The following is a 57,671-nucleotide window of genomic DNA, read 5'->3' on the forward strand; positions in this document are numbered from 1 at the left end:
TTGAACGATTTCATTCCCCTGCTCATGCCATTGGGTTTTTAAAGGATGGAATTTACATCACGACTAATTCACAAACACAAACGTATTCATATGAGTTGCTAAACTGGCACCATAAAGATAAAAATGAACTGTTAAACTTGCTGCACGAACAAAAATTTTCTTTATACATACTTGTCCCTATCGCTATGCTTTTACTGTACGTATTAACATCTGGACTAAACTTCCTTTCTATTACCTGCCTTGCTTATCTTGGAAAGCTGATTGGAATCATTGCTAAAAAGCAGCTTCCTTTCAAGCAGCTATGGGCACTGAGTGCTTATAGTACGGTAGCCTTCACGCTGCTTTATACGCTTTTTGAAGCTTTTTCTTTGTCTCTAGCATTACATAGCTCTCTTTACTGGATAGGAACATTCTTCATTTACTTGTTGCTCGTCACAAGGGTTCCTATAAGAAAAAAGGTAAAACCTAATAAAGGTGCTGGGACAAACGTATTTTAGTTGAAGGAGAATCCAAACGAGGAATCTAGATTCTTGATAGAGAATCCACCTCTTTTGGATTTTTTTATTGATATGGTGAACGCAGGTTTCATGTATGCGGCTGCTTCTAGCTGGTGATTGGAGTGATTTAGTTAAGTCTCAGCCTCTTTATTTCGGTACAACTTTTCTTCTTCCCATTCCAGAAGAAAGAATTTTCAACTGATACAAAACCCACAAACCTCCTGCTGTGAGCAGAATAAAGCTGTAAACAAACATCAGCCTTTCAGTATGCATCCACACTTCAAAAACAACAGGTCCCAACGCTACTCCTAAAAATCTCACCGTTCCATAAATGGATACAATAAACCCTCTTTCTTCGTCTGAAGCCGCTGAAGTAATCATCATATTAATACACGGAAGAACAAATCCTAAGCCGCCAAAGGCGACTGTCAAACAAAACATCAGCACAGGAAGCGTATAAATAATCGTTAATACTCCAAACATCAGGAATAAAAAAATTATCCCTACTATCATTAATTTTTTCATGAGCTCTACATCTGTTTTGATGCGTTGACCGGTCCAATAAGAAACGAGCGTCATCGCACCAAGAGGAAATAAAAAAGCGGTTCCTTTAAAAAAACCGTCTATATGATACGTTTCCTCTATTAGAAAAGATAAATAATATAAAATGCCAAATAATAAAAACAACCCCAATCCCCCGACAAAGAATAAAGGAAAAAGCGATTTTCTTTTATCATAGACAATCCCAATGGCTCTCTTTAAATATTCTTGAACAGATACTGAATCCGAACCTGTTTTCCCTTCTCTCACATACCTCACTATACCTACTAAAGCAGCGCCTGCAGCTAAAGGATAGACAAAAAACGCGGCATACCATACGACGAGTGCTGCCGATGCTCCAATTATCGGTGCAACCACTTTTCCAACTCCGTTATACACTTCTAAAATCCCGAGGACTTTTGCTCTTTTTTCCCCTGCAAATACATCTCCAGTTAATGCCATTGCCAACGTTGTAGTACCTGCAGCTCCAATCCCTTGAATGACTCTGCCTGCTATCAACACAGCAAAGTTTCCAGAAGAGAATGAAGCACTACTAGCAGCAATGACACTACCTATTATCATCATGACGAGTGAATATATGATTAACTTTTTACGCCCATACCGGTCTGATAAAATCCCTACAGCAGGAATACACAATGCGGCTGGAATTGAAAATGCACTCAGTATCAAACTGGTTTGAACTCCGCTTAAGTGAAGTGACTTTTGAATGCTTGGCAGCAGAGGAATGAGCATGGAATTTCCCAGCACCATGATTAAAGGCAATAAGCCTAATGAAACAATCATTAATTTTTCTTTCAATTTTCGTTCTCCAATCATATTTAAGTAAGACAAGCATAGGCTTTACACATAAGCAAAAGAATGAAGGAGGAGCATAATGAAAAAGCTATGTGCATTAGCCGCTTTCGCTTTTATCGGATATATTTGTCACTACGACATTAAATACGGGACCATTCCCACTGCTACTGAAGCAGTTCAAGTCAGCAAAGCGCAGCCTGCAGAAACAAAAGCCGCCAGCTCTTCTTCCACCTATACAAAAATAAAAATTAAGCCAGGCGATACAGTTTTGTCCGTCATTGAGGAGCTTACAAAAAAAGCGATACCGGTTTCTATGAACCAAATGATTACAGACTTCAAAAAGTTAAATAACGGTACAGCGCCTGAGGATATTCAAATTGGAAAAACGTATAAGTTCCCTATTTACAAGTAATGACAGCATTCTTCTTGTCAAGATGGGATAGTCATTGTTAAAATAGCTAAGGTAGTACTTTCTACTAGTTATTTTGTTCATAAAGAGTTATTCTATTAATGAATTCAAATTCTTGATTTCATTTTGAAGGAGAGATTATCACGTGAGTGAAATTATACATCGTACAAAAACACGCCCGGTTAAAGTTGGAGATTTAACAATCGGAGGCAGCAACGAGTTAGTTATTCAAAGTATGACAACCACTAAGACACATGATGTTGAAGCAACGGTTGCAGAAATTAAACGTTTAGAAGAAGCAGGATGCCAAGTTGTTCGTGTTGCTTGTCCAGACGAGCGCGCAGCAGATGCAATCCCTGAAATTAAAAAACGCATTAACATTCCATTAGTTGTGGATATTCATTTTGACTACCGCTTAGCATTAAAAGCAATTGAAGGTGGAGCGGATAAAATCCGTATCAATCCTGGTAATATCGGTCGCCGTGAAAAAGTGGAAGCTGTTGTAAATGCTGCAAAAGCTAAAAATATTCCAATTCGTATTGGAGTTAACGCTGGTTCACTTGAAAAACGTATTTTAGACAAATACGGCTATCCGACAGCAGATGGCATGGTAGAAAGTGCACTTCATCACATTAAAATTTTAGAAGACCTTGATTTCCATGACATCATCGTTTCAATGAAAGCATCGGATGTTAACTTGGCAATTGAAGCTTATGAAAAAGCTGCTCAAGCATTTGACTACCCTCTTCACTTAGGAATTACAGAATCGGGTACATTATTTGCAGGAACTGTAAAAAGTGCAGCAGGTCTTGGCGCTATTTTATCTAAAGGAATCGGAAATACACTACGTATTTCTTTAAGTGCGGATCCTGTAGAAGAAGTAAAAGTTGCGCGCGAATTGCTAAAATCATTCGGTTTAGCTTCCAATGCCGCAACGCTTATTTCTTGCCCAACTTGCGGACGTATTGAAATTGATTTAATTAGCATTGCTAATGAAGTTGAAGAGTATATTTCAACTGTAAAAGCACCGATTAAAGTAGCGGTACTTGGCTGCGCTGTAAACGGTCCTGGTGAAGCTCGTGAAGCTGATATCGGGATTGCGGGAGCACGCGGTGAAGGTCTACTATTCCGCAAAGGCGAAATCGTACGCAAAGTTCCTGAAGAAACAATGGTTGAGGAACTAAAAAAAGAAATTGATAAAATTGCTGCTGAATATCACGCAAAGCAAGAAGCTGAAAAAGCTGCAGCTAAATCATAACTAAAAAAAGCGAGGCGCATATGCGCCTCGCTTTTTTTTATGAAAAGAACGGTAATATAAACGTACCGACAATAATCGATACAACTCCGATCCCTATTGCCCATGCTCCTAGCGTAAGTGCTCCTTTTCTGCGTGCGATAAACCCTAGAATAATCCCAGCGGCACCAAGAATAATTGGTAAAAAGAATAGTGAAAGAATCGAAAGCACGAGTGCGAAACGACCGTATCCCGTTCCTTCTCCTCGTCCAGCGACTTCATGATTGCGATTGCGATCAATATCTATAACTTCACGCTCTGCATGAGGCTCTCCTACTCGGTAAGGAACGCCCACTTCAGCTGCAGTTTCTTCCATGAAATCAGCTTCATATACATCTTTTCTACGCCTTTGTTCTTCATTCTCCATGCTTAATCCCTCGCTTTCGTAAATAAGGAGCATTTATAGTATCTGAATGCGAGGAAAAATTATAAGTGTTAATCTTATACAGCCGCTCACTCTCTTACAAGAAATAGGTACAAACGCAATCACCAGGCCGTGCAGTGATCATTACGTTTTGCCAAAGGCGTATAAAAAGTATTACTGTTTCTCTTTGGGCTTTATGTTACACTAGACAAGAATAATCAAGCACCTAAGTAGAATAAACGTATTAAAGGAGTGCACGTAGTTGACGAAAAAGTTTGGAATTGACATTGATGGAACTGTTACTTCTCCTGAAACTTTTGTTCCTCATTTAAATAAAGCCTTTAACTTAAATTTAACACTTGAAGACATTACAGAATATGATTTCAGCCCTTTTGTAAATGTATCACCTGCTGAACTCGGGAAATGGTTTAAAGCAAATGAACGCTCTATTTACGAAACCTCTCCACTTGCAGACGATGCAAAAGCTGTTTTGCAAAAATGGCATCAAAAGCACGAATTATTCTTTATTAGTGCAAGGCACGATAAGCTATTGGACGTCACGGAAGAATGGTTTCAAAAAAATGAACTATCGTTTCATCACATTGAGTTAGTCGGTTCTCATTTTAAAGTTGAGACAGCAAAACGATATGATGTTGATATCTTTTTTGAAGACAAACATGATAATGCTTGTGAAATCAGTGAAGAATGCAATATCCCCGTTATCTTATTTGATACTCCTTATAATCGCTTACCTGTTCCAAAAGGAGTGGTTCGCGTATACAATTGGCTAGAAGCAGATCAGTGGGTAGCCAGCTGGTTAAAAGAACAGCAAAAATAAAAAAGAGAGGTGCATAACGCCCTCTCTTTTTTATTGATTACATTCTATACATTGACCGTAAATTTCAAATTTATGGCCTGTAATATTGTACCCTCGCAAATCCTCGTCTACATACTCCATCGGACAAGCTTCAATTTCTTTTGTTTTTCCACAATCTAAACAAATGAAGTGGTGATGATGATGGGCGGTCGCACATTTAAATCGAAAGTGCTTTTCGCTCGAAAGCTCCGTCATTTCAAGTACACCTAACTCCACAAACAATGATAAATTACGGTAAATGGTATCAAAACTCAGACCAGGATAATCGGGCTTCATGTACTCTAATACATCTTTTGCCGTTAAGTACTTATTTGATTTTGAAAACAAGGCAAGCATTTCTTCACGCTTTCCTGTATGTTTATATCCTTGATCTTTTAACAAATGAATGGCTTCAGTTAAATTCATTTTTGTTTCCCCTTCCGTCCTTTATTAATCATAATAGATATGATTAAAATAACAACAGCAATGACAACAATTGTACCGCCTGGTGCTAAATCCAAGTAGTACGCTGAAAATAATCCGCCTAAAACAGATATTTCACCAAAAATCACCGAAAGCAGAATCGTTTGTTTAAAGCCTCTAGCTAAGCGAATGCTTGCTGCTACAGGAAGAGTCATAAGAGATGACACTAATAAGATACCGACGATACGCATCGATACAGCAATGACAAGAGCAACCATCACAATAAATAAAAAGTGCATCCACTTCGATTTAATCCCAGAAGCAGAAGCGTGCTCCTCGTCAAAAGATAAAATAAACAATTCTTTATATAAGAAAAAGACAATAGCTATAACAAATACGGCTATGACAACAACTGTCCAAAGATCCGAACGACTCACCGCACTTACGCTTCCAAACAAATAATTCATTAAATCATTATTAAAACCGTCCGCTAGCGAGATACAAATTGCACTAATACCAATTCCGCCCGATAAAATAATCGGAATGGCCAGCTCTTGGTAATGCTTGTAGACGCTTCGAAGTTTTTCAATAAAAAGAGCGCCTGTAACGGAAGATACCATCCCTAAATAGACGGGGTTCACTCCTTGCATAAACCCTATTTTCTGACTAAGAAGCAAGCTCGCAGAAATCCCCGCTAGCGTCACGTGACTTAACGCGTCTGCAATTAAAGAAAGACGTCTTACTACGATGAACGTGCCCAATAAAGGAGCTAAGACGCCAATAATCATACCGGTTAAAAATGCATTTCGTAAAAACTCAAATTGAAATAAACTGCTTATCATACGTGCTGCCCTCCATGATGATGATCATGGGTTAACACATGAACATTATGACCATAAAACATAGATACGTCATGTTCACAAAGCTGTTCGAATTCTTTGGCATTCCCATGAAAGTGTAGAAATTTATTTAAACAAGCAACGTGGGTTACTTTTTCTGAGACAGTGCCAATATCGTGAGTAACAAGCACAAGCGTAATGCCTTTTTCTTTATTTAACTTTTCAAGAAGCTCATAAAAAGTGTACACATTTTGTGCATCCACTCCGACTGTTGGCTCATCTAAAATTAACAGCTCGGGTTCGCTTACAAGCGCGCGCGCAATAAAAATTCGCTGCTGCTGGCCACCGGATAGTTCTCCTATGTTTCGATTTAAAAATTCGCTCATCCCCACTGCTTCTACCGCTTCTTTCACTTTTTGTTTATGAGAAGCATTCATAAAGCGAAACAAACCTAATTTTGAAGTAAGACCCGTGGAAACCACTTCAAAAACGGTAGCAGGAAAGCCGCTGTTGAAACTATTCGCTTTTTGCGATACATATCCAATTTTACTTCGTTCTTTAAACCTTCTCTGATCTTTTCCAAATAAACGAATTGCACCTTGAGATGGTTTTTGCAAACCAAGCAAACATTTGATTAGCGTTGATTTCCCAGAGCCATTTGGACCAACGAGACCCAAAAAAGCTCCTTTTGGAATTGAAAAACTTATATCTTCTAATACATTCACTCCATCATATTGAAATGATAAATGATCAATTTCAATGATATCAGGTGTATTCATATGCGCCTCACCATTCTTTTTTTATATTTCTCCATACAAAAGAGGGCACGGTTTCTATCGTATACTCCGTTACCCATTTACTTTCTCAGAATCATTACGATTTAGTCATTAATGTAGTATACAGGATTGTCTTTTATTTGTAAACTAAGCCGTTTCACTCCTTCGCTTTCTTGCCTCCGTAAGTTCATCCGGCTCGAAATGTTGTTTTATTACACAATATAGTCACATCTTTCTTTTTTATTCATAAACTGTATATGACGAGGAGGTAATCATATGAAAATTGTACAACAGATTGTCAATAAGAAAGTAAACAACATTACCCCGAAAGAGCTTTTAAAGTATAGCAAACAATACAACATCCCCATTACAGATCAGCAGGCACACACACTTGTATCCGTCATTAGACAGCAGCCCGTAAATATTTATAACCTTGAAGAGCGCCGAAATTTAATCAAACAAATTGCTCAAGTAACAGATCGTGAAACTGCCAGACGAGTGAACGAATTATTTCAGCAGTTGATGTAAAAGAAGAGGTCATGTCTACAGACATGACCTCTTTCAATCACATATAAAATTACATAAGCTTTTGTTTTAGCTCTGAATCAAAGCTTTGTGCACGAATCATATCAATTTCCAACTGATATGGTGCTTTTTTATTCTTCTTATCTTCTCCTACATAAGGAGTTTCTAGAATTTTAGGAACTTCTTTAAACGCTGGGTGATGAACAATATAATTCAGTGCACCAAATCCAATTTCACCAAACCCAATGTTTTCATGGCGGTCTTTTCGAGCACCGCGTACATTTTTACTATCATTGATGTGAAGCACTTTAATTCGCTGTATTCCTACGGTTTTGTCAAATTCATTTAATACACCGTCAAAGTCTTGAACGAGATCATAACCAGCGTCATGAACGTGACATGTGTCAAAACAAACAGAGAGCTTTTCATTGTGCGTCACGCCATCAATAATTTGGGCAATTTCTTCAAAGCTTCTTCCACACTCTGTTCCTTTTCCAGCCATTGTCTCAAGCGCAATTTGAACTTCTTGATCAGCTGTCAACACTTCGTTTAGACCTTTGATAATTTGCTGAATACCGGCATCTGCTCCAGCGCCCACGTGAGCTCCTGGGTGAAGAACAATTTGCTTTGCGCCAAGAGCATGGGTGCGCTGAATTTCAGACGTTAAGAAATCTACTCCAAGCTCAAATGTTTCGGGCTTTGTTGTATTTCCTAGATTAATGATATAGGGAGCATGTACAACAATATCTGTCATTCCATGCTCTTTCATATGCAAAAGACCAGCTTCAATATTAAGCTCTTCAATCTTTTTGCGACGAGTATTTTGTGGAGCGCCTGTATAGATCATAAACGTATTTGCTCCGTAAGAAGCTGCCTCTTCACTTGCTCCTAAAAGCATCTTTTTGCCGCTCATTGATACGTGAGAACCAATTTTCAACATTACTTTTTACACCTCTAACCTATTGCGATTAACGATTGTTGCGTCTTTCACTACGCTTTTTCTTTTGCACATACTTTGTAATTTCACGAGCACGTTTTTTCTTGTAGCCAGGCTTTACTTTCTTCGGCTTTTGAATAAAGCGATGTGCCTCTTCTCCCACTTCATCCGCTTTCTTCACACGCTTTTTACGGCGGTTACGGTCATCGATGGAAATCCATTCTTGCTTTTGAAGATCTTTGTTTACAAACTCGATTCCCATTTTCTCTAGCTTATTTACTGCATCTTCATCTTCCACATCGAAGATTGTAGCAGCAATTCCAGAATGACCGGCACGAGCTGTACGTCCTACGCGGTGAATGTAGAAATCTAGATCTGAAGGAAGCTCAAAGTTAATAACGTGTGAAATTCCTTCAATATCAATACCGCGAGCTGCTAAATCTGTCGCTACTACGTATTGAAATTCTAAATTATTAATTTGCTTCATCATTTTCTTACGGTCACGAGGAGATAAGTCTCCGTGAATTCTTCCTACTTTTAATCCTTTAGACAGTAGATCATCTGCTACTTCGTCCGCCATTTTCTTTGTATTTGTAAAGACGATAGCTAAATAAGGATTATACGAAATAAGCATATCATGCAGCAGCTTAAACTTGTTACGATGACGCAGTGGAACTAATACATGCTCTAATTTAGCTGCTGCTGCTTGCTTCGGCGAAACATGCGTAAATTTTGGATTTTCCATGTATTTTTTTAAGAATGGCTTTAATTTTTCAGGAATAGTTGCTGAAAAAACAAGCATCTGTAATTTTTCAGGCATATTGCTTGCCAAACGGTCCACATCTTCTAAAAATCCCATATCAAGCATTAAATCAGCTTCGTCTACTACTAACGCCTTTGTTGTATACACAACTAACGCTTTTTCATTTACTAAATCAAACAAACGAGCCGGTGTTCCTACAACAACTTGAGGCTGCTTCTTTAATTTGTCGATTGTACGCTGCTTATCTGTACCGCCGATAAAACATTTTGCTGAAATTTCTTCTCCTTCAGCACTGTGTTTTGTTAGCTTTAATACTTCTTGATAAATTTGAGAAGCAAGCTCACGAGTTGGAGCGGTGATTACAACTTGTACTTCTTCTTTTTTAGGGTCTACCTTTTCAAGTAAAGGCAATAAATAAGCGTGTGTTTTGCCGGTCCCTGTTTGCGACTGACCAATTACGCTTTCCCCTTTTAAAACGGAAGGAATTAAGCGCTCCTGAATCTCTGTAGGCTGATAAAAACCTAATTGTTTAATTGCTTCTATTAAAAATGGTTGAAACTCAAAACGTTCAAAGTTTGTTTTTTCCATAATAGTCTCCTTTTTTACATTCACGTTCATCTTTTAAGGCACAATATATGATTATAATCGATTTTTCCTTCTGTGACTACTTCTCATTCATATTACTAAAACTTATTACCTGTTTCAAAAACATTTTATCGCGAGTTGCATACGATAGTAAAAGAAAATCTACTTTACTAAAGGAGGTGCGTCCTTTGCTACAGCGAAGACCACCATTTCCACCCGGTATGCAAAGAAGAATGATGCCAGGAATGCCACCACAAAACGGCTTTGGGCAACAACCTGGTAACTTTGGCCAATTTAATCCATTACAGCAGTTTCGTAACTTTGCCCAGCAAACAAATGCTCAACAATCATTTTACCCGAATCAGCAAGGCCTGAACCGTGGAGGAGGTAACTTCTTAACTCGCCTATTCCGAAGAGGCGGAAATAGAAACATACCATTTCAACAAGCGGCTGCAGCTGCTCCTCGAGGTTCTTTGTTTTCTGGACTTTCAGGAGCCCAAGGTGCTGCAGGAGCGACTAACTCTTCTTCCCTGCTTGGAGGTTTGCAAGGATTAACGAACCCTGCTAACTTGAGCTCCATGATGGGGAATGTTCAGCGAGTACTAAAAGCAGCGGAAACGATGGGACCTATGATTCAACAATACGGACCTCTTGTCAAAAATGCTCCTTCTCTGTGGAAAATCTATCAGGCCTTGCGCTCAAGTGATGACACAGATGAAATACTCGAAGCAGAAGGAACAGAGGTTTCTGAAACTGATGAAAGCAAAGACAGTAAGGTTTTATCAGCAGGCGCAGAAAGCACGGATTCATCCGATGATGAGCTGGATTTCTTTGAAGAAGAAATTGAACATTCATCCAGAGATCGGGTGTCTAAACCAAAACTTTATATTTGATAAATCTGCTGATTCCTTAAGGAAATACCGTGAGCAAAAAAAGAATATCTTTGTATTCTTCCTTCCTCTTTTATATAATAGAAGCGAGTTGAATTGCTCGTCAGGATTATGATGAGGAGGAAATTGAAATGAAAGTTATTAAAATTGCACCGCGCGGCTATTGTTATGGTGTAGTAGACGCAATGGTCATTGCACGAAACGCCGCTTTAGATAAATCATTGCCTCGACCAATCTATATCTTAGGAATGATTGTTCATAATAAACACGTTACAGATGCGTTTGAAGAGGACGGCATTATCACACTGGACGGTGCTAATCGCCTAGAAATCTTAGACCAAATAAATGAAGGAACCGTTATTTTTACTGCGCACGGAGTATCTCCAGAAGTAAAAGAACGAGCAAAAGAAAAAGGCTTAACAACAATCGATGCTACATGTCCGGATGTTACAAAAACCCATGACCTTATTCGCCAAAAAGAAAAAGAAGGTTATGACGTTATTTATATCGGAAAACGAAATCATCCTGAGCCAGAAGGTGCACTTGGTATCGCGCCAGATATCGTTCATTTAATTGAAAAAGCAGAAGACGTAGCCCATTTAAATATTCAACGTGAGAAAATCATTGTAACAAATCAAACAACAATGAGTCAGTGGGACGTTGCAGAAGTAATGGAAAAGGTAAAAGAAAAATATCCGCACGCTGAAGTTCACAAGGAAATTTGTTTAGCTACACAAGTTCGCCAAGAAGCTGTAGCCGAGCAAGCAGGTGAAGCAGATGTTACAATTGTTGTAGGAGATCCTAAAAGTAACAATTCAAACCGTTTAGCTCAAGTATCAATGGAGATTGCCGGCACTGAGGCATATCGTATCGGTGACATCTCAGAGCTGCAGATTGAATGGTTGATGAATGCGAAAACCGTAGCTGTTACGGCAGGCGCATCTACCCCTACTCCAATCACAAAAGAGGTCATCAATTTTCTAGATCAGTTCGATCCAGAAGATGAAACAACGTGGACACGTGAAAAAAGCGTGCCTCTTTCAAAGATTTTACCAAAAGTTCGAACAAAAAAATCGTCTTAATAGACACAAAAGAAGGTGTTGACATTTTTCAACACCTTCTTTCTTTGTTACATAAACGTAAATGGGTTTGTGTCTACTTTTGAATCAAATACTTCACACTCAAAGTTTTTTGCATCAAAAAGACTGTTTAATAAACGCGTTACACCTTGTCTCATGACTTTTTCAACATGATGACCAGGATCTACAACGTTTAATCCCATTGCCATTGCATCATGCGCCACGTGGAAATACAAATCCCCTGTTACATAGGCATCTGCTCCGCTAAATTTTGCGTTTGTAATATATTTGTTTCCATCTCCGCCAAGAACAGCTACTTTTTTCACCGTGGCATCCATAGACCCTACTACTCTAACACCATCCACATCCAATGCTTGTTTAACATGAGCGGCAAACTGTTTTAACGTCATCTCTTCTTTTAACTTACCAATTCGTCCAAGTCCAAGCGTCTCGCCCGTTTGTTCCACTGGATAAATGTCATAGGCCACTTCTTCGTAAGGATGAGCACTGAGCATGGCGCGAATAATTTTATTTTGCTGAACCGCTTCAAAAATAGTTTCAACTTTTGTTTCATTGACACATTCTAACTCTTCTTTTGAGCCAATGTATGGATTGGCTTCTGAAGAAGGTTTAAACGTGCCTTCCCCTTCAGTTGAAAACGTACAGTCGCTGTAAAGACCCACATGTCCAGCTCCCGCATCACAAATAGCTGTGCGCACTGCTTCAGCATGATTTGAAGGAACAAATACAGCAAGCTTTTTCAGCTGAATAGACGTTGTTGGAACCAGCACTTTTGTCTCTTGTAGCCCCAATGCTTCGGCCAACAAGTCATTTACTCCGCCTTTAGCTATATCTAAGTTTGTATGAGCAGCATATACAGCAATATCATGTTTGATGCATTTCTCTAAAATACGCCCTTCAGGACGATCTGTAACCACTTGTTTTAGAGGTCTAAAAATAGGAGGATGATGAGCAATAATCAAATCCACTTGTTTTTCAATCGCTTCGTCTACGACCGTTTCAAGAACATCTAACGTTACCATTACTTTTTTTACAGGCTTGTTTAACGTTCCAATCTGTAAACCAATTTTATCTCCTTCAACCGCTAAATGCTTGGGAGAAAATGATTCAAATGCTTCAATTACTTGAAATCCGTTAGGGATTTTACTCATTTTAACGCCTCCTCAATTAATGAGATGTCTTGGGTAAGTTTTTGAAATTTTGCTTTGCTTTCCTCGGATTGAGCCTGCTCCATTTGGCTGACAATTTGTTTAAGATGATTTAGTTCATGCGTCCACTTTGTCATAAAAGCAGAAGAGCGCTTTTCTTTTAAAATAGGGCCCATTAACACACCGGCTTTCACTTCACCGTTATAAGGAGCTAAGGCGTTTCCAGGTTCAGCGACGATGACTTCATACATACGACCGTCTTCTTCGATGATTTTTTCATCAATGATTTCCCAGTTGTGTTCAATCAGCCAGCTGCGAATATGATGTGAACCAATATTCGGCTGAAGTACAAGCCTTTTTACTCCTTCTAACTTTGCTTTTCCTTCTTCTAAAATCATCGTAATAAGCGTTCCGCCCATTCCGCAGATTGTAATACAGTCTACTTCATTCGGTGATATTACTTCTAGGCCGTTTCCTTTTCGAACGTCAATAACGTCCGTTAAGCTTGTTTTTTTCACCTGCTGAATAGCAGATTGAAGAGGCCCTTCCGTAATTTCTCCTGCTACGGCACCGCTAATATATCCATTTAAATAAGCAAAACACGGCAAGTATGCATGATCTGAGCCAATGTCTGCTATCTTTGCTCCCAAAGGAATCGACTTTACTACTTCTTCAAGTCTTGTTGATAAGTTTAATTCATTCATTTTGTCACCTATTCTCTATGTGATTACTGTTCATTATTTTAACATAGATAGCTGCATGATTCCTATTTCTCTTCATGTTTTCCTTTTAGCTGAATGCTTATAAAAAATCACAAAAAAAAAGCCTGCTTTATAAATGAGCGGCTTTCCAGAAAATCATGTTTCTGAACTCTATTTAATTTCTGATACCCATTTAGCCATTTCCTTCGCTTTTTCCGGAGGAACCAGCCCAGGCGGCATGTTTCCTTTACCGTTTACAACAATATCTGCAATTTCGTCTTGAGAAACTTTTTTCCCAATTCCTTTTAACGAAGGACCTACTCCACCTTGATACTGATCACCGTGACAACCAATACAAGTTTTTTGATAAATTTCTTCTGGTTTAGCTGAAGCCTGCTGTTCCGCGCCACCGCCTTCTTTTTCAGCCGCGATTTCTTTTGCATTATTCAATCCGTTGAACGAAAGCGTTAACATTAAAGCAATCCCAATTACCGCAATTAATAAAAATGGTATTAGCGGATTTCGCTTCACTCACTATACCCCCTTTATGTATTCCCATCCCTAGAAATAACAAAATAGTATAAGCACTTTTATTTTACTTGAAAATGCTCATAAGTGAAAGGGTTTTATTTACATAATTAACTAATTTCTTATTGCGTATCTTAACAGCCAATTTGCCTTGCAATAACCGAGCGCTGAATTTCTGAAGTTCCTTCTCCAATTTCTAAAAGCTTGGCATCTCGTAAATACCGCTCCACGTGATACTCTTTCATGTAGCCATATCCTCCATGAATTTGAACAGCTTGACTGGCTACTTCCATACAAATTTCAGAAGCATACAGTTTACACATAGCAGCTTCTTTCGTAAATGGCTTTCCTTGGTCTTTTAACCACGCTGCTTTATACACCATATTTCTTGCTAACTCAATTTTCATCGCCATATCAGCTAATTTAAACTGAATCGCTTGAAACGATGAAATAGCTTTTCCAAATTGCTTTCTTTCCTGCGCATATGACAGTGCTTTTTCATAAGCCGCTTGAGCGATTCCAACGGCCATTGCGCCAATTCCAATTCTTCCCCCGTCAAGCGTCATTAGAAATTGTTTAAAGCCTTCTCCTCTTACACCGAGTAAATTCTCTTCAGGCACTTCAACATCCTCTAAAACGAGTTCAGTTGTATTTGAAGCATGTAGACCCATTTTCTCGTAATTGTCTATTACAGTAAAACCTCGAGCTTCTGTAGGCACGATAATAGCTGAAATTTCTTTTTTACCTTCTGTACGATTTGTAACAGCTGTTAAAGCTAAAAACTTTGCATAGCTGGCATTCGTAATATAGCATTTACTTCCATTAATCCTAAATGTTCCATCCTTCAACACTGCTTCTGTCTCTGTTCCCCCCGCGTCACTTCCTGCGTTCGGTTCGGTTAAACCAAACGCTCCAAAAGATTCCCCGGAGCATAAAGCAGGTAGGTACTGTTCTTTTTGCTCCTTTGTTCCGAATAAATAAATAGGTGCGCCCCCGAGCGAAACATGAGCTGAGTATGTAATTCCTGTAGAGCCACAAGCTTTACTTAATTCCTCTACGACGATAGCAAAACTAACCGTATCTGCTCCTCCGCCTCCATACTCTTCAGGAAAAGGAAGACCCATTACCCCAAGCTCACCTAACTTTTTAAAAACATCAAGCGGAAATTGCTTACTTCGATCGCGCTCTAATGCATTCGGTGCTACTTCCGCCTCTGAAAACTCTCTCAGCGTCCGTTGAATCATCTTTTGTTCATTGGTTAATTCAAAATTCATTTTTATTCCCCCTAAAAAAATGTATACGCTTACATTATTTAATTATAATTCATTTTTGTAAATTTTCTCAACTTTTAAAACGTTTTAATTTTTTCATGTTATAATAGAGAAGTACCAATCAAAGCAAGAATAAAATGATAGCGATTCCATTTTTCGGATGTTTAAAAGGAATTTGAACAGCTTATGCTCTGTAACAAAAGAATATAAAGGAGCATTTGCAAAACGAAGGACAATTCAGTAAAATATATGAAAGAAGAAAAGTTGGTAAAAAAATCAATATACTTCTTCAAAATGCGTTTTTATGAAATTTATTCCACAAAAAAATAGATAGCCCCTTTCCTCTAGGAAAGAAGCTATCTCATAAGCGTTATTTACACTTTTATCTATTCTAAGAAATCTTTTAAACGTTTGCTTCGGCTAGGGTGACGAAGCTTACGAAGCGCTTTAGCTTCAATTTGACGAATACGCTCACGCGTTACGCCAAATACTTTTCCTACTTCTTCAAGCGTACGCGTACGTCCATCGTCCAGACCAAAGCGGAGTCTAAGAACATTTTCTTCGCGATCTGTTAACGTATCAAGGACGTCTTCTAACTGCTCTTTTAATAATTCATATGCAGCATGTTCAGAAGGTGATGTTGCATCCTGGTCTTCAATAAAGTCACCTAAATGCGAATCATCTTCCTCACCAATTGGTGTTTCAAGGGAAACCGGTTCTTGAGCAATTTTTAAGATTTCACGAACTTTTTCTGGTGTTAAGTCCATATCTTCTGCAATTTCTTCAGGAGATGGTTCGCGACCTAAATCTTGTAAAAGCTGACGTTGAACACGAATTAGCTTGTTAATCGTTTCAACCATATGAACGGGAATACGAATCGTTCTTGCTTGGTCAGCAATTGCACGAGTAATAGCTTGACGAATCCACCATGTCGCATACGTACTGAATTTATAACCTTTACGATAATCAAATTTTTCTACCGCTTTAATAAGACCCATGTTTCCTTCTTGAATTAAATCAAGAAACAGCATACCGCGCCCAACATAGCGTTTAGCGATACTTACAACAAGACGTAAGTTTGCTTCAGCAAGACGACGTTTCGCTTCTTCATCGCCTTCTTCAATACGTTTTGCTAAATTGATTTCTTCCTCTGCCGACAATAGGTCAACGCGTCCGATTTCTTTTAAGTACATACGAACTGGATCATTAATTTTTACACCAGGAGGTACACTTAAATCATTTAAATCAAACTCTTCTTCTTTTGACAGTTCTTGAATATCGGGATCGGCATCGTCATCATTTGCTTCAGATTCACTCATTACTTCAACACCTTGTTCTCCAAGGTATTCATAATATTCATCCATTTGATCGGATTCAATTTCGAAGTTTGCCATACGCTCTGCAATTTCTTCGTATGTGAGCACACCACGTTTTTTTCCGATTTCGGTCAATTGATCTTTTACTTGTTCAATTGTTAAATCTGAATCAAGTTGTTTTGATTGAGCTGATTTTTCAGCCATCAGATCCCCTCCTTCCAAAATTTTAAGGAAAACCTTCTAAAAGTGGGACTAATACGCAATATCGTTTATTTTAACGTTTTTTTTAACTGTAAAATTTCCATTGCTATTGTCGCAGCTTTTAAATAATCTTTTTGACGCTCTGCTTCTTGCTTTTCTGCCTCTTTTTTTTCTATCGCTAACCTTTGTGGGTAAATCAATATCGTTTGGACATAATCATTCAAAGCTTGCTCCGACAATTCATCATTGATTGACATCATCGCCAATTCTGAAGCTAGACTAGACAACGAAGACTCGGGCAACCGTTCGATAAATCCGCTCGGATTAGGCTCGTGTCCTTCCTCGTAATAAGCATACAAATATAGAACAAGCGCACGATGTTCCTCAACATTGAACTGACCTTGAAGTCGGTCTTGAATTCTAAATGCTACATCCTTATCTTTCAACATATGAGCGATCAAAAAACGTTCTGCATTTTGATAAGCCGGTAATAAGCTTCTCTTTACGACTGGTTGTCTATTTATATTATTTCGATTTGGAGAATCATTATCCTTTTTCTTTTTTTCAGTTCGATACACTTGATACTGCTGTTCTTTAAGCGCATCTAATGAAATGGAAAACTCTTGTGCCAATTGGCGTAAATAATGATCTCGCTCTACAGCTTTCGTAAGGAGGCTTATTTCTTTCAAAACGTCTTCAATGTATTGCATACGTTCAGATTCATTTTGTAGATTTCGTTTTCGGCGGAGATACCTCATTTGAAATGCCATAAAGGTCAAGCTGCTATTAATAACATCATTTTGAAACTTCTCTGCCCCGTATTCTTTAATATAATCATCCGGATCATAACCATCCGGCATCACAGCAATCTTAACGGTACAACCTACATTTGTTAAGATTGCAGTTGCTTTGTGCGCTGCTTCAATTCCGGCAGAATCTGCATCATAGCAAATGATAACGGACTCTACATTTCGGCGAATAATCTTGGCTTGTTCTTCTGTTAAGGCAGTTCCCATTGTTGCGATTGCGTTCGGGCACCCCGCTTTAACAGCCGAAATAACATCTGCAAATCCTTCAAATAAAATAACCTGCTGATTTTTGCGTATATGTTTTTTAGCGCGGTGAAAGTTGTAGAGTGTGCGACTTTTGTTAAAAATAGAAGTTTCGGGACTATTTAAATATTTAGGCTGCCCTTTTATCTCTTTTAGCAGGCGCCCTGAAAATGCAATTGTTTTGCCTTGCAAGTCAGCAATAGGAAACATAATTCGATCACGAAAACGATCAAAGTACGTTTCATCTTGGTTGCGTTTAATGATTAAACCTGCATGTTCCATCTCTTGCGGATTAAACCCACGTTTTGTTAAGAACTTACTTACAAATTCCCACGAATCTAAAGCAAAACCTATCTCAAATTCATCGATAATTTCTCGTGAAAACCCTCGATTTATTAAATAATCATAAGCATCTTGGCCTTCTTTTGTATTTACCAATAAATGATGGTAAAATTTCTTTAAAAGCTCGTGTGCTTCAATCATTTTATTGCTAGGCTTTTGATTATCTTCTTCATGAGGATGTATCTCATGTTCGAAAGGAATATCTCCTTTTTCAGCAAGCTGCTGAGCTGCTTCCGTGAAGGACAGTCCTTCTAATTCCATTATGAATGAAAATGAATTCCCTCCTGCACCACATCCAAAGCAATGATAAATTTGTTTATCAGGCGATACTGAAAAAGACGGTGTGCTTTCCCCATGAAACGGACAGAGTCCAAAATAATTGCGCCCTTGTTTTTTTAGTTGTACATAATCGCTTATGACGTCGACAATATCTACTGAATGCCGAATACGGTCGATTACTTCATCAGGAATTCGATTTGCCATAGTAACAGCTCCGTATTTCATATAATATTCTTCACTAAGTGCTAAATTCCTGCAAGTTTCGACAACATTTTTTCAAAAGCTTGAATGAAATGCTGGCGATCTTCTTCACTAAATGCCTTTGGGCCTTTAGTATGACGGCCTGACCGTCGCTCTTTTGCAGAAACATAACGAAAGAAAAGCACCGTATTCATTTCGTCGTCATTATAGTACTTTCCACGAGGAGACAGTGCGTAAACCCCTCGACTTACTAACATGCTTGCTAAGCCAGTATCTTGAGTTACCACAATATCCTGCTTGACTGCGTGATTTAAAATATATAAATCTGCGGCTTCCTTTTCTGCATCCACATAGACCCATTTTCCTGGTGTAGGATTTGTTTGCATGTGAGCATAGGAAGCAACAAACACAAGATCGATGTCATATGTATGTGTAAGTTCAACGATTTCTGCTTTAACAGGGCATGCATCAGCATCGACAAAAACTTTACTTTTTCTTTTGCTATAACTCTGTATTCTACATCCCTCCAGAGATTCCTTCTAACAATTTGTTATTTCCTGTAGATGGCATTTGTCGAATACTTTTTTCGATTTTGACTTGACTTTTATATAAATAGTTTATTCGTTCTTAACAAAGTCTAAACCTAAAACTATTCTTTTTTATCACAATTTTTTATTATAATATAAACAACCTATATTTTCTATACCAAAGTCACTTGTTTTTAAAAGTTCTGTCATATTCATCTTTGGGATATTTTCTTAGGCTTACAGCACACAAACATAAGAAAGCAATCTCCTTTATGTCACGCACAGAGGAGATCTATCGTTTATTTCTTTTTGATGGTATTAAGAATGATACCAGCTGTTTCTTCTACGGCTCTGTTGGATACGTCCACCACTTCACAGCCAATCTTATCTACAATCCCTTGGAAAAATTCAAGTTCTTCTTTAATACGGCCAATATTAGCATAAATTGCTTTATCGTTTAGCCCAAGAGACTTTAAACGCTCTTTACGAATATCGTTTAACTTTTCAGGACTAATAGTAAGTCCTATACATTTCTCAGGTGATACGTGAAACAGCTCTTCTGGTGGATCTACCTCAGGTACAATCGGAACATTGGCTACTTTCAAACGCTTGTGTGCTAAAAATTGAGAAAGAGGTGTTTTAGATGTTCTTGATACACCGATTAATACAATATCCGCTCTAAGAATGCCTCTCGGGTCACGCCCATCATCATATTTCACTGCAAATTCAATTGCTTCTACTTTCTTAAAATAATCTTCGTCTAATTTTCTAGCCATTCCAGGCTCATAGCGAGGAGAAAGTTGATAAGAAGATTGAATTTTATCAATTAAAGGTCCAATAATATCAAATACCTCTACCCCGTTCTTGGACGCTTCTTGAATTAAAAATTCTCTCATTTCGGGCTTTACTAGCGTAAAGCCAATAATAGCGTTGTTCATCTTCGCTACTGAAACCACTTCTGAAAGTGTTGCGATGTCCTCTACGTAAGGTACTCTTTTAATTACAAAGTCCGTCATATTGAACTGACTTGATGCAGCCTTTACAACTAGTTCAGCTGTCTCACCTACAGAATCCGAAATGACATAAAGACATGGGTTGTTCATATTTTGTGCATCCCCTTTTTAATCCTTTTTCACTTATAATACTTCATCATTTGCTAATGCTACTAGTAATTTTGTAATATTTGTTTTGGTAATGCGTCCCACCACTTCAAAATTGCCGTCTCCCTCTTTAATAACGGGCATAGCATCAATCTGTTTTTCAATTAAGATCTTAGCAATATCAATTAACAAATCTTCGCGATAGCAATATGTAATGTTGGGCATTCTCGTCATGATAATATGAACAGGAATAGATGTGAGCTCTTGCTTTCCGATACTCGCGCGCAATAAATCTTTACGCGACAGTACTCCCACCAGCTGGGATTTCTCATCCACTACAAAAAGGGTCCCCACGTCTTCTAGAAACATTGTACAAATAGCATCATATACCGACACATTTTCGTTCACAACCACCGGGATAGACTGATATTCTTGCACCTGTATTTTTTTTATTTTATCTGTAAGAAGCTGTGCTCCTGTTTTACCTGTGTAAAAGTAACCTACGCGCGGTCGCGCTTCTAAATAACCAGCCATTGTTAAAATAGCCAAGTCCGGTCTTAGCGTTGCCCGCGTAAGGCTAAGCTGATCTGCAATATGCTCGCCTGTAATAGGGCCTTCGTCTTTGACAATTTGCAAAATTTGTTCTTGTCGTTTGTTCAGTTCGATTGTACTCACCACCTAATCATTAAATGTGACATACTATTTATAAAACATTATATACTTTTTAAGCAAAAGTAAAAGCTATAACTTATTAATTTTAGCATTTTATCTTTTTAGAATGCCGTTTATTTTACCACGGCTTCTCAAAAAAAGCAGGCATTACGCTTATAATAAGTGAAGCTACCTCTTCGCTCCACAGTAAAAAGGGTGTCCTCTACACACTACGAGGCACCCTAGCGACAGCAATTCCTTGCATATCACTGATTATCTTTTCTATTTCTCATCAGAGAGCGATTGTTTTAAAGACTCCATCTGATTCAAAAAACGCTTTGTTTTTAAAAACAATCCTGAATATTCTTCGTAATATTGATCAATTACAAACTTTAATTGTTTTTTTGTTTCAGGCTTAACAGAAATAGAACCTAACCGCTTTAAATCAATATAATAAAATAGCCTTAATAGTTTAACCGTCATCGGACTAATTTTCAAATGATAAGGATCTTTTTCTAAGCATCGATGACAAATAAACCCGCCTTCTCGAATGGAAAAATGAAATGTTCCTTCACCTTGGTGGCAGACTGCACATTCATTTAATGTAGGATGAAGACCTAGAACGTTTAACATTTTCATTTCATAAATAAAAGTTAAGATCTCTGCATCATACTCTTCGTTCATATAATGAATGGTTTGGTGCAGCAGCTCAAAAAGAAATGGATTTGGTTTATTGTTCTCAGTAGCTTTATCCGTTAATTCAAGAATATAAGAAGCATACGCTGTTGTGAAGATATCTTCGCGTATGCTTCTCATAGATGAGATAACTTCTCCTTGATGGAGAGTGCCCATTCCTGAACCTGCTTGTATAAAAAAGTATCCATACGTAAATAATTGTGTGACAGAAGCCAAGCGACTACTAGGCTTTTTTGCCCCTCTTGCCATGAGACCCACTTTTCCGAGTTCACGTGAATAAATGGTGACAATTTTATTTGATTCACCGTAATCATTCGTTCGAATGACAATTCCTTCACACTTTTTAAACAATCATCATCACCGCCATCTTACAGAAGGCTAAGACAAGGGAGAATTGAGACTTTCGCTGTTGTCCTCATATGTTTCGGGTCTTTCTTTCACTTCATTTTCAAGTTCCTTAAAAATGAGATAAGTATCAATGCTACCTGTTTGTGAAAAAATGTTCCAAGTAAAATTCAACATAGAACTCCCACCTTTCTAACCATAAAGATCAGATACATATTTCAATTCCTTATGTTTAGAATAGCCTTCCGACGTAAAATCATGTAACACAATTTTTTACAAATTACCTTCTTTTATGAAGGGATATAAATCAATGCAAACAAGAACTCAAATGATCAATATTCGTCTTCTCTAAATCCAAAGTCACGGAGATGCGACGCTCGGTTTCGCCAATCTTTTTGCACTTTTACCCATAGTTCTAAAAATACTTTTGAACCTAAAAGGGCTTCAATGTCTGCTCTTGCTTTTCTTCCTACCTCTTTTAACATCTTTCCTTGCTTTCCAATTACGATGCCTTTTTGTGAATCTCTTTCGACGATAATTGTAGCGCCCACGTAAACAGCACCATTATCTCGTCTTTGCATAGAATCCATCACAACGGCAATAGAATGAGGTATTTCTTCCCTCGTTGCATGCAGTACTTTTTCACGAATTAATTCCGTAATAATAAAGCGCTCTGGGTGATCAGTTACTTGATCTGCCGGATAATATTGCGGACCTTCCGGCAATCGCTGCTTAATTTGATCAAGCAAACGCTCCACGTTATTTCCTTGTAAAGCTGAAATTGGCACAATTTCAGCAAAAGGATATAAGTCTTTATAATTCGTGATAATTGAAAACAATTCGTCTGGATGAATTTCATCAATTTTATTAATCACAAGGAAAACAGGCGTTTTTGTGTCCTTTAAACGCTCGATAATAAATTCATCGCCTCGACCTAAGCCTTCTGTTGCGTTAATCATAAATAAAATTAAATCTACTTCTTTAAGCGTATTTTGCGCTACCTTCATCATAAAGTCGCCTAATTTATGCTTTGGTTTATGAATTCCTGGTGTATCAATAAACACAATCTGCGCCTGATCTTCCGTGTACACACCCTGAATTTTATTTCTAGTTGTTTGCGGTTTGTCACTCATAATCGCAATCTTTTGACCAATTACTCGGTTCAAAAAAGTTGATTTCCCTACGTTTGGTCTTCCAATAATTGAAACAAAACCTGACTTAAATTCATTATTACTCATGTAAATCCTCCGATGAAAATGCTCCTGGAAGTAATTCTTCCACAGTTAATTCTTGTATGTCATTTTTTAAATTGGTTAATATAACTTTCATTTCTTTTGGACAAAGCTCAGAGATTACTTGTCTGCATGCTCCACACGGAGAAACAGGACGATCAGTATCAGCTACTACAGCAAGTGCTGCATACTCTTTACCACCTTCTGAATAGGCTTTAAATAAAGCCGTACGCTCAGCGCAATTGCACATGCTATAAGCTGCATTTTCAATATTGCAGCCGCGATAAACCTTTCCATCTTTCGTCAATAAAGCTGCACCAACTTTAAATTTTGAATACGGTACATAAGCCATTTCACGAGCTTTTTTCGCCTCATCAATCAGTCCGGTCTTATCCATTTATCCGCTCTCCTTTTGCGCTTCTACATGTCTTTTAACTTGTCCTTTTTTATTATACCACGGGGGTGTAAAGAACCAAAAAGAATCCTTTTTAAAACAAATACTTTAAGAAAATAATTCCTCCTATAAGGACAGCAAAACACGCATAGACCAACACCGCGGCTGCGGCTGCATCTTTTGCGTGTTTTGCTAGTATGTGATATTCAGGAGAAACTAAATCGACAACTTTTTCAACCGCTGTATTCATTAACTCCAAGCTGAACATGCCTGCAATCAGAAGCAGCACAACCACCCATTCACCAGCTGTAATTGACAGCACGGCTCCTAAGAAAAGGACGATGAAAGAAGCTGCTACGTGAATTTGCATATTTCTCTGTGTTTTACAAACATAGATAAACCCTTCTATTGCATAACCAAAGCTACTGACAACTTTAGCTATCCCCTTTTTATCGCGAGAGTCCATATTGTTCTAAAATATCTTTTTGACGTGTAAACATCTCTTTTTCATCTTCTGATGTTTCATGGTCATATCCAAGCAAGTGCAAGAAACCGTGAACCGTTAAGAATCCTAGCTCCCTCATAAACGAGTGATTGTATTCTTCTGCTTGCTCATGAGCTTTTGGAATCGAAATGACAATGTCCCCTAGAACTCTTGGCATCTCATCTCCGATAATTTGCATTTCATCTTCGCCCATTTCTTCTAGCGCAAACGATATTACATCCGTTGGCTGATTTTTATGGCGGTATTGATGATTGATTTCTTGAATTCGATCATTATCCACAAATGTAACGGATACTTCTGCATCCTCTTGCAGATTTTCATATATAGCAGCGGCTTCAAGCAGCTTTTCAAGCTCTTTTTGCTGTTCTTCACTTACTTCGTTTGTTTCATCAATAAAATCAATAACTAAACTCATACCTTCACCTTCTCTTTTTTTATCTCTGGATATTCGATTCGGGAATGAAAAATCCCATTTAAAGTTTCACATAGTGCTTGGCGAATTAACTCTAGCTCTTTGAGCGTTACGTTACACTCGCTAAGCTGCTCGTCCTGCAAGCGATCTTTAATAATATTTCGCACCAAGTTCTCAATTTTTTCCGGAGTCGGATTGGACATTGACCTTACGGCTGCTTCTACACTATCAGCTATGCAAATAACCGCTGCTTCTTTCGACTGAGGCTTTGGTCCAGGATAGCGATATTCTTTTTCATCAATTTTTTCTTCTGTTTGTTCGAGTGCCTTATGATAGAAAAACTTAAGCAGAGTGGTTCCGTGATGCTGCTCTGCAATATCTACAATCTCTTTTGGAAACTTGTGATTCCGCAAAATGGTCGCTCCATCTGTAGCATGTGCGATTATAATATTTTTACTAGTCTTAGGACTTAGTTTATCATGTGGATTAGTAATATTCATTTGATTTTCAATAAAATACTGCGGTCGCTTCGTTTTACCAATATCGTGGTAATAAGCCCCGACTCTCGCTAATAAACCGTTAGCTCCTATCGTTTCGCACGCCGCTTCAGATAAGTTTGCCACCATTACGCTGTGATGGTATGTTCCAGGTGTTTCGGTTAAGATTTTGCGTAATAGCGGATGAGTAGGACTCGATAATTCAATCAGCTTCATCGTAGATAAAATGCCAAATCCACTTTCAAAAAACGGTAGCAAACCTATAGCTAAAACGGAAGCGATAACACCAGATGCAATTGACATCATGCTGTAATAGCCAAGCTCTACAGTGCCGATATGACCATTTTTAATAAAAATAATCGCAAAGCTGATAATTACGTTTACCATAGCCACAAATAGACCTGCCTGCAAAATCCGTGAACGTCTGTGCTGCCTGCTTAAAAATAAAATAGCAGCAATATTGCTAATTAAAAAGTAGATCCCAATGTTCATATTAAACGAGGTTGTTAATTCACCATTAAAAATAATGCTTCCACAAATAGCAAATACAATGCTTGATAAAATAGCAATGCGTTCATCCATTAAAATTCGAATCAGCAAACCTCCCACCGCAACAGGAGCTAAGAAACCAATTTCTGATAAATCAATTTGCTGAAACAAGCTTAAGATTTTCATGAGGCCAATCGTAATGGTTGCTACTAATACATACAACAGCAAGGGCTGATATGTCTTGGTGTGAAATTCACGCAAATAGTAAATGAGGCCCGCTATCATCATTACAATCAGCAAAGCTAACCCCGCAAAAGGCTGAATAGATCCTTTATTATTCAACAATCCCGCGAGCTGGAGCTGACGATATATATCAGGATTAATAAGCTGATTTTCTTCTACGATAATCTGGCCTTGTTTGATTCGGACAGGCTCCACTTTTTCCACAGCTGCTTGACGGTTTTCAGCTGTTTTTTGTGGATCATAAATCACGTTTGGAATGATAGCGAATTTAGCGATTGCATTCATTGAATCCTTTAGAGAATTGCTGACATTGGTGTAAACAAGCTGACTTTCTACTTGATCTTTTTTCTCTTCTACATCGCTAATCTTCACTTGATCTTTCATCACATGATGAACGGCCGTGACTACAGCATCTTTCGCAATCGATAAATCACTGTTAGAAGACTGAAGCAGCTGCTTAATGGTATCCTTTGGCAAGTTTTTTTGAATGTCTTCAGGAAGCTTGTCCTCTAGCATTTTTTGTTTGGTTTTTAATACGGCATCGATACTGTCATCTTCATGATCTTCTTTTTCATATTCTGTATTAACTTCCATCATCGCATCAAAAATAGATGCAACAAGATCGACTTGGTTCTGTGCGTATTCTGTTTTTTGTGTATACACATCTTCAACGGCTTGTTCTGCCTCTGCCCGTTTTTTCTCTGTGCTCTCTTTATCTTCAATGGTAACGGGTGAGTAAATGGTTTGCGGAGAAATAGATAGTAATCTGAGATCTAATTCCTGCGGCTTTACATTGCTATACATAGACGCAAACATCATTACACCTAACAAGGCATATAACCCAATTTGAATTAACCGTAATCGCTCGATCTGTGCCATTGTTTGCTTGATTATCCGAAACGTTGACACAAACGTACCCCCTTTTACAAAAAATAGACCCTATTAAGAAAGGGTCTTTTGGTCAGCTTGTTCGTACGCTTGAACGATGCGTCCCACAAGTGGATGGCGCACAACATCTGACTGTTCTAGATGAACAAACGAAATACCTTTAACATTGGTCAGGATTTTCGAGACAGCCGCTAGACCAGACTGAGCTCCTTTTGGTAAATCAATTTGTGAAATATCTCCTGTAATCACCATTTTAGACCCAAATCCTAGTCGTGTTAAAAACATCTTCATTTGCGCCATCGTGGTGTTTTGCGCTTCGTCTAAGATAACAAACGCATCATCTAGTGTACGACCTCGCATATAAGCAAGAGGTGCTATTTCAATAACTCCGCGTTCGATTAGGCGTTGCGTATGTTCTGTTCCTAATACATCATGTAATGCATCATACAGAGGCCGCAAGTACGGATCTACTTTTTCTTTCAAATCTCCTGGCAAGAAGCCAAGACTTTCACCTGCTTCAACAGCAGGACGTGTTAAAATAATACGCTGCACGTGACCATTTTTAAGAGCATTAACGGCCATGACAACGGCTAAATACGTTTTACCAGTACCAGCAGGCCCAATTCCAAATACCAAATCATTTTTCTTAATAGCCGAAATGTATTGACTTTGTCCTAATGTCTTAACACGAATAGTCTTACCTTTTACATTTTTACCAATCTCTTCTTCATATACATCTTCAAAAAACTCGAGAGAATTTTTCTTAGCTAATTGAATCGCATACACAACATCTCGTTCAGATATGGAAATATTTTTTCGGATAATGTTCAGTAACTTTTTAAGCATTTCTTCCACTAGCTGAACATTTTCTGTACTTCCGGAGACTACAACAGTCTCACCTCTTGATATGATAGAGACCTGCATTTCTTCTTCAATTCGCTTTAAATTCGCATCTTGTACGCCAAATAATGAAATGGCTTCATTTGAATCATCAAGTTGTACGTTAATTGTTACTAGCTGTTCTGACATTCATCAATCTCCTTGAATAATTGGTTGAGTGTTCGCAATATTTTCTATAACTTGGTAATGTATTGATAATCTAACTTTACCATTGTCCTGTTCTTGGTGCAAAACTTTTTCACCTTTTATTTTAGCATCCTCACCTAAAGTTGATAGTAATTTTTTTCGACCGATTTCCAAAGCTTTTTCCACCGCCTCTTGTTTAGAATAGACGCGCTGCGAGTTCTGTTCTTCTCGTACAGCAACTTTCTCATACGACAGAGGTAATTTCCATTTAAAAAAATAGAGTGGATGCTCCACTTTTTCTGTCACCTTTGAGGCGTATTTTTCTTTGTTAAAAGCCCAAAGAGGCATTTTAAAAGCTTGAAAATCTAAATAGTGCTTCGTATATCCATTACCCGTTAATACCTGAAAATCAGTTTTTAAAGGCACTTCCACCTCAGACTTATACCATGTTTCACCGTAGACTTTCCCTTTAGCAGCTACTACTTTTTTATTTTTTTCGTTTCCAATAATACCGGAAACTAGGACCTCGCCTTCGTTGACAAAATCATTAACCTTGACTAAAGGTTGTCCTTTTTCGACAAACAAATTCGTAATAATGGCTTTCTTTTTAGCAATTAAATGTTGGTAAGGTGTTTTTTGCTGAGGCTTGGGCTCATTTTTTTCAACCACTTGGAAGTGATAAGAAGTGCCGCGCACTTCTACTCCCACCCAGGTAATATTGTTCATATTATCTGTTAAATAGCGCTGAATTTTTTCAGGACTCTCTAACAGAAATTGAAACTCTCCTCTTTTTACACCTATTTTGGCAAGCTGCTTAGTCATTTGATGTTCTGTTTGTGGTTCTGCACCGCTAATTTCCACTTTCCACACCATGTTGGAAAGCAAACCAAGAATAATAAAAAAAGAAAGAAAACCTAAAGCAAATCCACTATTTTTGATCACTCGTTTTGTTAAAAAAGGAAAACCTCTGCCTCTTATAAAATAAATTTTACAATCTGCGTTGCGAATTAGTATACGAATTTTTTTTACATCTTTCAATAATATCGTTGCTGTCGCTAGCTGACCGTCAACTTTATGGACATTCGAAATCATAATCTGTTGTCTCACACAATTATTTAAAAAACGTTCAATTCCTTTTCCAACAATTCGAATACGTACGGTACCAATAACAAAGTTTGTCCATCCATTCTTCATTTTTTTCCTCCTTGTGTTATTGTTCTAAATAAAGAACTTGATTGATTTTACCTTCTAAAACCAGTTCTTCTGGCAGTATTACTTTAATGACCAGTCCTTCACCTCGAATTAACATTTGTCCCTGTTTTAGTAACACGCGTATTTCAGTATCAGAAAAGGCTAATAAACCTTTATGATTTTCAATATAAATGTGTATTTGTCCAACTAACGTAATACGGGGAAGATCCATTAATACATCAGCGGGTAGTTCCATTGTTTTTGTCATCCATCTTTTCATTTGGTGTCTCCACTTTTTGCTCATAAAAAGAACCCCCTTTCATCTCATGTTTATGAGAAAGGGGGTTAATGTATCACATCTATTTATCGTTTATATTTACGTTGTTTCGATTTTGGCGGCCCTAGAATTTCGGACCATATCACTCCTTGAACAGCTTCTTTACGAGAAATGGGCTTAAAAACGTTTTTCTCACCCGTGATTTTTGGTTTGTCAACTGTGATTTTCTTTTGAATAGATGGTTCATGATACGGACGATTTTTTAGCTCTTCCAATTTTTCTTGCAAAGGATTTGTTTCTGCTGAAGAAACAGTTTCCGGCTCCATACGAGCTGTTTTTGGCTCTTCTTTGACAGGTCGATATCTAGGTCTTTCCCGCCTTGAAGGATTGTTTACAGGAGGCATAGGAGCTCTTTTAGAACGCTGCTGTTCTTCCTCTTTTGACTGAGCCATAAAACGCTGCACAACGTTAAAAATAATTCCTCCAATGATGACAAAAATGAAAGCATTATTAATAATTAGTTTAATAAGCGTTTCAACGATATTCATTAGGAGAAAACCTCCTTGTTAAGCTGATTCATTATTTCTCATCGTCTTCTTTAGACATTTTCCCGATTGAATCACGCATATCCGTATCAGCAGTCAAGTTTTGAATATTCATATAATCCATGACGCCAATATTGCCAGAGCGCAGTGCTTCTGCCATCGCTAACGGTACTTCTGCTTCTGCTTCTACTACTTTTGCACGCATTTCTTCTACTTTTGCACGCATTTCTTGTTCTTGAGCAACGGCCATAGCACGACGTTCTTCGGCTTTTGCTTGTGCAATATTTTTATCTGCTTCCGCTTGGTCTGTTTGAAGAACTGCCCCAATATTTTTACCAATATCGATGTCAGCAATATCAATGGATAAGATTTCAAACGCTGTTCCTGAATCCAGTCCTTTTCCTAACACCGTTTGAGAAATCATATCGGGATTTTCCAATACTTTTTTGTGATCTTTTTGCGAACCGATTGTAGAAACAATCCCCTCGCCAACACGGGCAATAATCGTTTCTTCTCCAGCTCCCCCTACTAGTCGATCAATGTTTGCACGAACAGTAATTCGAGCTTTTGCTTTGACTTCGATTCCATCCATAGCCACCCCTGCAATAAAAGGTGTTTCAATAACTTTTGGATTAACGCTCATTTGTACAGCTTCTAGCACATCACGGCCCGCTAAGTCGATAGCTGCTCCGCGCTCAAATGTTAACTCAATATTTGCTCGGTGCGCTGCAATCAGCGCATTTACCACACGGTCAACGTTACCGCCTGCTAAATAGTGGCTTTCTAATTGATTAATGGTAATACCTAAACCTGCTTTACTTGCTTTAATTAACGGATTCACAACGCGAGATGGTATCACTCGACGAAGTCTCATTCCGACCAGTGTGAAAATACTAATACGAACACCTGCTGCTAATGCTGAAATCCATAGCATAATCGGTACAAAAGTGAAAAAAACAGCTAAAGCAATAATTGCTAGACCAATAACTACAAAAAACAATACGCTACCTACTTCCATTAATTAAGGTCCTCCTTTTTCAAAGGCTCTGTAAGCTTCCGCACCACAACCCTTGATCCCTCTACTTTTATAATATTTACTAACACATCTCTGTCTAAATATCCGCCTTCAGTGACTACATCCACATACTCTTCATCGATGAGCACGGTACCTGAAGGACGAAGCGGTGTTGTTGTTTTACCTTGTTTTCCTATTAATTCATAACGATTTTGATTCGACACGTAGCCAGATTCAGTATTAAGTGAATCATTAAGCACCATTTTTTTGAAAGGTGTAAGCTTCCTTTTAAAAAATTTCATCATCACCAACGCACCTCCCAGTGCCACCACTATTGCAATTACAAGAGAAATTCCCATTTCGACATTATTATCTGTTGACATAAAAAAACTTAAAATGATAGCTCCAAGTCCTAGTAGTCCTAAAACTCCGCCTGGTACTACAATCTCTAACAGAAGCAATATAATTCCTGCTATAAATAAAACGAGCGCTTCCATGCCAGCTAATCCTGCTACCATATGACCATAGAAAAATAAAAGAAGTGAAGCTATTCCAATAGAGCCCGCAATACCAAATGAAGGCGTAAACAATTCAATTACAATTCCTAAAGCACCAATGGATAATAAAATGGGAACAACAAGCGGATGGGTAAGAAAACGAGCAATTTGTTCACTTACACTCATTTTCGCATACTTCAGTTTAGCATCTTCATAGCCAAGTACGCTTAGGAGACCGTCTAAATTTTTTACAGTCCCTTCTGAATAACCAACTTGCTCGGCTTGCTTCGGAGTGAGCGTCAGCAATTCGTTTCCTTTTAAGTTGAGCTCAGGTATTACCATCTTGGTATTTGCCATCGCTTCTGCATATTTAGGGTTTCGGTTATTTTGTTCTGCTGCGCTCTTCATAGCCGATAACCAGTAAGACTGAGCTTTTTTTCCTGCGGCATTTCCCTGTTGGTCAATCACTGCTGCCGATCCCATTGTAGAACCGGGTGTCATATAAATTTGATCGGCGTTAAGTGCAATATACGCTCCGGCTGATAATGCTTTTTTATCGACAAAAGCAGCGGTAGGAATAGGTGTTGAGGTTAAGCTTTTAGCTATTTCAGAAGCTGCATCTACAGCTCCTCCAGGAGTATCTATGTCCAATATAATCAAATCTGCACCGTCATTTTCCGCATCTTTAATGGATCTGTTTAGAAAAGAAAGCAGTCCATTTTCTACCGTTTTATTTACAGGAATAACGTGTACACGCTTCACGTCAGCGGTGCTAATAGTGGGGAATAACCCAGTGGCTAAGATAAGAAAGCACACGAAAGAAAATAAGGTTTTCACCGAATACACTTCCCTCCTTCCATAGATAGTATGAGCATGTATCTGTATATACGAATAACTTTAACAATAGTTTCAAATTTTTTAAAATTTATCTATTTTATTCTTTGCACAAGAAAAATAAAACATACGTTCGATTATTATCCATATAAAAAACACCTTACACAAGGTAAGGTGTTTTTTATGATAAGTGTTGAAGGACAAGCTTATTAACAAGAGAGCCATCCGCTTTGCCTTTTACTTTCGGCATAAGCGCTCCCATAACTTTCCCCATATCAGCTTTAGAGGAAGACTGCGTTTCTTCAATCGTCGTTTTAATAATTTCAGATAACTCTTCTTCAGTTAGCTGTTTAGGAGCGTAAACTTCTAAAACCGCTAATTCAGAATGAATTTTATCAACAAGATCTTGACGACCTGCTTTCTCAAATTCATGGAGGGAGTCTTTACGTTGTTTGAATTCGCGAGAAATAACCGTCAACTCGTCTGCTTCAGTTAGGTCGGTTCCTAACTTAATGGCTTCGTTTTGAAGAGATGCTTTGACCATACGAATGACCCCAAGCTTCTCTTTCTCTTTGTTTTTCATCGCTTGTTTCATATCACTATTTAAACGCTCGAGAAGACTCATAAATCCACCCTCTTATTAGAACTTGCGTTTTCTAGCAGCTTCAGATTTCTTCTTACGCTTTACGCTAGGCTTTTCATAGAATTCGCGCTTTCTTGCTTCTTGTAACGTACCAGTTTTTGAAACTGAACGTTTGAAGCGACGAAGAGCATCTTCAAGCGATTCGTTTTTACGAACAACTGTTCTTGACATTCTAATTCCCTCCCTCCGAACAAAACCACTAACATCATAATGAAATGACATGTTAGACATGTCTTTTGCAATTATAATATAATGATTCCTTAAGGTCAACCGCTTTACATAAAGTAATGCAGTTATTCCCCCTTTATTTTATGAACTTTCTTGATAAAACATTACTCGTTCAGCTTTTTTACACGTATGAAAAAAGCTGCGTATACACGCAGCTTTCCAATAAGTGTTATGAGCTCATTTTCACCTGATCTTGAAGATGAACCTCATCTAGCACGCGAACAAACTCACCTTCATTATAAGGATATCCAGCTTTTGAGATTTTCACTTTTACAAGCTTTCCAACCATTTCTTCAGACGCTTTAAACACAACCTTTAAGTAGTTATCAGTATATCCTACATATAAACCACTTTCAGGATCTTCTTTATATTTTTCTTCCGGAATTACTTCTAGTACTTCTCCTTCAAACGTTGAAGCATATTCTTTTGCCAATTGATTTGAAAGTTCGATTAAATGATGCACACGTTGATTTTTTACTTCTTCATCAATTTGGTCGGTCATACGAGCTGCTGGCGTACCTGTACGTTTAGAATACGGGAATACATGAAGCTCTGAAAAACCGTGCTCTTTAATAAAGTTATACGTCTCCATAAACTCTTCTTCTGTTTCACCTGGGAAGCCAACAATAACATCTGATGTAATCGCTAATCCAGGAAGAGCTTCTTTCAGACGGTTTAAGCGCTCACCAAAGAACTCCATTGTATACTTACGACGCATGCGCTTCAATACCGTATTTGAACCTGATTGAAGAGGAATATGCAAATGACGTACAACCATTTCTGATTGATCTAGTACCTCAATCACTTCGTCCGTAATTTGACTTGCTTCAATTGACGAAATACGAATGCGTTTTAATCCTTTTACTTGAGACTCTAAATCACGAAGAAGCTGGGCAAGATTGTAATCTTTCATGTCTTCTCCGTATCCGCCAGTGTGAATACCTGTTAACACGATTTCTTTATAGCCCGCATCCACTAGCTGCTGTGCTTGTGCTACTACTTCTTTAGGATCACGAGATCGCATTAAACCGCGCGCCCATGGAATAATACAGAATGTACAGAAGTTGTTACAGCCTTCTTGAATCTTTAACGAAGCACGCGTACGGTCTGTAAAAGCCGGTACATCTAGCTCTTCATATACGCGTGTTTTCATAATGTTTCCTACGCCGTTAATCGGCTGACGCTCTTTTTTAAATTGTTCAATATAATCAAGCATCTTAACGCGATCTTGTGTACCTACTACGATATCAACACCAGGAATGGCCATAATTTCAGCTGGCGAAGTTTGAGCATAACACCCAGTTACACAAATAACCGCATCTGGATTTTTCCGCACAGCTCTGCGAATAACTTGACGGCTTTTTTTATCTCCTGTATTTGTTACCGTACATGTATTAATTACATATACATCGGCAGTTTGTTCATATTCAACACGCTCATAGCCTTGGCCTTTGAACAATTGCCAAATTGCTTCTGTTTCATAGTGATTTACTTTACACCCTAGCGTGTGAAAAGCAACTGTTGACATAATCGTCACCTCATTAACTCAGTTTGATAAGATATAGCAGACAGCGCATATAAAGGAGCTGTTTCTGCTCGTAAAATCCGCGGACCAAATCCGCTTATTGTAAATTCATTTTCTTCTAATACTTCTACTTCCTGCTCGGTCAAACCACCCTCGGGGCCTACAACCACAAGCACGGAATGGCCCGGTTTTAAAGCCGAAAGAACAGCGTGCAGATGAGATGTTTCTCCTTGCTTTGCTCTTTCTTCATAGGCTACAACTTTATGAGTATAGTCACCGCTAATTTCTACTAGCTTTTTAAAAGAAATTGGGGCTTCTACTGCTGGTACAATCGTACGATGAGATTGTTCTGCAGCCTCTTTAGCAATCTTGTTCCAGCGATCTACTTTTTTTTGACTCTTTTTATCATCCCATTTAACAACTGAACGAGCCGCAATAAAAGGGATAAACTTATACGCCCCAAGTTCTGTCCCTTTTTGGATAATAAGCTCGAGCTTATCCCCTTTAGGCAGACCGTTCACAATTGTAACATGGACTGGAAGCTCTTTTTCTTCGCTTATCCATTCTATAATAGATGCTTTCACTTCGTTAGCGGAAATATTTTCAATTTCACACAAAGCAGCTTGCCCCTGTTCATTACAGGCAATAAACTGTGATCCTTCATTCATTCTCATGACGCGTGAGATATGATGGGCATCATCCTGTGTCACTATGACACTTTGCTCTTGAAATTGATCATTTGGCAGAAAATAACGTTGCATCTTGACACCTTCTCACTTGTTAAGCTTGTTTTTGCGCAATAATTGCTACCCAGTCTTCCATAAGCGTTACTTCTTGAATAACAAAGCCCGCTCCCGTTAACGCTTTTTTGACATCTTCTTTTTTCGCACTAATAATACCTGATGTAATGAACATGCCTCCTGGCTTTAATACCTTTGCAGCATCGTCTACAAAACGAACGATTACTTCAGCTAGAATATTCGCCACAACAATGTCAACCGGTCCTTCTATACCTTGCAATAAGTTGTTTTGACCTACTGTTACGACGTTCCCAACTTGATTCAGTTCAATATTTTCGCGAGCAGAACGGACGGCTACTTCATCAAGGTCTAGAGCTTGTACATTACTTGCTCCTAACAGAGCTGCGCCAATGCTTAGCACTCCTGAACCTGTACCCACGTCAATAACAGTATCTCCTGCTTTCACTGTTCTTTCCAATGCTTGAAGAGACATAACCGTTGTTGGATGCGTACCTGTCCCAAAAGCCATTCCGGGATCAAGCTCGATAATCAATTCATCTGTGCTGACTTTTTCATACTTTTCCCAAGTTGGTACAATCGTAAAACGCTCTGAAATTTTCACGGGATGGTAATATTTTTTCCAAGCAGTGGCCCACTCTTCCTCGTTCACTTCACTGATCGTAACTTTGTTAGCTCCTAAATCAAAGTCGTAAACAAGCAGTCCATTAATTTCTTTTTTGATACCATCCACAGTTTCTGCTAAAAAGCTGTTAACTGGAAGATATGCTTTAATCACTACACCTTCTTCTGGGTAGTCTTCTACGTTTAAATCGTAGATTTCACCAAAAGTTGTATCTCTTTCTTTCACTAAATCAGCAGGATCTTCAATGACTACCCCGCTAGCTCCTGATTCATGTAAAATATGAGAGATGGGTTCAATTGCTTCTTGCGCTGTATGAATACAAATTTCAGACCATTTCATTGCTACCAACTTCATCCTTTCTGCCTTCAGTAATATAGGATTTTAAATATGAACATGACAGATGACAGGTTGGCAAAGTACCTTTACCAACCTGTCTCTGTTTACTATGAAAGACAATTATTCTCCTTTAATTGCTCGTTTTACTTTTGCAAAAAAGGAATCATGCTGCTCATCAACGGCTTCTTGACCGCTCAGTTCAGCGAACTCACGCAATAATTGTTTTTGTTTTTCTGATATTTTTGTGGGAGTTACAACTCGAACGTGAATATGCTGATCTCCTTGACCATATCCTCGTACGTTTGCCACACCTTTTCCTTTTAAACGGAATTTCGTCCCCGTTTGTGTACCAGCAGGAATCTTCAACTTCACCTTGCCGTGTAGAGTTGGTACTTCTACTTCATCACCTAGCGCTGCCTGAGCAAACGTTAAAGGCATTTCGCAGTAGATATCGTCTCCATCACGTTCAAAGAATTCATGAGTGCGCACGTGGAACACTACGTATAAATCTCCCGGAGGACCACCATTTACCCCTGGTTCTCCTTGAGCACTTACGCGCAGCTGTTGACCATCATCTACACCAGCTGGAATTTTAACATTAATTTTACGTCGTTTTGTTACTTTACCGTCACCGTGGCACGTTGCACATTTGTCTTTAATGATTTTTCCCGTACCATTACAATGATGACACGCACGTCGATTTACCACGCGGCCAAACGGCGTGTTTTGTTCAACGTTTAACTGACCTGAACCATTACAGTGCGAACATGTATCGACTTTTGTTCCAGGTTTTGCACCTGAACCGTGACATGTTTCACACGTTTCTTCACGTGGAATTTCAATTGTTGTTTCTTTTCCGAAAACAGCTTCTTCAAAAGAAAGTGTCATCGTGTATTGTAAATCGGCACCTTGTCTCGGAGCATTAGGGTCACGTCTGCGACCACCACCACCAAAGATCGAGCTGAAAATATCTTCAAAGCCGAAGCCGCCAAAGTCTGAGCCGCCTCCACCAAAGCCGCCAAAGCCTTGATTTGGATCAGTATGACCAAATTGATCGTATTGTGCTTTTTTTTGGTCATCACTCAATACTTCATATGCTTCTTTTACTTCTTTAAATTTGTCAGCAGCATCTTCCGCTTTGTTAATATCTGGATGATATTGTTTAGAAAGCTTGCGGTATGCTTTTTTTATTTCATCTTTTGTAGCGCTCTTACTGATACCGAGTACTTCATAGTAATCTCGCTTACTCATCAATACTCACTCCCGAATCGTTTCACATAAACGTAATTGTATCATTATTAATAATTCCATAGCAACATAAAAGTTACTTTCTATTGCTCCCGTACGCGCAGAGAGCCAAGTGAAAAACTTTCCCTTTCGCTTTTCCACGTTAAAAAAGTCAAAGCCAAGAAATAAGCTTGACTTTGACTTTTTAAAAAGATGTGAATCGCACCATGGCGTCATTCACGTTAGTCGTCAAGATGCATTATTTTTTGTCGTCGTTTACTTCTTCAAACTCTGCATCTACAACATCATCATTTTGAGCGCCTTGTTCACCTGCTTGCTGAGCTTGTTGAGCTTGCTCATACAATTTTACAGTTAACGCTTGAACGATTTCTTGAAGTTCATCTTTTTTCGCTTTGATTTCTTCAAGGTCATTCTTTTCAATCGCTGCTTTTAAAGCATCTTTTGCTTCGTTAGCTTTTGTTACTTCAGCTTCTTCTACTTTTCCTTCAAGATCTTTTAGTGTTTTTTCAGTTGTAAACACTAATTGATCTGCTTCATTGCGTAGTTCCACTTCTTCTTTACGTTGCTTATCAGCATCTGCGTTTTCTTCCGCTTCTTTTACCATGCGGTCGATTTCGTCATCTGATAAACCTGTTGAAGATTTAATTGTAATAGCTTGCTCTTTGTTTGTACCTAAATCTTTTGCACGAACGTTTACGATACCGTTTTTGTCAATATCGAATGATACTTCGATTTGAGGTACTCCGCGTGGTGCAGGTGGAATATCAGTTAACTGGAAACGACCTAGCGTTTTGTTGTCTGCAGACATTGGACGCTCACCTTGAAGAACATGAATATCTACAGCCGTTTGGCTATCTGCAGCCGTTGAGAATACTTGTGATTTACTTGTTGGAATCGTCGTATTACGCTCAATTAGCTTTGTAAATACGCCACCCATTGTTTCGATACCTAGTGATAAAGGCGTTACGTCTAGTAATACAACGTCTTTTACATCACCAGTTAATACGCCACCTTGAATTGCTGCACCAAGTGCAACTACTTCATCAGGGTTTACACCTTTGTGAGGATCTTGACCAGTTTCTTTTTTGATTGCATCTTGTACCGCTGGGATACGAGTTGAACCACCAACTAAGATTACTTTATCAAGTTCACTTGCAGAAAGGCCTGCATCTTTTAAAGCTTGACGCACAGGAGCCATTGTACGCTCTACAAGGCCTGCTGATAACTCGTCAAATTTAGCACGTGATAAAGATACCTCTAAGTGAAGAGGGCCAGCTTCTCCAGCAGTGATAAATGGTAAAGAAATTTGTGTAGATGTTACGCCTGATAAATCTTTTTTCGCTTTTTCAGCCGCATCTTTTAAACGTTGAAGCGCCATTTTATCTTTGCTTAAATCAACGCCGTTTTCTTTTTTGAATTCAGCGACTAAATAGTCGATGATTACTTGGTCAAAGTCGTCACCACCAAGGCGGTTGTCACCTGCAGTTGCGCGAACTTCAAATACGCCGTCGCCAAGTTCTAGAATAGATACGTCAAACGTACCGCCACCAAGGTCATAAACTAAAACTGTTTGATCTTCATCTGTTTTTTCTAATCCATATGCAAGTGCTGCTGCAGTAGGCTCGTTAATAATACGCTCTACTTCTAAACCAGCAATTTTACCAGCATCTTTTGTTGCTTGACGCTCAGCATCATTAAAGTAAGCAGGAACTGTGATAACAGCTTTTGTTACAGGCTCACCTAAATACTCTTCAGCATACCCTTTTAAATGTTGAAGAATGATAGCTGACATTTCTTGAGGCGTGTATTGCTTGCCTTCTGCTTCAACCTTATGGTCTGTACCCATATGACGTTTAACTGAAATAATTGTGTTAGGGTTTGTAATAGCTTGACGTTTCGCTACTTCCCCAACTTGACGCTCACCGTTTTTGAATGCCACAACTGATGGCGTTGTACGGTTTCCTTCTGGATTTGGAATTACTTTTGGTTCGCCGCCTTCTAATACAGCGACACAAGAGTTAGTTGTACCTAAATCGATACCAATGATCTTACTCATTGACAATGACCTCCTTCATAATATGTAGTGTTATTGATTCACTTTAACCATCGCAGGGCGGATGATTTTATCTTTTAATTTGTAACCTTTTTGAAGCTCTTCTACTACTGTGTTCGGTTCGTATTCATCGTCTTCTACTTGCATCACTGCTTGATGCTCGTATGGATCGAATGTTTTCCCGACTGATTCAATTGCTTCAACACCTTCTTTTTGAAGTGCCTCTACTAATTGACGGTATACCATTTCTACACCTTGCAGCACGGATTTAGTTTGTTCATCCGCTGTGTTAACTTGTAATGCACGTTCAAAGTTATCAAGTGCTGGTAAAATATCCGAAACTAATGATTGAGCACGGTATTTTTGAGCAGCTTCTGCATCGAGACGTGAACGACGACGGAAATTATCGAAATCAGCTTGTAGACGTAAGTAGCGATTCTCTTCTTCTTCAAGCTGTTGCTTTAATTGATCATTTTCTTGTTGAAGAGGGTTTACTTCCTCAGACACTTCAGCTTCAGTTGCTTCAGCAGAGTCTGTTTGAACTTCTTCAACCACTTCTTCGTTTTGTTCTTCTACTTGCTTTTCGTTTGACAATTCATTCACCTCCCTTAAATGTTTACACACATTTTCACATTTTAAACAACGTTTTTTATTTTATCACAGGGAAAGGATGGAAGTAATATATTCCACCCGATTCCTTTATTCTTTATACAAGTTTGTTAACACTTGAGACATATCTGATGACAGCAGCGTAAGCAAACTAATCACACGCGCATATTCCATGCGGGTCGGTCCCAGTATAGCAATTGTACCAAGCTGTTCGTGACCAAAGGAATAACTAGCTGTAATTAAGCTGCACCCTACCATTTCATTCAATTTATTTTCATGACCGATTTTCACATGTATGCCAGCCTCATTTGGGCTTAACAGCTTATAAAACTGCTGTTCATGTTCAATAATGTTAAACAGCCCGCGAATTTTATTAAGATCATGAAATTCCGGCTGAGCAAATATATTCGTTTTGCCGCCAACTACTAATTTGCCATTCATGTTGAGCTTTAATGCATCATTGAGTATATCCATCGTCTGCTCATATCCTTGAATGTGGCTTTTTAAGAGCGTCGCTACTTCTTTGTACATTTTATCATGTAAATCAGTAATGCGAACGCCGATGAGCTTTTCGTTTAAAATGTTAACCATTTTTTCAATATCGGAAGGTTGAATACTGCTCGGCAGCGTAATCGTCCGACTTTCAACGTGTCCTGTATCGGTCACAATAATGGCAACAGCTGACTGAGCCGTTAAAGGTAAAATCTGCAGCTGTTTTAACTTATGGCTGACCGCTTTTGGTCCTAGCACAATAGACGTTAAACTCGTTAAATCAGATAAAATTTGCGCTGACTTTTGAACGAGCTGCTCCAGTTCTACAATGCGTTCAGCGAATACCGAACGTACCGTGGAAACGTCGCTTGCTTTCAAGTGCTGCGGGGACACTAGATGATCAACATAATAACGATAACCTTTCTCAGACGGAACGCGCCCTGAAGAAGTATGAGTTTTTTCAATAAATCCAAGTTCTTCTAGGTCTGACATCTCATTACGAATCGTAGCCGAACTAAAATTAAACTCTTCTTTCTTAGATAATGTTCGAGAGCCTACCGGCTGCGCAGATCGAATGAAATCATCAATAATGACTTGTAAAATTAATAACTGTCGATCAGTAAGCACGCTTCATCACCTCTGTTAGCACTCTAAAACTCTGAGTGCTAAATCTAATAATAAATTACCAAATCACTATAGCGATGTCAACGATTTGATATTAGATTATCCCAATAAAGGCTTGAAAAACTTCATTCCCCAAAAATCGACCATTGTGTGTTAAAAAGACTGAGCTATTGTCTTCACCCAAAAGTCCTTTCTCTTTGTATTCTTGAATAGGTTCTCCAAATACATCTTTTAATTCTCGATTGAATTTTTTCTTAAACTCCTCTTTTGAGACTCCCTTCGTTTTACGAAGGCCCAAAAACATTTCTTCTTCCATTTTTTCAGCCTCGGTCACGCTCACTTCATTGAGATATGCATTTCCGTTTTGCTTGACCGAATCAATGTACTTTTTTAATGGTCCAATATTTGCTCGTCTTATTCCGTCTATATAGCTATGTGCGCCTGCGCCAATTCCGTAATAATCGTCGTTGTTCCAATATGTTAAATTATGAATACTCTCGTAGCCTGGCTTTGCGAAATTACTGATTTCATATTGATGAAAACCTTGTTTGTCCATTTCTTTCATGAGCAGCTCATACATAGCTGCTTCTTCTTCTTGAGCAGGCAGAGGCAGCTTCCCTTTGTTCATTAAATTATAAAATACCGTTTTAGGTTCAATAATCAACGAATAGGCAGACATATGCTCTACCTCTAATGAAAAAGCCGTTTGAAGCGTCGAAGAGAAATCAGCTACCGTTTGCTCCGGCAGGCTATAAATTAAGTCTAAGCTTATATTCGACATTCCAATCTTTCTCGCTTGCTCAACACAATCAAATACCTGTCTGTTTGAATGCACACGTCCAATTTTCTCCAATAATCTTTCATTAAACGTTTGTACACCAATGCTTAAACGATTCACGCCATAATCATGGAGAAGCTGAAGCTTTTCTTTTGTCAATTCATTCGGATTCGCTTCAAATGTAAACTCACCTTTTTCGTCATAAGGGAGGTACATACGAATCGATTCTAAAAAATACTCCAGCTGCTGTTCATCTAAGGCTGTGGGCGTTCCGCCCCCAACGAATATCGTGTTTAAATTGGTCGTTGGATAACGTTCGACTGTTTGTTTCATTTCTTCTCGCATGCTTTCCAAATATGGCATAACGGGCTGATTTTTGAAAAACACTTTATTAAAGTCACAATAGTGACAAATATGATGACAAAACGGGATATGCAGATATGCTGCCTTCACCATGGACTTCCACCTCAATCACATTTATAAATGATAAAAATACCGCAGAGTCTCTCTGCGGTATTTTTATCTATGTTTGTTCACACTTATTTACAGCGCTCAAAACTCTTTACTATCGTATCAGATTAGCTTGATTTTCAAAACTAATTTGACATGTTAAATAATAGAATTTCAGCTATTAATCTTCGTCCATGCGAAGCACAGCCATGAATGCTTCCTGCGGTACTTCAACAGAACCGACCTGCTTCATACGTTTTTTACCTTCTTTTTGTTTTTCAAGAAGTTTACGTTTACGAGAGATATCTCCTCCGTAACATTTTGCTAAAACGTTTTTACGAATGGCTTTAATTGTTGAGCGCGCGACGATTTTTTGACCGATTGCCGCTTGAATAGGCACTTCGAACTGTTGACGTGGAATAAGCTCTTTAAGCTTTTCTACAATGACTTTACCACGATCGTACGCCGAATCTCTGTGTACGATAAAGGACAGTGCATCGACCGTTTCACCGTTTAAGAGAATATCCATCTTCACAAGCTTCGAAGGCTGATATCCAATAAGCTCGTAATCAAACGAAGCATAGCCTTTTGTATTTGATTTTAATTGATCAAAGAAATCATATACAATTTCAGCCAGTGGAATTTCATATACAATACTCACGCGATTAGCATCCAAGTACTGCATATCGATAAAGTTGCCTCGCTTCTTCTGACAAAGCTCCATCACAGCACCTACATAATCGTTTGGTACCATCATCGTTGCCTTTACATACGGTTCTTCCACACGTTCAATCTTTTGTGGGTCCGGCATATTAGACGGATTATCTACAGACAGATGAGTCTCGTCTGTTAAATACACGTCATAAATAACGCTTGGAGCTGTTGTAATTAAATCAATTTTAAATTCGCGTTCAATACGCTCTTGGATAATTTCCATGTGAAGCAACCCTAAGAATCCACAGCGGAAACCAAACCCTAAGGCCTGAGACGTCTCTGGTTCAAACTGAAGTGCAGAGTCATTTAGCTCTAACTTTTCTAGTGCTTCACGAAGATCGTTATACTTTGCTGTATCAATTGGATACAGTCCGCAGTATACCATTGGATTCAGACGACGATAACCAGGAAGAGGTTCACTTGCTCCATTTTTAGCAAGTGTAATCGTGTCCCCTACTCGCGTATCTCCAACGTTTTTAATAGCTGCTGTTAAAAACCCTACGTCGCCAACAGAAAGTTCATCTTTAGCAACGGCTTTTGGCGTTAACACACCTAGCTCCGTTACCTCAAACTCTTTTCCTGTTGCCATCATTTTAATTTTGTCGCCTACTTTTACTCGTCCCTGTACGATACGAATAGATGCAACTACACCTCTGTATGCATCATAAAATGAATCAAAGATCAGCGCTTGAAGCGGTGCATCTGGATCCCCTTCAGGAGCAGGAACTTTTTCAACAATTTGTTCTAAAATTTCTTCGATACCAATTCCTGCTTTAGCTGAAGCTAATACAGCTTCCGACGCATCTAATCCAATTACGTCTTCAACTTCTTGACGCACTCGCTCTGGCTCTGCACTCGGCAAGTCAATCTTATTAATAACAGGTAAAATTTCAAGGTTGTTATCAAGTGCTAAATACACGTTTGCTAGTGTTTGAGCTTCAATACCTTGAGCTGCATCTACTACTAGAATTGCACCTTCACACGCGGCTAAACTTCGCGACACTTCATATGTAAAATCGACGTGTCCCGGTGTATCAATTAGATGAAAAGTATACTCTTCTCCATCTTTTGCTTTGTATTGAAGCTGCACAGCATTTAATTTAATGGTAATTCCACGTTCACGTTCCAAATCCATCGAATCTAAAAGCTGAGCTTTCATTTCTCGCTGTGTTAACGCATTTGTTTTTTCTAAAATACGGTCTGCTAATGTTGACTTACCGTGGTCTATATGAGCAATAATCGAAAAGTTTCTGATTTTCGATTGTCGTTTCAATCTTGCTTCTCTATCCATATTTTTTTCACTCCTACTGAAAATCGGCAAAATACACTAAACTAAATTATAACAACACATTCGTCAACATTCAATAAGCATTCCATTGGGGATTTTTCCATACAAAAAAGCAGAAAGAGATTCTGCTTTTAATTAAGGAGATGATGGATAGCCTTAAAAGCTTTTCCTATTGTACTTTTCACGCCTTCCGCTAAACTTTGACCTAGCGAGGAGAAAAAGTTAAAAGCCTTTCGTTTTTCTAGAAACTGCTGTTTTTCGTCAATATTCACGACTTTTTTTGAACCTAAAACAGCCGCTTCCACCTGACCATCTGACGTTTTAGAAACATTAATAACATGTTCAATCGAAGGATCATTATATCCCTTCATTTTAATCAACCCTTGCTGAGCCGTCTGCATCCCTAAAAATACAATGCACAGTAAAAAAATGGTTAGCACTACTGATTTTAAAGTAAATTTAATCATATTATTAGGCCCCTTACTTCTTTATCTTCTGTAGTACTAACCATTATGACTATATTGTGAAGAACTCATTCATCTAAAAGCGTATTAATGAGTATATGCTCCAAAGTTCTCTTGATCCACTTCATGATGCAAAGCAGCGTTAAGTCCTCCTGCAACTACATTAGCCATATCTTCAATAAACATATCCACTTCTTTTGGCGTAACCATCAAATTATGGCCTAAAGGTGCAAGCACTTCATGAATAAGACGTCTTTTTTCTTCATCGGGAAGGGTGCCAATCATACCGAGATACGTTTGACGCTGCTCTTCATTAGGTAAATCATCCTCCGTGAGCTTCTTTTTTTCTCCAAACGTCATACCAGACGGAAGCAGCGACTTAGACGGCTTTCCCTGCTCTTTCATTTCTCGGCCAAAATGTTTTAAGATAAAGTCAATTGTATCGCTTGTAATGGAAACAGCATCCACCACCGTTGGAATACCTATTGCAATAACTGGAATGCCAAGTGTTTCATAACTGATTTCTTTGCGTTTGTTTCCAACCCCAGACCCCGGATGAATACCTGAATCTGAAATTTGAATGGTCGCATTTACCCGTTCAATCGAACGAGCGGCCAGCGCGTCGATTGCAATGATAAAATTTGGATTCACTTTCTTTACAACGCCAAAGATAATATCACTTGTCTCAATACCCGTCATTCCCATTACTCCCGGGACAATGGCGCTAACGGGTCTAAAGCCATCTTGCACGCTTTCAGGCTGTAGCTCAAACAGATGTCTTGTAATCAACAAATTATCTACTGCCTTTGGTCCAAGCGCATCTGGTGTAACACTTAAGTTTCCAAGACCCACTACAAGACAGCTAGCATCATCTGGAATGTTGAGGCTTTTAATAAAAAAATTCAGCTCTTTAGCAAATACTTCTTCCATGGCCTCTTGCTTTTCAGTATCCTGCTCGCGAATGCCTACCGATTCAAGGGTTACATATCGGCCTTTTTTCTTACCGATTGCTTCTGCGCCTTCTTCCGTAATTTCTACCATTGAAATTTTGACACCTTGTTCTTCTTTTTCTTTTACAATTACGCCTTTGATTTCTGACTGATTATTCGGTTTAGGCTGATTTTCTAACGCTATGTCTTTTGCTTCGACAGCTAAATCCGTGCGCACGCTATATTGACTTAAATCAAGTTCTTTTTCCATTTCTTAACCTCCTAGACAATCTTTGTTGAAATTATTGTCACCGAGGACTGGCAGATTCATGCATTTAAGAAATGAAAAGTGGAAGGAAGGGCGCAATATCAGCTACAAGCTTTTAAAGAGAGCTCTGTCATATAAAATTCCTTGTCAAGGCTATTGCATTCTGTCCTTGTGTTTGATAAAATATCTTTTGTTCTTATTGTGAAGAATGTCGAGTTCTATATAATCTCGATTGTTATCATTTCGGGAGGTGAAACGGATGCCAAACATTAAATCAGCTATCAAACGTGTAAAAACTACTGAAGCTCGCCGTGCTCATAACATTCAAGCTAAATCAGCTATGCGTACTGCAATCAAAAACTTTGAAGCTTTAGTTGAAAACAACGATGTAGATAACGCAAAAGCAGCATTTGCTGTTGCTTCTAAAAAATTAGACAAAGCTGCACAATCTGGTATTATCCACAAAAATGCTGCAGCTCGTCAAAAATCTCGCTTAGCAGTAAAACTTAACGGTTTATCTGCATAATTGAGACAAAAACGATCCCATTAGGATCGTTTTTTTATTGCGCTCTTTTTAATAAAAACAGCTGTAAAATAAGCGCTTTATCCATTTTCCCCGTCTTCATTTCATAATCTGCCTCTGCTAAATCCTTTAAAATTTCTTTAAGCTGCTGTTCCTCAAAACTTCTGCTCTGCTGCAAAGCAATTTTCACACGAAACGGATGAACCTTAATCGTTTGAGCAATTTGCTGCTGACCGTACCCTTGACTAGACAGCTGCTTCGTATGATAAATCAAACGAAACTGCGTCGCTAACAAAGATAAAATTTTAATAGGCTCTTCGTTATTACGCAGTAAATCCTGATACATATTTAAAGCAGTAGAAACCTTTCGCTGAATAACAGCGTCAATAAGTGTAAATACATTTTGTTCAAGCGTTTTTGCCACAAGCTTAAGCACAACTTCTTTTGTAATGACTCCGTCTTGTCCAACGTATAACACCATTTTTTCAATTTCATTTGTCACAAGCGTTACATTAAGACCCACAAGCTGAATAAGCAGCGTCACAGCATCTTCATCCATATTCACTCCATCTTTTGAAAGTAAATTATGAATCCACTGCTTCATTTCTTTTTCACCAAATTCGTTCGCTTCAATGTAAGCTGCTTGTTTTTTTAATAATTTTGTTATTTTTTTTCTTTCATCCAGCTTTTCATAAGGGGCTAGTAGAATTAACGTTGAAAAAGACGGGGGCTGTTCCACATATTGCTGCAGTTTTGCTAGATCATGCTCTACTTTATCTTTCGATTTTTCAGCCGTTAAAAATGCTGCATTTTTCGCAACCACTACACGCTTGTCTCCTAAAAAAGGAAGCGTTTCAGCATCTTCTAGAACTTGATCAATCGATGTTTCTTCTAAATCGTATAGTGACAAGTTAAATTCTTTATCTTCTTCATTTAACGTATAGTCGACGATTTTATCTCTAATCTTTTTACTCATAAATGCATTGACCCCGTGTATTAAGTAAACGGGGGCTATATTATTTTTGGTAATACTTTTTAAGCTATCAACTGCCAACGTATATACGCTCCTCTTTTTTATTCATCTATATTGATTATGTATAGTTACTGATAAACAAAATACAATTTCTATCGTAAAGGTGTTATGAGTTTTTGGCAACAATACAAAAGGAATTGCCTTAAAACGACAATTCCTCAGTTTATGATAAACATTAACAATATAAGCCCTAGGTTACTTATTTGTTAATGATTAAACCCTTATCTCTATTTTCTCCTCATGTCCATAAAGTATAGTTGTTAACTGTTGTCAGTTTGTGAAAACGCTTTTAAATTGTCTAGATTTTTTAAAAAAGTTAGATTATACTGTAAACAGGAGGGGTGTTAATGAACCAATTTGAAGAAAGTGTCCAAAGTAAACGCAACGACGCTGTCGATTCTGCCGTAGGATTTGGTGTTTCATTTGGCTTTTTCACTGCCTTATTTGTTATTGCAACTGTGATTCACTACTTGGGTTCGTAAAATTGCTTCAGGGCTGCTTCTTAGCAGTCTTTTTTAGTTCGTTTTTCTTACTATAGACTATGGAAGTTGCTGCGAAAACGTTCCTGACTTTTTTGTAAATTCATACATTACCCCACCATCTTCATCCGTTCGATAAATATACACTCCGTAGCTTTTCAGAAGCTCTAATATTTCTTGATGAGGATGACCATAACGATTTTTTTGTCCCGCTGAAACAAGCGCTACTTTAGGATTTAAATGTTGAACAAACTCTTCTGAAGTTGAAGTTTTACTGCCATGATGCCCAACTTTTAATACATCTGCTTTAAGGTTTGGAAAGTCTTTCAATATTCTTTGTTCTCCTTCCCTTTCTAAATCTCCGGTGAATAGCCATCTTAAATTTCCTAACTTAGCGTCTATTACAATTGAGCCGTTGTTGCTCGTTTCTTCGAAACCTGTCGGAGAAATAATCTGAAATAACACACCTCCTTCTTGCCAGCTATCTCCTTGTTGAACAATTTGAACAGGCACGCTTTGTTTTTGAGCAGCGATCACCAAGCCAGTCTCTACATCATTTAATTCAGCTTTTTTCCCAAGCACCAGCTCTCCGACAGCCACTTGTGAAAATAAATGCTGTGCCGCCCCTGCGTGATCATAATCGCCGTGTGTAATAATCATTTTATCTACCCTTGTTATTCCTTTTGAATGCAAAAAGGGAACAAGTACATCTTCTCCCACGTCAAAAGAAGAACGACGTTTTTGCCATGGTTCTTTTGGAAATGAAACGGTTCCTCCGGTATCGATCATATACACACCTTTTCGATAAGGAAGCTCAATGATAAAGCAGTCTCCTTGTCCTACATCGACCATTATGACCGTTCCTTTTGGATTCAAATAAGGATACATACATTGTGCGGCTAACAATGCCACGAGAAGAAACATATAGCGAACGAAAAATTCTCCTTCTTCGACCGCCACAAATAAAGCATAAATGCATAAGTACATGCCCAAAAACAGCACAATGTGGGGTTTTCCCGTTACAAAATCAGCGGGAATCCACTCAAAAAAGCCAAGCAATTTTTCACAAAAAAGTAAAAGAACATGAAGAATCTGCTCCAGCAGTTCACTCACTCCCGGCAAGAGGATACGAACAAAAAGAATGAACAAACAAAGAGGTAATATAACAAGAGAAAACAGCGGTACAAAAACCATATTTAATGGCAAACTGAGGAGAGATACTCCATAAAAATAGTACAACAATAAAGGAAGTGAACTGACTTGTGCAATTGCTGAAACAACCATGAGCTGGCTGAAAGAAGAATGAAAACGAGGTAAAATCGTCTGACTCGATAAAATCAATGCAAAACTAACGGCAAAAGAAAGCTGAAATCCTACATCAAATAAATAGTACGGCTTAAAAAGCAGCATGGCTATAAAAGCAAGGCTGATGCTATCAACCAAAAGAATTTTTCTTTGTATCTTTATCGATATAAGCATCAGCATACTCATAAAAACAGCTCGGACAACTGAAGCGCTGCCACCAGCCAAAACCATGTATACAGGAAGAAGCACAAGTAAAAGCGTAATGGCTCGCTCGCGCGTTATTCCAATCCGAATGAGCAAATAAAAACACATTGCTGTCAGCAGTCCAACATGAAGACCTGATATGGCAAGCAAGTGTATTAAACCAAATTGCTGATAGCGCTTGATACTCTCTTCTTCGATGCCGGTGCGCTCGCCGTAAATTAGTGCCTGCATAAACCCAGCACCTGGATCCGACATATTTTGTTGAATATAATTAATTCCTTTTTGACGAATAAAGGTAAGGTACGTAAGTGGAGTTAGAGTGGGGAGCTGGCATTTTACCAAATCAAGTCTCTTGACGTTAAGCTGCCAATGAATAGACTGATGGTACAAATATTGCTGATAATCAAATGCATGAAGGTTGCGAGCAGGTGAAGGAGAAGTTAATTGCCCCGCTAGTTGACAAACTTGATGAATCGTTAGCTTTTCGAGCTGCTGTTTCTCTTCCAACGTTTTTAGTTTATAAAAAGCCATGACCTCTTCATTTTGAACCGTAAACTTAAAAGTAAGCTTGTCGCCGTCACTATGCGGCACAGATGAAATTTCGCCTGTAAAAGAAGAAGATTCAGTTAAAAGAACCGTTTTGTTATGCTTATTTGTTTCAGCTAATAGGCAGACGCACAAAACACTCAACAGTGCAGAAGTAATAACCACTTTCCTCGGACATTGTAGCCATTGAAAAATGAAAAGCACGATTAGCAAAAACAGGCTTACAGCGGAATGATTATCATATACATATAAAGCTATCATCATGCTAAAAGCACAGTAAATATAATATCCTTTCACTTTTAGCTCCTTTCTTCTTAAAAGAAAGAGGCTTCTTACTGTTACTAAGTAAAAAACCTCTTTTACCTTTAATTTGCAGTAAACAAAGCGAGAGCTTCACGCTGTAAATTCATCACTTCTGCTTCGTCCGCTCCGCTTTTTTCTAAACGAGCGAGAACATCCGTCACAAATTGAAGCTTCTCTTTACTTTTTAAGTCAATGATTGCTTCATCAAGTTCAACTTTTGCTGTTTTCACTCCCGCCTGTTGAAATAACTCAACAGCATACGGATGATTTTTGTAATCATTAGCGTAATATACTGTTTTAATTCCCGCTTGAATAAGGGCTTTACAGCAGTTTAAACACGGAAAATGCGTGACGTATACTTCCGCATCTTCTGTTTTCACACCAAACTTAGCACACTGCAAGAGTGCATTCACTTCTGCATGAACAGTTCTTACACAGTGTCCATCAATCACATAACAGCCTTCGTCAGCACAATGCACGCCTCCGCTGATCGAGCCGTTGTATCCTCCAGCTATAATACGTTTATCACGCACCACTGTAGCCCCAACAGCCAGACGTTCACAAGTGCTTCTTAAGGCTAGCAAATGGCTTTGTGCCATAAAATATTGATCCCATGAAATCCGGTTCATCTCATTCCCTACCTTTTTATTTAAAACTGAATAATTATAATTATACTTGTCTCTTTCATAGTGTAGCGTTTCTTTTCCTTCTTCGTCAATAAGTCTCTACTGTACCGTAATTTGAGCTTTGATTTTTTCTAGCGACTTCTCGCCAATACCTGATACTTGCCCCAAATCCTCTACTGTTTGAAATAAGCCATTTTCCTCTCGATATGAAACGATGGCACTCGCTTTTGAAGGTCCAATGCCATTTAGCGTTTGCAGTTCATCAGTGTTCGCTGTATTGATATTAACAAGGGGCTGATCATTTGAAGTTCCTGAGGAAGAGATTGAAGAAACTGGAGATGAAGGCGGGATTTCTTCTCCAGCAGCTGGGATGTAAACAGCCATTTCATCTTGTAGCTTGCTAGCTAAGTTGAGCTGTCTTAAGTCTGCTTCTTTTGTAGCGCCTCCGGCTTGTGCTAGAGCATCTTTTACCCTTGCATCTTTCGGAAGCTGGTATACACCGGGCTTCTGAACAGCTCCTTTAATATCCACCATAACAAACGGAGAATCTTGGCTCGAAATTACTTGATCAGACGACTCTCCTTCTTTTTTTACAGCAGAAGATTCTGCCTTTATCATATCTGAGGTTTGAAGAGAACTTTCCGGTTTCTCTCCGCCTGTGCGATAGATATAAAAAGCCAAGCCAACTGCTAAGCAAATACACCCAATTAGCCATTGTTTTTTTGAAAAAGTCAAATTGTACACTCCTTTGAATTTTGAAGTAACGTCATAAATTCCATTACGTCTTCATAGTGTTTAGAAGAAAAGGCTTTTGAAGGAGGGAATGAATCAGTGAACATAGGGTTTATCGGAACAGGAAACATGGGGAAAATATTAATTGATGCGTTTATTGAATCAAAAGCCGTACGTCCTTCTAAAATTACTATTATGAATCGCACAAAAAAAAGAGCCAAAGAGATTCAACAGCAGCATAAAAAAATTCATGTTGCTGATACAGCTGAAGAAGTTGTTCACGCATCCAAAGTCATTTTTATTTGTGTTAAGCCATTGGATATTCACCCCCTTTTAATAAAATTAGAACCACTGCTGACGAAAGATCATTGCATTGTATCCATTACCAGTCCAATTAGCGTAGAACAAATCGAACGCCTCATTCCGAGTCAAGCAGCTAGAATTATCCCCAGCATTACCAATCGGGCATTAGCAGGTGTTTCTCTTTTCACGTTTGGAGAAAGGTGTACGCCTTTTTACCAAAATTATTTACATGAATTATTTTCATCTATGTCAAAGCCTGTGGCTATTGATCAAACGATTACGCGCGTATCATCCGATATCGTAAGCTGCGGTCCTGCATTCTTCAGCTTTTTGCTTCAACGCTTTATTGATGCAGCAGTTCAAGAAACAAATATTTCTGAAGAAGAAGCTACCGTCATGGCCAGTGATATGATTATTGGAATGGGAAAACTGTTGGAAAAAGAAATATTTACGCTTCCTACCTTGCAGGATAAAGTATGCGTAAAAGGCGGTGTAACCGGAGAAGGTATTAAAGTTTTAGAAGCTGAACTCGGAGAGATGTTTGTGCACGTATTTCAAAAAACACATGAAAAATTTGACGAAGACATTGAGCTTGTTCACAAGCAGTTTGATAGTCTTATTCCATAATTTCTGTAGAAATCCTGCTTTGAAACAAAAAAAGAAGCCTCTACTCGGCTTCTTTTTTTTGCGCAGAGAAAAAGATGCGCTCACTGTTTGAAGTAGGCTCACTCATTTTGAAATCTGCACTTACTTCTATATTTATAAAACCAGCTTCGCTCAGCCATGATTGATAATGGTCAATCGACCAAGTGCGCTGAGCATGCACCTCATCAAAGCGATGATATGCATCCATTTCTTCATCATAAGCAAAAAACGTAATATCATGCTCTACGCGCGTGTCTGTATCGTCATAGGTGCAGTTCCAAATATATGACACGTCTTCATCTACGTAAGAAAAAGATTGATTTCCAAATACGTCTTTCATCTTGTGCACTGAATGAACATCAAATATAAAGAGCCCACCTGGTTTTAAGTGCTTATATACACGTTGAATGGTTTCTTGAACTTCTTTATCACTTTGCAAATAGTTCAAAGAATCACAAAAGATTACTACACAGTCGAACTCTTTCAATAACTCAAGTTCCGCCATGTTTTGCTGAAAAAGAGATAGCGTTAACCCTGCTTCTGCCGCCTTTTCCTGGGCTACCATAAGCATATCATCAGACAAATCAACGCCTACTACGGAGAAACCTTCTTGTGCAAATCGAACGGAGAGTTCTCCCGTGCCGCAGGCAAGGTCTAATATACTGTCAGGCTTTGTTTTCGCTTTTGCCACCTGCTGATTAAAAAATTCAGCCCAATCGTCATACGGAACGTCTGCCATTAGCTGATCATATACGTAGGCAAATTCTCCGTACCTGCTCATAGCTGTAGCTCTTCTGAACTTACAAATGGTGCATCTCCCCATAAGCGTTCTAAGTTATAATATCCGCGCTCATCTTTATGGAAAATGTGAACCACAACATCTCCAAGATCAACAAGAACCCACTTAGCCTGCTCAAATCCTTCTAAACGCTTCACAGAAATGCCTTGTTCGTGTGCTTTTTCTTTAATTTCACGAGCGATTGCCTGCACTTGTTTATCTGAGTTACCGTGACAAATAACAAAATAATCTGCCACAAGTGAGATTCCTTCCATATTTAACGCTACGATATCGATTGCTTTTTTATCGTCTGCTGCTTCTACAACAAGAGATAGCAATTCACGTTCAGTCATGTGTTTGACCTCCTAAGATTAAATCATTATATGTCATCATCGTATCGGGATAAACGGCCTGATGTTTAGTCATTAAAAAAGAAATGGTGTTTTTCAGTGATTGAATAAGTGCTGCATTTAAGTCCGTTTTAGCTAACTCCCGCACTTCATCAACACCTGGAAATCTCCTTCCGGGTTCAATGTAATCAGCAACGTACACAATTTTTTCAAGTAACGTCATGCCAGGTCTTCCAGATGTATGGTAAGCAATCGCATCCAATACTTCCTTATCCGTAATCCCTACTTCATTTCTCACTAAAAACGCGCCTACTGGAGCATGCCATAATTCTGTATTGTATTCCAATAAAGAAGGGCTCATGTTTTGATCAATAATAATTTGCTTCATCTCTTCCTTTGGACGAAACTTGGCGTAGTCATGAAAAATAGCAGCCAATTCTGCTTTTTTTTCGTCTGCTTCAAAACGCTTAGCTAATTCAATTGCTGTTTCCATTACCCCGACAGTATGAATATAACGGCGTTCTGTTAACTGTTTCTTTACGATTTCTAATGCCTCAGTTCGATTCATATAATTGATTCTCCTCGATATATTGTTTAACACCAGCAGGTATAAAATAACGAATGGTTTCTTTCTTTACTACTCGTTCGCGAATAAAGGAAGAGGAGACATCAAACTGCGGAACTTCTACTTCTTTTATCGGGTAAGGGGACGTAATGGTATACCCCGGGCGTTTTACACCTACAAATGTAACCAAATTGACTAATTCATCAATTTCATACCACTTCGGCAAATATTCTACCATATCAGCACCAACGATGAAATGAAACTGATATGTTGGATATTTCTCCGTTAGTATTCTCATCGTATCATATGTATATGAAGGCTCTTTGCGCTCAAATTCGATGGGCTGCAGGGTAAATTGATCATGTTCTTCAATAGCTAGCTTTAGCATGTGTAAACGATGATATGGCTCAATAGGCTCTTTGATTGTTTTATGAGGTGGAATATACGACGGCATGAACCATATCTCATCTAATTTCAAGGCATGCAAAACCTCATTTGCCATCATTAAATGCCCCAAATGAGGCGGATTGAATGTTCCACCTAAAATTCCAATACTCTTCAACAATCCCCGACTCCTTTAATTTACTTCATTTTTAAATAGAGCGGGTTTCCCCGCTCTATTTCATTTCACTTTTGGAAGCATTAACTGCTTATTTTCGCGTGATTCTTTATATAATACAATTGTATTTCCAATCACTTGTACAAGCTCTGCTTTCGCTCCTTTTGTTAATCGAGCAGCAACCGTGTCACGATCTTCGTCACAGTTTTGCAGAATGCTTACTTTTAATAATTCTCTTGCTTCTAATGCATCAGCAATTTGACCAATCATATTTTCATTGACTCCACCTTTTCCTACTTGGAAAATTGGATTTAAATGATGTGCTTTTGAACGTAAAAAACGTTTTTGTTTACCTGTTAACATAAAAACCTCCGTTGTATCTTATCTCTTAGTTAGTGTTGAAAGAACAATGTGTTCCATTGCCTCTTCGTCAGGACGGACGTTCGTCCACTTTTCAAATGCAAGTGCACCTTGCAGTACAAACATACCGACACCGTTATGAGTGCCTGCCCCTTTTGCTTCAGCCTCTTTTAAAAGCTTTGTTTTTAAAGGGTTGTAAATAATATCGCTGACTACGGCTTCTTTTTGCAATAAAGTAAGTGCTAATGGCAGCTCATCCACGTTAGGGTACATTCCCACTGAAGTGGTATTAATAATAATATCGAATGTATCTAATTGTTTTTCTGCATCAGAAATAGACATCGCCGCTGTTTTCGTCGAAAAAGGCAGCTCGTTAGCTAATACAGCTGCTTTTTCGGCGGTACGATTGCATATCGCAATTACCTCAGGAGCATGCTGAGCTGCAATTGTATAAAAAATAGCTTTTGCAGCTCCTCCAGCTCCAATAATTAAAATTCTTTTTTGGGATAAGCTTCCTTCTACTGCTTTGAGCAAAGACGTCACATACCCCTCGCCGTCGGTATTGTATCCAATATAACGGCCATCTTGATTAACAACTGTATTTACAGCGCCAATTGCCTTTGCTAATGGATCGACTTCATCCAAATGCTTCATAATATCAACTTTATAAGGAATCGTGACATTAAATCCTTGAATGTTTTTATCTTTTAGCTCTCCAATGGCTGACTCAAAATGAACAGGTTCAATTGGAAAAGCTTCATAATGAGCATCCATATTCAGACGTTTAAAGGCATCATTTTGCATCAATGGCGATAGTGAATGCCCAAGCGGATAACCAACTAGCCCATATAATGTACTCAAGATTTTTTCCCCTTTTTGTTTAAATTAAAGAATCGCGCACAAATACGCCGACTCCTTTTGGTGCATGCGCCACAACTTTTGAACCTGACTCATTAACCGTCACCCAGCCCAGCCCTGAAAAAACAATATCCGTTTTTTCATTTTTTATTGTAAATTCATGTGCAACCAGTTCAGGAAACTCATCCATTTGCTCTGGGCGCGGCGGCTGAAGCAGTTCACCTGCTTGCTTTTCATACAACTCATCTGCTTTTTCAAGCTTCGTACGATGGATATGCAAATCGTTCGATACATAACATGTTAATGACTTGCGGCCCCCCTGTACATAATCTAAGCGCGCCAGTCCTCCGAAGTATAACGTTTGCCCTTCATTTAGCTGATAAACCTTCGGCTTTATTTCTTTTTTAGGAGAAATCAGCTTTAAGTCTCGTTTATCTACATAGTGAGCCATTTGATGGTGATTAATAATACCAGGCGTATCATATAGAGATGCGCCGTTATCAAGCGGGATATCAATCATATCCAGCGTTGTGCCCGGATATTGAGATGTAGTAATAATATCTTTTTCTCCCGTTACTTCTTTAATAATGGCATTAATAAATGTTGATTTACCAACGTTTGTACATCCCACAACATATACATCTTTACCTTCGCGATAATGTTCAATGGCTTCGGCAATTTCTCGAATTCCTTGTCCTTTTTGCGCACTCATGAGGAACACATCCACTGATTTTAGCCCAAGCTCTTTCGCTTCTCGCTTCATCCAATGAATTAGTTTATTTTTCTTTATAGACTTTGGCAGTAAATCTGCCTTATTTCCCACTAAAAGGACCTTGTTATTTCCAACAAATCGATGCAAACCAGGTAACCAGCTGCCGTTAAAGTCAAAGATATCTACAACTTTTACAACTAAACCGTCCGTTTGACCAATTCCATTTAAGATTTTTAAAAAATCATCATCTGTTAAGGAAACATCTTGTACTTCATTATAATGCTTCAAGCGAAAGCATCGCTGGCAAATAATAGCTTCTTTTTCTAGTGCTGATTTTGGAGCATAACCAAGTTCATTTGGTCGTTCTGTTTGAATCTCCACTCCGCATCCTACGCACTGTAATTTTTCTTCACTCACGTTTTAATCCTCCCAGTTAATCATACCTTTTCGTTTCATCCAACCTAGAATTCTTCGTTCCATTTTACGGTTAAATTTCGTTACAAATCCATCTGTTTGCGCAACTGGTACAACCAAAACCGTATATACGCCGAGACGATTTCCTCCTAATACATCCGTTAAAAGCTGGTCACCAATCACTACAACCTCATCTTTTTGCAGCTCCATATCACGAAGAGCTCTTCTAAATGCTTTACGCATCGGTTTGCGTGCTTTATATACAAATGGAAGTCCAACTGGATCTGAAAACAGCTTGACTCGTTTCTCCACATTATTCGATACAAT

General features: G+C 38.5%; 64 protein-coding genes (2 of these 64 running past the window's edge). 10 read left to right on the forward strand and 54 right to left on the reverse strand.

The window, feature by feature from the left end; all coding sequences use genetic code 11:
- Positions 1–497 carry the 3' portion of a DUF1189 domain-containing protein gene (locus ACFX4G_RS02330; protein ID WP_377572765.1) on the forward strand. The gene continues 295 nt to the left of window position 1, outside the view, so 497 of the gene's 792 nt are visible here — the last part of the coding sequence; its start codon lies beyond the left edge, outside the window; its stop codon occupies positions 495–497.
- 147 nt (positions 498–644) lie between these two features.
- On the opposite strand, the gene ACFX4G_RS02335 is transcribed toward ACFX4G_RS02330, so the two are convergent.
- Entirely contained in the window at positions 645–1,856 is a 1,212-nt protein-coding gene (locus tag ACFX4G_RS02335) for an MFS transporter (protein WP_377572767.1), read from the reverse strand.
- Positions 1,857–1,932: 76 nt separating this feature from the next.
- Here ACFX4G_RS02335 and ACFX4G_RS02340 point away from each other — a divergent pair, with 76 nt between their 5' ends.
- On the forward strand, positions 1,933–2,265 hold the full coding sequence (locus tag ACFX4G_RS02340; protein ID WP_221784583.1) for a hypothetical protein: 333 nt from the start codon (positions 1,933–1,935) through the stop codon (positions 2,263–2,265).
- Between the two features lie 151 nt (positions 2,266–2,416).
- Positions 2,417–3,520, forward strand: a complete 1,104-nt coding sequence (gene ispG, locus ACFX4G_RS02345; protein ID WP_201763664.1) for a flavodoxin-dependent (E)-4-hydroxy-3-methylbut-2-enyl-diphosphate synthase — start codon at positions 2,417–2,419, stop codon at positions 3,518–3,520.
- Between the two features lie 37 nt (positions 3,521–3,557).
- Here ispG and ACFX4G_RS02350 read toward each other — a convergent pair whose 3' ends face one another.
- Positions 3,558–3,923 (reverse strand): G protein-coupled receptor family protein, encoded by a 366-nt coding sequence (locus ACFX4G_RS02350; protein WP_013059205.1) that lies wholly within the window; start codon positions 3,921–3,923, stop codon positions 3,558–3,560.
- 259 nt (positions 3,924–4,182) lie between these two features.
- On the opposite strand from ACFX4G_RS02350, the gene ACFX4G_RS02355 reads away from it, so the two are divergent.
- Positions 4,183–4,758 (forward strand): 5' nucleotidase, NT5C type, encoded by a 576-nt coding sequence (locus tag ACFX4G_RS02355; RefSeq protein WP_013085038.1) that lies wholly within the window; start codon positions 4,183–4,185, stop codon positions 4,756–4,758.
- A gap of 30 nt (positions 4,759–4,788) precedes the next feature.
- Here ACFX4G_RS02355 and ACFX4G_RS02360 read toward each other — a convergent pair whose 3' ends face one another.
- Genes ACFX4G_RS02360 through ACFX4G_RS02370 form a run of 3 tightly spaced genes read right to left on the reverse strand, consistent with a single transcriptional unit; the run spans position 4,789 to position 6,817 of the window.
- Entirely contained in the window at positions 4,789–5,202 is a 414-nt protein-coding gene (locus ACFX4G_RS02360; RefSeq protein WP_013059207.1) for a Fur family transcriptional regulator, read from the reverse strand.
- Positions 5,199–6,041 carry a metal ABC transporter permease gene (locus tag ACFX4G_RS02365; RefSeq protein WP_013059208.1) on the reverse strand — a complete coding sequence of 281 codons (843 nt, stop codon included), beginning with the start codon at positions 6,039–6,041 and terminating at the stop codon, positions 5,199–5,201. The genes ACFX4G_RS02360 and ACFX4G_RS02365 overlap by 4 nt, the downstream gene beginning before the upstream one ends.
- On the reverse strand, positions 6,038–6,817 hold the full coding sequence (locus ACFX4G_RS02370) for a metal ABC transporter ATP-binding protein (RefSeq protein ID WP_013059209.1): 780 nt from the start codon (positions 6,815–6,817) through the stop codon (positions 6,038–6,040). The genes ACFX4G_RS02365 and ACFX4G_RS02370 overlap by 4 nt, the downstream gene beginning before the upstream one ends.
- Positions 6,818–7,090: 273 nt before the next feature.
- Between ACFX4G_RS02370 and ACFX4G_RS02375 the strand changes: the two genes are divergently transcribed.
- Positions 7,091–7,342 carry a DUF2624 domain-containing protein gene (locus ACFX4G_RS02375; protein ID WP_013059210.1) on the forward strand — a complete coding sequence of 84 codons (252 nt, stop codon included), beginning with the start codon at positions 7,091–7,093 and terminating at the stop codon, positions 7,340–7,342.
- A gap of 49 nt (positions 7,343–7,391) precedes the next feature.
- Here ACFX4G_RS02375 and ACFX4G_RS02380 read toward each other — a convergent pair whose 3' ends face one another.
- Positions 7,392–8,279: a deoxyribonuclease IV gene (locus ACFX4G_RS02380; protein WP_097824606.1), complete on the reverse strand. Its 888-nt coding sequence runs from the start codon at positions 8,277–8,279 to the stop codon at positions 7,392–7,394.
- A gap of 28 nt (positions 8,280–8,307) precedes the next feature.
- Entirely contained in the window at positions 8,308–9,627 is a 1,320-nt protein-coding gene (locus ACFX4G_RS02385; RefSeq protein ID WP_195781845.1) for a DEAD/DEAH box helicase, read from the reverse strand.
- A 176-nt stretch (positions 9,628–9,803) separates the two neighbouring features.
- Here ACFX4G_RS02385 and ACFX4G_RS02390 point away from each other — a divergent pair, with 176 nt between their 5' ends.
- Together ACFX4G_RS02390 and ACFX4G_RS02395 are read left to right on the forward strand one after the other, a co-directional pair.
- Positions 9,804–10,517, forward strand: a complete 714-nt coding sequence (locus tag ACFX4G_RS02390) for a YqfQ family protein (RefSeq protein WP_255255772.1) — start codon at positions 9,804–9,806, stop codon at positions 10,515–10,517.
- A 128-nt stretch (positions 10,518–10,645) separates the two neighbouring features.
- On the forward strand, positions 10,646–11,596 hold the full coding sequence (locus tag ACFX4G_RS02395; protein ID WP_013059214.1) for a 4-hydroxy-3-methylbut-2-enyl diphosphate reductase: 951 nt from the start codon (positions 10,646–10,648) through the stop codon (positions 11,594–11,596).
- Between the two features lie 47 nt (positions 11,597–11,643).
- Here ACFX4G_RS02395 and ACFX4G_RS02400 read toward each other — a convergent pair whose 3' ends face one another.
- From ACFX4G_RS02400 to gpr, 35 genes are all read right to left on the reverse strand, one after another.
- Positions 11,644–12,765: a Nif3-like dinuclear metal center hexameric protein gene (locus ACFX4G_RS02400; RefSeq protein ID WP_318330925.1), complete on the reverse strand. Its 1,122-nt coding sequence runs from the start codon at positions 12,763–12,765 to the stop codon at positions 11,644–11,646.
- The gene (locus tag ACFX4G_RS02405; RefSeq protein WP_097824609.1) at positions 12,762–13,466 is read right to left on the reverse strand and encodes a tRNA (adenine(22)-N(1))-methyltransferase; all 705 of its coding nucleotides are present in this window, start codon (positions 13,464–13,466) and stop codon (positions 12,762–12,764) included. The genes ACFX4G_RS02400 and ACFX4G_RS02405 overlap by 4 nt, the downstream gene beginning before the upstream one ends.
- 168 nt (positions 13,467–13,634) lie before the next feature.
- Positions 13,635–13,994: a cytochrome c550 gene (gene cccA, locus ACFX4G_RS02410; RefSeq protein WP_013059217.1), complete on the reverse strand. Its 360-nt coding sequence runs from the start codon at positions 13,992–13,994 to the stop codon at positions 13,635–13,637.
- Positions 13,995–14,125: 131 nt separating this feature from the next.
- Positions 14,126–15,265 (reverse strand): acyl-CoA dehydrogenase family protein, encoded by a 1,140-nt coding sequence (locus tag ACFX4G_RS02415; RefSeq protein ID WP_016765585.1) that lies wholly within the window; start codon positions 15,263–15,265, stop codon positions 14,126–14,128.
- Between the two features lie 383 nt (positions 15,266–15,648).
- A complete protein-coding gene (rpoD, locus tag ACFX4G_RS02420; protein ID WP_013059219.1) occupies positions 15,649–16,782 on the reverse strand; it encodes an RNA polymerase sigma factor RpoD in 1,134 nt (377 codons plus the stop codon).
- Positions 16,783–16,847: 65 nt separating this feature from the next.
- Positions 16,848–18,656 (reverse strand): DNA primase, encoded by a 1,809-nt coding sequence (gene dnaG, locus ACFX4G_RS02425; protein ID WP_013085046.1) that lies wholly within the window; start codon positions 18,654–18,656, stop codon positions 16,848–16,850.
- Between the two features lie 41 nt (positions 18,657–18,697).
- Positions 18,698–19,168 carry a YaiI/YqxD family protein gene (locus tag ACFX4G_RS02430; RefSeq protein ID WP_026106699.1) on the reverse strand — a complete coding sequence of 157 codons (471 nt, stop codon included), beginning with the start codon at positions 19,166–19,168 and terminating at the stop codon, positions 18,698–18,700.
- 311 nt (positions 19,169–19,479) lie between these two features.
- On the reverse strand, positions 19,480–20,283 hold the full coding sequence (locus ACFX4G_RS02435; protein WP_013059222.1) for a pyruvate, water dikinase regulatory protein: 804 nt from the start codon (positions 20,281–20,283) through the stop codon (positions 19,480–19,482).
- 33 nt (positions 20,284–20,316) lie between these two features.
- On the reverse strand, positions 20,317–20,955 hold the full coding sequence (gene ccpN, locus ACFX4G_RS02440) for a transcriptional regulator CcpN (RefSeq protein WP_025750542.1): 639 nt from the start codon (positions 20,953–20,955) through the stop codon (positions 20,317–20,319).
- Positions 20,956–21,213: 258 nt separating this feature from the next.
- Positions 21,214–21,978 (reverse strand): DNA repair protein RecO, encoded by a 765-nt coding sequence (gene recO / locus ACFX4G_RS02445; protein WP_013059224.1) that lies wholly within the window; start codon positions 21,976–21,978, stop codon positions 21,214–21,216.
- A 27-nt stretch (positions 21,979–22,005) separates the two neighbouring features.
- A complete protein-coding gene (locus ACFX4G_RS02450) occupies positions 22,006–22,149 on the reverse strand; it encodes a YqzL family protein (RefSeq protein WP_014458193.1) in 144 nt (47 codons plus the stop codon).
- 155 nt (positions 22,150–22,304) lie between these two features.
- The gene (era, locus tag ACFX4G_RS02455) at positions 22,305–23,210 is read right to left on the reverse strand and encodes a GTPase Era (protein ID WP_013059225.1); all 906 of its coding nucleotides are present in this window, start codon (positions 23,208–23,210) and stop codon (positions 22,305–22,307) included.
- Complete coding sequence (locus tag ACFX4G_RS02460) at positions 23,203–23,601, reverse strand: cytidine deaminase (protein ID WP_377572772.1); 399 nt, start codon at positions 23,599–23,601, stop codon at positions 23,203–23,205. The genes era and ACFX4G_RS02460 overlap by 8 nt, the downstream gene beginning before the upstream one ends.
- 91 nt (positions 23,602–23,692) lie before the next feature.
- Positions 23,693–24,064 (reverse strand): diacylglycerol kinase family protein, encoded by a 372-nt coding sequence (locus tag ACFX4G_RS02465; protein WP_043976196.1) that lies wholly within the window; start codon positions 24,062–24,064, stop codon positions 23,693–23,695.
- A complete protein-coding gene (ybeY, locus tag ACFX4G_RS02470; protein ID WP_025750544.1) occupies positions 24,048–24,518 on the reverse strand; it encodes an rRNA maturation RNase YbeY in 471 nt (156 codons plus the stop codon). Before ybeY ends, ACFX4G_RS02465 begins: the two co-directional genes overlap by 17 nt.
- Entirely contained in the window at positions 24,515–26,623 is a 2,109-nt protein-coding gene (locus ACFX4G_RS02475; RefSeq protein ID WP_043976703.1) for an HD family phosphohydrolase, read from the reverse strand. The genes ybeY and ACFX4G_RS02475 overlap by 4 nt, the downstream gene beginning before the upstream one ends.
- Positions 26,624–26,686: 63 nt before the next feature.
- Positions 26,687–27,661, reverse strand: a complete 975-nt coding sequence (locus ACFX4G_RS02480; protein ID WP_043976192.1) for a PhoH family protein — start codon at positions 27,659–27,661, stop codon at positions 26,687–26,689.
- A 3-nt stretch (positions 27,662–27,664) separates the two neighbouring features.
- Entirely contained in the window at positions 27,665–28,852 is a 1,188-nt protein-coding gene (gene yqfD / locus ACFX4G_RS02485) for a sporulation protein YqfD (protein ID WP_016765592.1), read from the reverse strand.
- Positions 28,853–28,868: 16 nt separating this feature from the next.
- Positions 28,869–29,153 carry a sporulation protein YqfC gene (gene yqfC, locus ACFX4G_RS02490; protein ID WP_013059232.1) on the reverse strand — a complete coding sequence of 95 codons (285 nt, stop codon included), beginning with the start codon at positions 29,151–29,153 and terminating at the stop codon, positions 28,869–28,871.
- A 59-nt stretch (positions 29,154–29,212) separates the two neighbouring features.
- Complete coding sequence (locus tag ACFX4G_RS02495; RefSeq protein ID WP_043976190.1) at positions 29,213–29,674, reverse strand: hypothetical protein; 462 nt, start codon at positions 29,672–29,674, stop codon at positions 29,213–29,215.
- Positions 29,675–29,705: 31 nt separating this feature from the next.
- Positions 29,706–30,689, reverse strand: coding sequence for a flotillin-like protein FloA (floA, locus tag ACFX4G_RS02500; protein WP_013059234.1), 984 nt, complete (start codon positions 30,687–30,689; stop codon positions 29,706–29,708).
- Positions 30,689–32,020 (reverse strand): NfeD family protein, encoded by a 1,332-nt coding sequence (locus tag ACFX4G_RS02505; RefSeq protein WP_377572774.1) that lies wholly within the window; start codon positions 32,018–32,020, stop codon positions 30,689–30,691. Before ACFX4G_RS02505 ends, floA begins: the two co-directional genes overlap by 1 nt.
- A 178-nt stretch (positions 32,021–32,198) precedes the next feature.
- On the reverse strand, positions 32,199–32,642 hold the full coding sequence (locus tag ACFX4G_RS02510) for a GatB/YqeY domain-containing protein (protein WP_013059236.1): 444 nt from the start codon (positions 32,640–32,642) through the stop codon (positions 32,199–32,201).
- 15 nt (positions 32,643–32,657) lie between these two features.
- Complete coding sequence (gene rpsU, locus ACFX4G_RS02515; protein WP_013059237.1) at positions 32,658–32,831, reverse strand: 30S ribosomal protein S21; 174 nt, start codon at positions 32,829–32,831, stop codon at positions 32,658–32,660.
- Positions 32,832–33,057: 226 nt separating this feature from the next.
- On the reverse strand, positions 33,058–34,416 hold the full coding sequence (gene mtaB, locus ACFX4G_RS02520; RefSeq protein ID WP_097824612.1) for a tRNA (N(6)-L-threonylcarbamoyladenosine(37)-C(2))-methylthiotransferase MtaB: 1,359 nt from the start codon (positions 34,414–34,416) through the stop codon (positions 33,058–33,060).
- Between the two features lie 5 nt (positions 34,417–34,421).
- Entirely contained in the window at positions 34,422–35,174 is a 753-nt protein-coding gene (locus tag ACFX4G_RS02525) for a 16S rRNA (uracil(1498)-N(3))-methyltransferase (protein WP_043976188.1), read from the reverse strand.
- Positions 35,175–35,193: 19 nt separating this feature from the next.
- Positions 35,194–36,135 (reverse strand): 50S ribosomal protein L11 methyltransferase, encoded by a 942-nt coding sequence (gene prmA / locus ACFX4G_RS02530; RefSeq protein ID WP_377572920.1) that lies wholly within the window; start codon positions 36,133–36,135, stop codon positions 35,194–35,196.
- 117 nt (positions 36,136–36,252) lie between these two features.
- The gene (gene dnaJ / locus ACFX4G_RS02535) at positions 36,253–37,383 is read right to left on the reverse strand and encodes a molecular chaperone DnaJ (protein ID WP_013059241.1); all 1,131 of its coding nucleotides are present in this window, start codon (positions 37,381–37,383) and stop codon (positions 36,253–36,255) included.
- 235 nt (positions 37,384–37,618) lie between these two features.
- Complete coding sequence (dnaK, locus tag ACFX4G_RS02540; protein WP_013059242.1) at positions 37,619–39,436, reverse strand: molecular chaperone DnaK; 1,818 nt, start codon at positions 39,434–39,436, stop codon at positions 37,619–37,621.
- A gap of 30 nt (positions 39,437–39,466) precedes the next feature.
- Positions 39,467–40,027, reverse strand: coding sequence for a nucleotide exchange factor GrpE (gene grpE, locus ACFX4G_RS02545; RefSeq protein ID WP_013059243.1), 561 nt, complete (start codon positions 40,025–40,027; stop codon positions 39,467–39,469).
- 105 nt (positions 40,028–40,132) lie between these two features.
- Positions 40,133–41,161: a heat-inducible transcriptional repressor HrcA gene (hrcA, locus tag ACFX4G_RS02550; RefSeq protein WP_377572776.1), complete on the reverse strand. Its 1,029-nt coding sequence runs from the start codon at positions 41,159–41,161 to the stop codon at positions 40,133–40,135.
- A gap of 91 nt (positions 41,162–41,252) precedes the next feature.
- The gene (gene hemW / locus ACFX4G_RS02555; RefSeq protein ID WP_097824613.1) at positions 41,253–42,392 is read right to left on the reverse strand and encodes a radical SAM family heme chaperone HemW; all 1,140 of its coding nucleotides are present in this window, start codon (positions 42,390–42,392) and stop codon (positions 41,253–41,255) included.
- 175 nt (positions 42,393–42,567) lie between these two features.
- Positions 42,568–44,391: a translation elongation factor 4 gene (gene lepA / locus ACFX4G_RS02560; protein WP_013059246.1), complete on the reverse strand. Its 1,824-nt coding sequence runs from the start codon at positions 44,389–44,391 to the stop codon at positions 42,568–42,570.
- Between the two features lie 128 nt (positions 44,392–44,519).
- On the reverse strand, positions 44,520–44,855 hold the full coding sequence (locus ACFX4G_RS02565; protein ID WP_013085063.1) for a DUF3679 domain-containing protein: 336 nt from the start codon (positions 44,853–44,855) through the stop codon (positions 44,520–44,522).
- Between the two features lie 84 nt (positions 44,856–44,939).
- Positions 44,940–46,052, reverse strand: coding sequence for a GPR endopeptidase (gpr, locus tag ACFX4G_RS02570; RefSeq protein WP_043976177.1), 1,113 nt, complete (start codon positions 46,050–46,052; stop codon positions 44,940–44,942).
- 256 nt (positions 46,053–46,308) lie between these two features.
- On the opposite strand from gpr, the gene rpsT reads away from it, so the two are divergent.
- Positions 46,309–46,575 (forward strand): 30S ribosomal protein S20, encoded by a 267-nt coding sequence (gene rpsT, locus ACFX4G_RS02575; RefSeq protein WP_013059249.1) that lies wholly within the window; start codon positions 46,309–46,311, stop codon positions 46,573–46,575.
- 34 nt (positions 46,576–46,609) lie between these two features.
- Here the strand turns inward: rpsT and holA are convergent, their stop codons facing one another.
- A complete protein-coding gene (holA, locus tag ACFX4G_RS02580; RefSeq protein ID WP_013059250.1) occupies positions 46,610–47,626 on the reverse strand; it encodes a DNA polymerase III subunit delta in 1,017 nt (338 codons plus the stop codon).
- A gap of 326 nt (positions 47,627–47,952) precedes the next feature.
- On the opposite strand from holA, the gene ACFX4G_RS02585 reads away from it, so the two are divergent.
- Positions 47,953–48,087 (forward strand): YqzM family protein, encoded by a 135-nt coding sequence (locus ACFX4G_RS02585; protein ID WP_013059251.1) that lies wholly within the window; start codon positions 47,953–47,955, stop codon positions 48,085–48,087.
- Positions 48,088–48,144: 57 nt separating this feature from the next.
- Here ACFX4G_RS02585 and ACFX4G_RS02590 read toward each other — a convergent pair whose 3' ends face one another.
- The 3 genes from ACFX4G_RS02590 to ACFX4G_RS02600 all read right to left on the reverse strand — a co-directional run bounded on the left by ACFX4G_RS02590 (position 48,145) and on the right by ACFX4G_RS02600 (position 51,803).
- Positions 48,145–50,436 carry a DNA internalization-related competence protein ComEC/Rec2 gene (locus ACFX4G_RS02590; protein WP_377572779.1) on the reverse strand — a complete coding sequence of 764 codons (2,292 nt, stop codon included), beginning with the start codon at positions 50,434–50,436 and terminating at the stop codon, positions 48,145–48,147.
- Positions 50,437–50,504: 68 nt separating this feature from the next.
- Positions 50,505–51,071: a ComE operon protein 2 gene (locus tag ACFX4G_RS02595; RefSeq protein ID WP_025750557.1), complete on the reverse strand. Its 567-nt coding sequence runs from the start codon at positions 51,069–51,071 to the stop codon at positions 50,505–50,507.
- A gap of 96 nt (positions 51,072–51,167) precedes the next feature.
- Complete coding sequence (locus ACFX4G_RS02600; protein ID WP_043976171.1) at positions 51,168–51,803, reverse strand: helix-hairpin-helix domain-containing protein; 636 nt, start codon at positions 51,801–51,803, stop codon at positions 51,168–51,170.
- Positions 51,804–51,899: 96 nt separating this feature from the next.
- Here ACFX4G_RS02600 and comER point away from each other — a divergent pair, with 96 nt between their 5' ends.
- Positions 51,900–52,730, forward strand: a complete 831-nt coding sequence (gene comER / locus ACFX4G_RS02605) for a late competence protein ComER (protein ID WP_097824616.1) — start codon at positions 51,900–51,902, stop codon at positions 52,728–52,730.
- Positions 52,731–52,770: 40 nt separating this feature from the next.
- Here the strand turns inward: comER and ACFX4G_RS02610 are convergent, their stop codons facing one another.
- The 8 genes in view from ACFX4G_RS02610 to ACFX4G_RS02645 are tightly spaced (at most 60 nt apart) and all read right to left on the reverse strand, a layout consistent with a single transcriptional unit that may run on beyond the window.
- Positions 52,771–53,529 (reverse strand): class I SAM-dependent DNA methyltransferase, encoded by a 759-nt coding sequence (locus ACFX4G_RS02610; protein WP_043976170.1) that lies wholly within the window; start codon positions 53,527–53,529, stop codon positions 52,771–52,773.
- Entirely contained in the window at positions 53,526–53,879 is a 354-nt protein-coding gene (gene rsfS / locus ACFX4G_RS02615) for a ribosome silencing factor (protein ID WP_013085071.1), read from the reverse strand. Before rsfS ends, ACFX4G_RS02610 begins: the two co-directional genes overlap by 4 nt.
- On the reverse strand, positions 53,872–54,444 hold the full coding sequence (gene yqeK / locus ACFX4G_RS02620) for a bis(5'-nucleosyl)-tetraphosphatase (symmetrical) YqeK (protein WP_034648849.1): 573 nt from the start codon (positions 54,442–54,444) through the stop codon (positions 53,872–53,874). Before yqeK ends, rsfS begins: the two co-directional genes overlap by 8 nt.
- Entirely contained in the window at positions 54,431–55,003 is a 573-nt protein-coding gene (locus ACFX4G_RS02625) for a nicotinate-nucleotide adenylyltransferase (RefSeq protein ID WP_013085073.1), read from the reverse strand. Before ACFX4G_RS02625 ends, yqeK begins: the two co-directional genes overlap by 14 nt.
- 60 nt (positions 55,004–55,063) lie before the next feature.
- Positions 55,064–55,363 carry a ribosome assembly RNA-binding protein YhbY gene (yhbY, locus tag ACFX4G_RS02630; protein WP_043976166.1) on the reverse strand — a complete coding sequence of 100 codons (300 nt, stop codon included), beginning with the start codon at positions 55,361–55,363 and terminating at the stop codon, positions 55,064–55,066.
- Positions 55,364–55,381: 18 nt separating this feature from the next.
- Positions 55,382–56,221 carry a shikimate dehydrogenase gene (gene aroE, locus ACFX4G_RS02635; RefSeq protein WP_080781554.1) on the reverse strand — a complete coding sequence of 280 codons (840 nt, stop codon included), beginning with the start codon at positions 56,219–56,221 and terminating at the stop codon, positions 55,382–55,384.
- Positions 56,222–56,240: 19 nt separating this feature from the next.
- Positions 56,241–57,347: a ribosome biogenesis GTPase YqeH gene (yqeH, locus tag ACFX4G_RS02640; protein ID WP_043976164.1), complete on the reverse strand. Its 1,107-nt coding sequence runs from the start codon at positions 57,345–57,347 to the stop codon at positions 56,241–56,243.
- Positions 57,348–57,350: 3 nt separating this feature from the next.
- Positions 57,351–57,671, reverse strand: the 3' portion of a protein-coding gene (locus tag ACFX4G_RS02645) for a YqeG family HAD IIIA-type phosphatase (protein ID WP_013059263.1). Its footprint extends 192 nt past the window's final position; only the last 321 of its 513 coding nucleotides appear in the window; the start codon falls outside the window, past its right edge — the gene reads right to left on this strand; it ends in the stop codon at positions 57,351–57,353.

The organism is Priestia sp. YIM B13486, from assembly GCF_042787865.1.
Taxonomy (GTDB): Bacteria; Bacillota; Bacilli; order Bacillales; family Bacillaceae_H; genus Priestia; species Priestia megaterium.

Excerpts from the sequence above, each read along its gene's own strand:
- ACFX4G_RS02415 (WP_016765585.1), bottom strand. The coding sequence starts at position 15,265 with ATGAATTTTGAATTAACCAATGAACAAAAGATGATTCAACGGACGCTG.
- ACFX4G_RS02565 (WP_013085063.1), bottom strand. The coding sequence starts at position 44,855 with ATGATTAAATTTACTTTAAAATCAGTAGTGCTAACCATTTTTTTACTG.
- ACFX4G_RS02340 (WP_221784583.1), top strand. The coding sequence starts at position 1,933 with ATGAAAAAGCTATGTGCATTAGCCGCTTTCGCTTTTATCGGATATATT.
- ACFX4G_RS02360 (WP_013059207.1), bottom strand. The coding sequence starts at position 5,202 with ATGAATTTAACTGAAGCCATTCATTTGTTAAAAGATCAAGGATATAAA.
- yhbY (WP_043976166.1), bottom strand. The coding sequence starts at position 55,363 with ATGTTAACAGGTAAACAAAAACGTTTTTTACGTTCAAAAGCACATCAT.
- ACFX4G_RS02435 (WP_013059222.1), bottom strand. The coding sequence starts at position 20,283 with ATGAACAACCCATGTCTTTATGTCATTTCGGATTCTGTAGGTGAGACA.
- ACFX4G_RS02465 (WP_043976196.1), bottom strand. The coding sequence starts at position 24,064 with ATGGACTCTCGCGATAAAAAGGGGATAGCTAAAGTTGTCAGTAGCTTT.
- lepA (WP_013059246.1), bottom strand. The coding sequence starts at position 44,391 with ATGGATAGAGAAGCAAGATTGAAACGACAATCGAAAATCAGAAACTTT.
- ACFX4G_RS02375 (WP_013059210.1), top strand. The coding sequence starts at position 7,091 with ATGAAAATTGTACAACAGATTGTCAATAAGAAAGTAAACAACATTACC.
- era (WP_013059225.1), bottom strand. The coding sequence starts at position 23,210 with ATGAGTAATAATGAATTTAAGTCAGGTTTTGTTTCAATTATTGGAAGA.
- ACFX4G_RS02595 (WP_025750557.1), bottom strand. The coding sequence starts at position 51,071 with ATGAACCGGATTTCATGGGATCAATATTTTATGGCACAAAGCCATTTG.
- ACFX4G_RS02610 (WP_043976170.1), bottom strand. The coding sequence starts at position 53,529 with ATGAGCAGGTACGGAGAATTTGCCTACGTATATGATCAGCTAATGGCA.
- ACFX4G_RS02450 (WP_014458193.1), bottom strand. The coding sequence starts at position 22,149 with ATGTTGAATTTTACTTGGAACATTTTTTCACAAACAGGTAGCATTGAT.
- dnaJ (WP_013059241.1), bottom strand. The coding sequence starts at position 37,383 with ATGAGTAAGCGAGATTACTATGAAGTACTCGGTATCAGTAAGAGCGCT.
- rpoD (WP_013059219.1), bottom strand. The coding sequence starts at position 16,782 with ATGGCTGAAAAATCAGCTCAATCAAAACAACTTGATTCAGATTTAACA.
- ACFX4G_RS02385 (WP_195781845.1), bottom strand. The coding sequence starts at position 9,627 with ATGGAAAAAACAAACTTTGAACGTTTTGAGTTTCAACCATTTTTAATA.
- ACFX4G_RS02350 (WP_013059205.1), bottom strand. The coding sequence starts at position 3,923 with ATGGAGAATGAAGAACAAAGGCGTAGAAAAGATGTATATGAAGCTGAT.
- ACFX4G_RS02495 (WP_043976190.1), bottom strand. The coding sequence starts at position 29,674 with ATGAATATCGTTGAAACGCTTATTAAACTAATTATTAATAATGCTTTC.
- mtaB (WP_097824612.1), bottom strand. The coding sequence starts at position 34,416 with ATGTCAACAGTTGCTTTTCACACGCTAGGGTGTAAAGTAAATCACTAT.
- ACFX4G_RS02405 (WP_097824609.1), bottom strand. The coding sequence starts at position 13,466 with ATGAATGAATTAAACTTATCAACAAGACTTGAAGAAGTAGTAAAGTCG.
- ACFX4G_RS02585 (WP_013059251.1), top strand. The coding sequence starts at position 47,953 with ATGAACCAATTTGAAGAAAGTGTCCAAAGTAAACGCAACGACGCTGTC.
- dnaG (WP_013085046.1), bottom strand. The coding sequence starts at position 18,656 with ATGGCAAATCGAATTCCTGATGAAGTAATCGACCGTATTCGGCATTCA.
- rpsT (WP_013059249.1), top strand. The coding sequence starts at position 46,309 with ATGCCAAACATTAAATCAGCTATCAAACGTGTAAAAACTACTGAAGCT.
- yqfC (WP_013059232.1), bottom strand. The coding sequence starts at position 29,153 with ATGAGCAAAAAGTGGAGACACCAAATGAAAAGATGGATGACAAAAACA.
- floA (WP_013059234.1), bottom strand. The coding sequence starts at position 30,689 with ATGGAAGTAGGTAGCGTATTGTTTTTTGTAGTTATTGGTCTAGCAATT.
- rsfS (WP_013085071.1), bottom strand. The coding sequence starts at position 53,879 with ATGACTGAACGTGAATTGCTATCTCTTGTTGTAGAAGCAGCAGACGAT.
- ACFX4G_RS02510 (WP_013059236.1), bottom strand. The coding sequence starts at position 32,642 with ATGAGTCTTCTCGAGCGTTTAAATAGTGATATGAAACAAGCGATGAAA.
- ACFX4G_RS02370 (WP_013059209.1), bottom strand. The coding sequence starts at position 6,817 with ATGAATACACCTGATATCATTGAAATTGATCATTTATCATTTCAATAT.
- ACFX4G_RS02365 (WP_013059208.1), bottom strand. The coding sequence starts at position 6,041 with ATGATAAGCAGTTTATTTCAATTTGAGTTTTTACGAAATGCATTTTTA.
- hemW (WP_097824613.1), bottom strand. The coding sequence starts at position 42,392 with ATGGTGAAGGCAGCATATCTGCATATCCCGTTTTGTCATCATATTTGT.
- ACFX4G_RS02475 (WP_043976703.1), bottom strand. The coding sequence starts at position 26,623 with ATGGCACAGATCGAGCGATTACGGTTAATTCAAATTGGGTTATATGCC.
- ACFX4G_RS02460 (WP_377572772.1), bottom strand. The coding sequence starts at position 23,601 with ATGGATAAGACCGGACTGATTGATGAGGCGAAAAAAGCTCGTGAAATG.
- ACFX4G_RS02480 (WP_043976192.1), bottom strand. The coding sequence starts at position 27,661 with ATGTCAGAACAGCTAGTAACAATTAACGTACAACTTGATGATTCAAAT.
- yqeK (WP_034648849.1), bottom strand. The coding sequence starts at position 54,444 with ATGAATCGAACTGAGGCATTAGAAATCGTAAAGAAACAGTTAACAGAA.
- ACFX4G_RS02400 (WP_318330925.1), bottom strand. The coding sequence starts at position 12,765 with ATGAGTAAAATCCCTAACGGATTTCAAGTAATTGAAGCATTTGAATCA.
- ybeY (WP_025750544.1), bottom strand. The coding sequence starts at position 24,518 with ATGAGTTTAGTTATTGATTTTATTGATGAAACAAACGAAGTAAGTGAA.
- dnaK (WP_013059242.1), bottom strand. The coding sequence starts at position 39,436 with ATGAGTAAGATCATTGGTATCGATTTAGGTACAACTAACTCTTGTGTC.
- ACFX4G_RS02380 (WP_097824606.1), bottom strand. The coding sequence starts at position 8,279 with ATGTTGAAAATTGGTTCTCACGTATCAATGAGCGGCAAAAAGATGCTT.
- rpsU (WP_013059237.1), bottom strand. The coding sequence starts at position 32,831 with ATGTCAAGAACAGTTGTTCGTAAAAACGAATCGCTTGAAGATGCTCTT.
- prmA (WP_377572920.1), bottom strand. The coding sequence starts at position 36,135 with ATGAAATGGTCTGAAATTTGTATTCATACAGCGCAAGAAGCAATTGAA.
- gpr (WP_043976177.1), bottom strand. The coding sequence starts at position 46,052 with ATGGAAAAAGAACTTGATTTAAGTCAATATAGCGTGCGCACGGATTTA.
- ACFX4G_RS02395 (WP_013059214.1), top strand. The coding sequence starts at position 10,646 with ATGAAAGTTATTAAAATTGCACCGCGCGGCTATTGTTATGGTGTAGTA.
- yqfD (WP_016765592.1), bottom strand. The coding sequence starts at position 28,852 with ATGAAGAATGGATGGACAAACTTTGTTATTGGTACCGTACGTATTCGA.
- ACFX4G_RS02525 (WP_043976188.1), bottom strand. The coding sequence starts at position 35,174 with ATGCAACGTTATTTTCTGCCAAATGATCAATTTCAAGAGCAAAGTGTC.